Origin of the sequence: Paenibacillus alkalitolerans (genome assembly GCF_016482785.1) — a bacterium.
Taxonomy (GTDB): Bacteria; Bacillota; Bacilli; order Paenibacillales; family YIM-B00363; genus Paenibacillus_AE; species Paenibacillus_AE alkalitolerans.
In genome coordinates this window covers 194,240-236,522 of record NZ_JAEMXM010000008.1, presented here as the reverse complement: position 1 = coordinate 236,522, position 42,283 = coordinate 194,240, and the positions used below count along the sequence as shown (strand labels likewise).

Genomic DNA, 42,283 nt, shown 5'->3' with positions numbered 1-42,283 from the left:
CGTCCACCGCCTTCGCGGCGACAAGCAATAATATATCACACGGAAAAACCGTAAGTCAACTACAATAAAAGCTCTAATTTAATGCAATGCGGTTAAACCGACCCAGCTGTGCCAAGCCTCTTAAAAGAGCACCCATTTCAATGCGGCGAGCATCAAAATACCCGGCACGCCCAAGACCGCCACAGTAGCAACGGTCACTACATTAATTGGTATATCCACGCGAGTATACGGCTCGGCCAATTCCGCAAAATACAAAAGAACGGCAGCAAGCACCGCATTCAGCGCTATAGCGGACAGCCAGCGCAATCCGAGCTTGGACCGAATCATAACAAAAACAAACATAAGAGTAGACACAATGAAGACCCATAACCATATCCCGTCCATCGCTCGTCCTCCTTATCACTGAATTCGCAACGTATAATAATATGCAGCATTCATACTCTTCGCCTTCGCCTTCATCGCTTTCGCTTGCCTCAACAGCATGCTGTAACGTTTCTCGGCAGCCTCGAGCGCATATACCGCATAATCGATTTGATCCCAATCAAGAGCGTAGTCCAGACGCTGCTGCGCGCACAGCCATTCCATATGCGCTTGCCGCACTTCTGCAATCATCTCCGACTCGGCTTCAAGAATTTTCTCTTGTTCCCGCCGTTTCGGCATCCGCTGCAGCAACCTACTTAACCATTTCATCGTTTCGTCCTCCCGCAACATTTTTATAATGTATGAATAAGTCCATCCCCTTGCTTAGCCCTAAAGAGGGTTATTAATAGATATGGTTCTAACCTTCAAAAATAGAACAAGCTGTCCCATCACCCCCGGCAAATAAAATGTCCTTCTTCACCTGTACCCGCCACTGCACCTAGTCACCGACTTTCAGCCATCTAAATCCGCTCAAATCCGATACAAAGGTTTGCTGAAACTCGGCGACTGANCACTGCACCTAGTCACCGACTTTCAGCCATCTAAATCCGCTCAAATCCGATACAAAGGTTTGCTGAAACTCGGCGACTGATCAAACAAGAGAAACGGCCGGAGGACAAACAAAAAAAAAAAGGAGCCCGCAGGCTCCTTCGAATACTCATATGAACAGGCAGAATCACACCAATTCCCTTCGGCCTTCCAACGCCTTGGACAACGTGACCTCATCCGCATACTCCAAATCGCCGCCCACCGGCAAACCGTGAGCGATGCGCGTTACTTTCAGCCCGAAAGGCTTGATCAGCCGGGACAAATACATAGATGTCGCTTCACCTTCAATATTCGGATTCGTCGCCAGGATCAGCTCCTGCACCTCGTCATCGGCCAACCGCTTCAGAAGCTCCGCCACGCGTATATCGTCGGGTCCGACACCCTCCATCGGCGAGATCGCCCCTTGAAGCACGTGGTACATTCCGTGAAATTCCTTCGTGCGCTCCATCGCTACAAGATCTTTCGCTTCTTGCACAACGCAAATGACGGAGCGGTCCCTGTTGCGGTCCGAACAAATACGGCATGGATCCGTGTCCGTAATGTTGCAGCAAACGGAGCAATATTGCAAATTCCGCTTCACGTTCACGAGCGCCTTAGCAAATTCAATGACATCTTCTTCTTTCATCCGCAACACGTAAAACGCAAGCCGAGCGGCCGTCTTCGGACCGACACCCGGAAGGCGGGAGAAGGAATCTATAAGTTTGGCAATCGGTTCCGGATAATACAACGGATACGCTCCTTAGAACAGACCCGGGATGTTCATGCCGCCCGTGAATCGTCCCAGATCTTGGTTTGCCAGTTCGTCGGCTTTTGTCAGCGCGTCATTCACTGCAGTCAATACAAGATCCTGCAGCATATCGACGTCGTCCGGATCGACCGCTTCCGGCTTAATCTTGACGTCCAACACTTTCTTGTCGCCGCTCATCGTAACGCTGACGACACCGCCGCCTGCCGTGCCTTCAACCGTCTTGTTCTGAAGCTCTTCCTGCGCTTTCATCATTTGTTCTTGCATTTTCTTCACTTGCTTCATCATTTGATTCATATTTCCCATTCCGCCGCCACGCATCATACCTCAAGCACCTCTTTATGTTTTTTTGAAAAATGTCACTCTTTCACCACAACGATATCCTCGCCAAACAACTCTATCGCCTCGTTGATCCACTTTTCTTTATAAGACTTTCCTTCTTCTCCTTCGCCGTCCGAAACGAGCTCGAACTCTTCGGTTTGTCCGGCGGTGCCGGAAGCCGCTCCCGCCGCCGTCTCCGACGCGGCTTCCCATTCGGAAAGCATCAGCGTCGCCAGCCGGTACGGTTTGCCTAACGTTTCGGCGAGGACGCTTTCGATCAGTTCTTTGTTTACGGGTTTTTCGGTCGTTTCCCGGTGGATCGTATTCTTGAACGCCACGAGAACGACATCGTCCGACAGCGATACGGGTTCCCCGTCTACCAGCCAAGCATGAACCGTTATTTTGCGCTCTTTCACACGGCTGAGTATACGGGCCCATTCGGAAGCGACGCTGCGATATTCCGGCGAGCCCTTCGCCGCAATGAACGCGGCAAGCGCAGCGGGCGTCTTGCCGGAGACGGCTCGCGAAACGGCTGCCGGCGGCCTTGCCGGCGCGGGCGCCGCGATTTGCGAAGCGCCGGCCGATCCGGACGCAGCCGCGGACGCGGTTGCGCTCCGCGCTTCGAGCCGCTCGACGCGCGCCGCCAGACGCCGCAGCTCCGCAGCCAAGTCCGCAGTCGCTTGATTGCCGACGGCTTCCGCGGCCGCGGCGCTAAGCTCGACGGCCGCTCCTGCAGCTTCTGCAGCGCAAAGCTTGAGCAAAGCAACCTCAAGCATCGTTTGCGGTTGCGCCGCATAGCGCATTTCGCCCAGATAGCCGTTGACGATGTCAACCATGCGAAATAGACGCTCATGGGTAAACCTGCCCGCCACTTCGCCTAACCGGGCCGCTTCCGCTCCGGACAACCGTTCGTTCACCGCCGTCGAATTCGGGACCAGCTTAACCAGAAGCAAATCGCGCAGATACGTCAAAAATCCTTCAAGGCATTTGTCGGCGCTCTTTCCTTCCCGCATCAACCGGTCGACGAACTCAAGCACGAAAGCAACGTCCCGCTCGGACAAGGCGGCTGCAAGAGCGCCGTATTGCTCGATCGCGACTCCGCCGGTCATGGCGACGACGCCGTCGTACGTTACGCTGTTCCCGGTGAAAGACACGGCCTGGTCAAGCAAGCTCAGCGCATCGCGCATTCCGCCGTCGGACAGCCGCGCAATCAACGCAAGCGCATCTTCGTCCGCCGTTATGCCTTCGTCTTCGCATATGCGCCGCATCCACGCCGTTTGTTCCGATGGACTAATGCGGCGAAAATCGAAGCGCTGACAGCGGGAATGGATTGTGGCGGGAACTTTATGCGGTTCGGTAGTCGCCAATACGAACACCACATGTTCCGGCGGTTCCTCCAACGTCTTCAGCAGAGCGTTGAACGCTTCCGTCGTCAGCATGTGAACCTCGTCGATGATATAAACTTTATATTTCACTTCGGTCGGAGCATATTTGACCTTATCCCGGATATCGCGTATTTCCTCTACGCCCCGATTGGATGCAGCGTCAAATTCGTTCACGTCGATGCAGGCGCCGGACGTAATGCGCTTGCAGGCACCGCATTCGTTGCACGGTTCGGCCGCAGGCCCCCGTTCGCAATTGACCGCTTTGGCCAAAATCTTCGCGGTGCTTGTTTTTCCAGTCCCGCGAGGGCCTGTAAACAAGTACGCATGCGAAAGCCGGTTTTCCCGAAGCGAATTTTGCAGCGTCTGCGTTATATGCCTTTGTCCGACGACGTGCTCGAACGTCTGGGACCGCCATAAGCGGTACAAAGCCATGCGGGCCATAAAATCCCCTCGAATGCTTACTTGAATGTAGTTCGATCAAAGCTTTTTTTTAGAGATCACAGATATGTTTCAAAGACAGTCATCCTGATCTCGCAAGAAAAGCTTCCTCTAATCGACGTACCTGCTTCATTGAATGTACTTCGATGAAAGCTTTTCTTTAGAGATCACAGATATGTTCCAAAGGCAGTCATCCTGATCTCGCAAGAAAAGCTTCCTCTAATCGACGTACCTGCTTCATTGAATGTACTTCGATGAAAGCTTTTCTTTAGAGATCACAGATATGTTCCAAAGGCAGTCATCCTGATCTCGCAAGAAAAGCTTCCTCTAATCGACGTACCTGCTTCATTGACTGTACTTCGATGAAAGCTTTTCTTTAGAGATCACAGATATGTTCCAAAGGCAGTCATCCTGATCTCGCAAGAAAAGCTTCCTCTACTCGACGTACCTGCTTCATTGAATGTACTTCGATGAAAGCTTTTCTTATTATAACAGTTCCGCACCATAAGAAAAACTTCTATCGAAGTAATTCAGGGATGAGCGACCGCGATGTAGAGGATGTTTTTCTTGGTATAGAATTTACTCATTTCCTGCCGATGCAGAAAACTTATAAATTCTATATCGTTAAGAAAAACTTCTATCGAAGTAATTCAGGGATGAGCGACCGCGATGTAGAGGATGTTTTTCTTGGTATAGAATTTACTCATTTCCTGCCGATGCAGAAAACTTATAAATTCTATATCGTTAAGAAAAACTTCTATCGAAGTAATTCAAGGATGAGCGACCGAGAGGTAGAGGATGTTTTTCAACGAAAAAGCGGCTGCCGAAGCCGGCTGCCGCTTTTATGATCCTGTGCAAGGGATCGATACGATGAATATGGTTCCGTAGCCCTTGGAAGATACTCTGATTGTACCCCCGATATCGTGGATGATCCGTTGGCACACCGACAATCCGAGTCCGGTCCCTTGCTCTTTGGTGGTGAAGAACGGATCGAAGATTTTGTCGATCAAGAACGCCGGAATTCCCGGTCCGCTGTCTTGTATGAACACGTTCAGCCTTTGCCCTTCCCCATCCATCTTCTCCGTAATCGTCAAGACCCCTCCTTCCGCTCCCATCGCTTCAATGCCGTTCTTGCTAATGTTGATAAACACTTGCTTCAGCAGTTCGCGATCCGCCACAACGAACGGCATGTCGAGTGATGATTGGTACTCGACGGTTACTCCGTGCAATATCGCCTCATTATTAATGATCGGCAAAATATCCCTTATTACTTCAGCGACATTGACTTTAGTCAAGGTGGCGTTGCGGGGTTTGCTAAGGAGCAGAAACTCGCTGACCAGCTCATTGATTCTGTCGATTTCCTTCAGCATGAGCTCCGTATACCCGTATTCCTTGTCCATTCCGTTATCCTTCAATGTGTTTTTCAACACTTGCAGGAATCCTTTAATTGAAGTAAGCGGATTTCGGATTTCATGCGCCGTACCCGCGGCGATTTGTCCGATCATGGCAAGCCTGTCGCTGCGCTGCACCTGCTGTTCCAGAGATCTTAAATTGGACACGTCCTTAAACATCACATATGCTCCGACCGTCCGGCCCGCCCTGTCCTTCAACAGGTTCGAGTCCATGAGCAATTCGTGCCGTTCTTGATTGTTGGTCCATGAAACGGCATGATTTTTAACGACGACCCCGTCCAAGATCGTCCGTTGGACTAACCGGTGCTCGGAAGGAACCGAAGCGAAAACTTCTTCCATCGGGCGGCCCAGTACTTTATCCCTTTCAAAACCGAGTACGCGGCATGCCATATCGCTTATATCAACAAGCAGAAAGTTGGTATCGATCAAAATAACTCCCAGATTAATGTCCCGGATGAACGAACCGGCAAACCGCTGCAGCAAATTCATCTTGCTGTCTCCGCCCAAATCGTGCAGCGCAACGACCGACCCACCCTGACCGTTATCACCGCCGATAAGGAATACGGAGTAGTCGCTTGTATGTACGGTGCCGTATTTATCGATAAGACTTGCGCTTGGAAACGCGGGACCGGCTGCCGATTGAGTCAACTCAGCGATTGCAGCGGGGTAGAGGAAGATGGAGGAAAAATGTTTCCCTTCCAATTCTTCAACATCGTACCCCAAGAAAGCGGCCAATTCGGTTTGAACCCTAACGATATACCCGCCTCTATCGATCAAAAGAGGAGAACTGCGAAAAAAACGTTCGATTTGCTTATCGAACGCTTCAAACTTTGTAAGCAATGTCCATTGTTTCGCCTGCAGCAAGTTGGCACCACCTTCCGCGGAAGTCCGTGCAAAAGCTCCATTCCGGCAAATATGGTAAAGCATGACTGTTCCAGTACAATTCGCCTTTTTTATTGATTTTCCTCCCGTAATGACAAAAAAACACTTCGCTTCCTCAGCAAAGTGTTCTCTGATTCTTCCAACATGAGGCCAGGCAACCCCCGGCACATGAGACTTCCTACTTACGGCTGCTTCCTTCCGGACCTGACCGGGTTCATAGGCACCCATTGCGGGGGACCCGACCGAACTTCAGTATAGCCGATCTTCGTGTGAAGTTCAAGCGGTTGACGAAAGTTGGCAAACGCTTATTCCACGAGAATATTATAATTGTAACGCGGATTATTGCCTTTCAGTAACGAATAAGCGTCCCAACGAATCGCTTCCGCCTCTTCGCCGGAAACATCTTCATTAAGGTGTATGGTGACAGTCACTTCCGGACCGTTGATCACGATGGTCGATCGCTTATCCAAGCCCATCTCGCGCAGCGCCTGACGCATCAATTGGCGGTCTTTCTTATAATTGTGATGGGTCGGATTCGTTCTGAAATTCGGATTGGAATCGCTCAATCCCATATAACCGTCTTGGTTGTAGTGCGATTCGACATTCCGGTCGGCGCCGCAGCCGTTAAGCAGCAAGACGGCGGCGAAAGCTCCCAATGCGAGTATTCGTGCTCTCATAAAAGAAAAAGACACCTCCCACGGATATTATCCCCGCGAAAGGCGCCTAACGATGCTTGGAAAATCTTAGATACCGTATTTCTTCTTGAATTTATCCACACGTCCGCCGGCGTCGACAAACTTCTGCTTGCCCGTAAAGAACGGATGGCAAACGGAGCAAATTTCGACCCGAAGGTTCGGCTTTACGGATCCGGTTTCAAAGGAGTTGCCGCAAGCGCAAGTAACCGTAGTCACGTGATATTTCGGTTGAATTGCTTCTTTCACGTGGATTCACCTCTTTCCGCCCTGAATCTGTAATTTCCCTTGCGATCCAGAGTTAAAATACATGCGTTCGTTATTGTAACACGGCCCCTCTACAATTGCAACAGTTCCGCTGGAGTTACTTTACCGCTTTCGGCGGAATGTGGGTATACGAACCGATCATGACATCCGGCAGCTCCGCTTCAAGCAATTCAATCGCTTGTTTCATTCCCAATAGTTGCCCTTTGGCTTTAGGAATGAGCGCGAGATAGCTTTCCGGGTCGATATTGAGATTTCTTAACTGAATCAGCTTTAATTTCGTCCGCCGGGCAAACCCGATCATCGCTTCAAGCTCCTCCTCCCGGTCGGTTACTCCGGGGAAGATCAAGTAATTAATGGAGGTGTGCACGCCTTTATCCGCCGCATAAGTCAATGACTTCTCGACATTGGCCAGTGTATATCCGCGCGGACGATAGTAAGCGTTATAGTGATCGTCGAGCGCGCTGATCGTGCTGACGCGCATCAGATCGAGTCCGGCATCGACGATTGCGCGAATATGGTCCGTTAGCCCGGCGTTCGTGTTGATGTTGATGTATCCGATGCTTGTCCGCTGTCTGACCCTCTTCATCGCTTCGACAATGATGGCGGCTTGCGTCGAAGGTTCCCCTTCGCAGCCTTGGCCGAAAGAGATGATGCTCTCCGGCGTTCTCAGATGCTCCATCATGATTTCAACGATCTCATCCGCCGTCGGTTTGAATTGGAGCCTTGTTTGCGGAGCCGGAAACTCGCTGTCATCGGGTTGTTCGGAAATACAGCCGAAGCAGCCGGCATTGCAGGAGAAAGATACCGGCACCGCGCCTTCCCAGCGCTGCAGGAACGTATTGGATGCAGTCAAACACTCATATCCCAGAGCGCAGTGCGACAGATGCTTGTACAGACGATTATCGGGATACGCTTCCGTCAGCCTCTTCACTCCTGCTTCCAAAGCATCCAAATCGCAATTCGCCGGGTTCCACTTCTCCGGATCGTCCGATTGCCTGGCGGCGACGTAGAAGCCGTCCTCCTTCCAGACTACGGCGGAATAACCGAACAGCGGCAGCGCTTCGGCTCCCGGGCGCTTTACGTAACCCGGCAGCAGCAGCCGTGTGTAGCCCTGGGGCAAGAGCGCACCGACAGCGTATACCTCATCCTCGCTCAATCGTTCCATCGCATCGTTATCGATGCGGATGCCGACGGGCCTGGTTCCGGGAAGAGAGACGAGCGTCGCGCCTTCGGGCAGCGGAATCAATTCGTCGTCCATAATTTCCGTTACGACGTCGCCGTTTCGCCCCAAGCCTGCGTAATCCGGATGATCATACACGTTGCCTTGTTCGTCGGCGTAAACCAGACGCATGAGTAACACCTCTAGAAATACAATCTCGTTTCAGACGTTTGTTTCAATCCACGCCCGCGCAAGGCGGGCGACTCGAGAGTTTTACGCACGAGGAGGAACACTGGCCGGCGTCTTAGCCCGCCGCGTTCCGGAAGCGGAATTTCCTGCAGCAGCACCGCTTTCCCCCGCTCCGCTGACGTTGGCGGGAGCTTTCTGGGCTGCCGGCGCGTTCGATGAAGCTCCGGCGCTCGCACTTGTACCGCGGCCGCGATTCGTCTCGATTGTGGCCAAAAATTCCGCGTTAGTCTTCGTATCGCCCAGTTTCTTCAAGAACGCTTCCGTATATTCATGCGAATCCTGCATCGTCTTGCGGATCGCCCATACTTTATCCAGCTCTTCTTTCGTAAGCAGCACTTCTTCGCGGCGCGTCCCGGAGCGGCGAATATCGACGGCCGGAAAAATTCGCCGTTCGGCAAGCCTCCGGTCCAGATGCAGCTCCATGTTGCCTGTTCCTTTGAATTCTTCGTAGATGACGTCGTCCATCCGGGAACCGGTTTCTACGAGCGCGGTAGCCAAGATTGTCAAGCTTCCGCCCTCTTCCACATTGCGGGCAGCTCCGAAGAACCGCTTCGGCCGGTGGAACGCCGCCGGATCGATACCGCCGGAAAGCGTTCTGCCGGAGGGCGGAATGACCAGGTTGTAAGCCCTCGCCAAGCGGGTGATGCTGTCCAGCAATATAACGACGTCCTTCTTGTGTTCGACCAAACGAAGCGCCCGTTCCAGCACCAATTCCGCTACTTTGATATGATTTTCAGGCAGCTCGTCGAAAGTGGAATACACCACTTCCGCGTCAACCGACCGCTGCATATCCGTTACTTCTTCCGGCCGCTCGTCGATCAGAAGAATAAACAATTTTATATCCGGATAGTTGTTTGAAATGCTGTTGGCGATTCGTTTCAATAACAGCGTTTTCCCGGCTTTCGGCGGGGCGACGATCAATCCGCGCTGCCCGAGCCCGACCGGAGTCAGCAAATCCATCAACCTTGTGGACAAATCGTTAGGGGTTCTTTCCAAGACGATTTTCTGCTGCGGATAAAGTGGAGTAAGTGCGGGGAAGTGCAAACGTTCGGATGCGGTTTGAGGATCTTCGCCGTTAACCGCTTCTACATGCAACAATCCGAAGTAACGCTCGTTTTCCTTCGGCGGCCTGCACTTTCCGGAAACCAGGTCTCCCGTTCGCAAATCGAATTTGCGTATCTGCGACGCTGAAATGTAAATATCTTCCGAGCTCGGCAAATAATTGATCGGTCTCAGGAAGCCGAAGCCTTCGGGCAAAATGTCCAACACGCCTTGCATAAACATGAGACCGGACTTCTCAGCTTGAGCCCTTAGTATCGCGAACACAAGCTCCTTCTTCTTCAATTGGCCGTAGTACGGGATCTGATACGATTTGGCAAGCTGGTATAGTTCCGTCAACTTCAGCGACTCTAACTCGGCTAAGTTGCGATCCATTTGAATAAACCACCACATTTCTAAGAATAAAAAACATATTTTTAAACACGCGACAAAACTTCCACTCTAGTCATTGACGAAAAATAATAGATTTATTCGGGTTCCGTCCAAACTTCCGCGCCGAGCGCCGTTAAATTTTCCACAAGATTGTCGTAGCCGCGTTGAACATATTCGTAACCGGCGATTTCGGTAACTTCGCCTGTCGGCACCATAAGACCGGCGATAAATAGTGCGGCGCCGGCCCGAAGGTCCGTAGCCTTAACCTTCGCTCCGTTCAATGTGCTGCCTTCAATAATGGCGGACCGGCCTTCAACGCGAATTTTCGCTCCCATCCGCTGCAGCTCCGGAACATGCTTAAACCGGTTGTTGTACACATAGTCGCTGAGGATGCTCAACCCGCGGGCTTTCGTCAGCAAACTCGTCATCGGCGACTGCAAATCGGTCGCAAAGCCCGGGTATACGAGCGCTTTCACGTCAATGTTGGAATATTCCTGCTGACCGACAACTCGAATCGACTCGTCCATCTCGTATATATGCGCGCCCATTTCCTGCAGTTTGGCCGACAACGCCTCCATGTGTTTCGGTATGACGTTATCCACCAGTACGTCACCGGCGGTGGCCGCCGCTGCGATCATGTACGTACCGGCTTGAATGCGGTCCGGGATGATGGAATGGCGGCAACCTTTCATGCTGTCGACGCCTTCGATGCGGATCGTATCGGTTCCCGCTCCCTTTATCCGTGCGCCCATATTGTTCAAAATAGTTGCAACGTCTATAATTTCAGGCTCTTTCGCCGCATTTTCGATCATAGTTGTGCCTTTGGCCCGAGATGCCGCCAGCATGATGTTGATGGTTGCTCCGACGCTCGCTACGTCAAGATAAATTTTGGCCCCTACCAGTTCTTTGGCAAAAATATGCAGCGCGCCATGCTCGTTCGTAACACGCGCACCCAACGCTTCAAACCCTTTCACGTGCTGATCGATGGGACGAGGCTCGAAGTTGCATCCTCCGGGCAAACCGATGACCGCTTTGCCGAAACGCCCCAATAAAGCTCCCATCAAATAATAAGATGCCCGTAATTTCTTAACGTTGCCGTTCGGCAGCGGAGTCCATACGGGACGGGAAGGATCGATCGTCATTGCGCCGTCGACATTTTGAACACCTACTCCAAGCTCTTCAAGCAATTCGGTATAGATTTTGACATCGCTGATGTCAGGCAGATTGTCTAAGACGACCGGAGTTTCCGCTAACAGAGCCGCTGGTATTAGTGCCACTGCGCTATTTTTCGCGCCGCTGATGGTGATGGTGCCCCGAAGCGCCCGGTTGCCGGCAATCATTAACTTTTGTGCCATTCGTTACAGTTCCCCCTGACCCATGAAGAAAAAAAGAGAGAGGGAAACCATTCGTTTCATGCCCGCTCGAATGAATTCCCCTTGTTTCAAGTTAAGCCTGATCGCTGCTGCCGAACAATCGGATCTTGGAACGCACCACTTCGACCATGGCCTTCTTCGCCGGACCCAAGTATTTGCGAGGATCGTATACGTTCGCGTCCTTGTTCAAAACTTGACGAATCGTATCCGTGCAAGCGACTTGGTTTTCGGTGTTTACATTGATCTTGCCCACGCCCGCTGCAATCGCTTTGCGGATCGACTCGTCAGGCACGCCTGAACCGCCGTGGAGAACGACCGGTACCGGGATCGCTTTCGCGACTTTCTCGATAATATCGTAGCGGATGTTCGGCTCGCCCTTGTACATACCGTGAGCCGTGCCGACAGCGATCGCTACGCAATCGACGCCTGTTTCCTCATAGAAACGGATCGCTTCATCCGGATTTGCCAAGCTCGCATTCGCCTCATCAACGCTGATATCGTCTTCGACGCCGCCGATGGTGCCGAGTTCCCCTTCTACAGAGACGCCCATCGCGCGAGCCGCCTTAACGACCTCTTTCGTTAAACGAATGTTTTCCTCAAACGAGTAGTGGGACCCGTCGAACATTACGGACGAGAATCCCCCTCGGATACATTTCATCGCGACTTCGAAACTGCTGCCGTGATCCAGATGCAACGCAATCGGCAATCCGGATTGCTTGGCGGCCGCTTCCGCCAGAGCAACGGTAAACTCCATGCCCATATACTTCAGGGCTCCCTCGCTCACACCGAAGATAAACGGAGATTTCTCTTCCATCGCCGCTTCCACGATGGCTTGCGCAAATTCAAGATTGTTCATGTTAAATTGGCCTACGGCAAACTTGTTCGCTTTCGCCTTAGGCAAAAATTCGTTCATTGAAACAAGCGGCATTCTCTAACCTCCTATGCTATGTACGTCCATGCAGTTTATATCCGCTGGCGTTTAGTCGAAGCACATTATAACACAAACAATTGCGAAATGGTATGAGTCTGTCCGGCTACGAGCCCGCTGCCATACGGGAGGAAGAAGATCCGCCGCGGAGTTCCGAGTTGACGGCGTTGCGCAGTTCGTCGATATCGAACGGTTTCGTGAAGTGCATAAGCGCACCCGATTCCGTCGCTTCTTTAATCATGTCGAGTTCCCCGTATGCGGTCATCATGATCACTTTAATCGCGGGATTGATTTTCTTAATATGTTTGAGGATTTCCAAGCCGTCCATTCCCGGAATTTTCATGTCCAGCAAAACAAGGTCCGGCGACTCCTTAGTTACGATATCGAGCGCAAGCTTCCCGTTGGACGCCTGAAACGTGCGGTATCCTTCGCTGCTGAACACTTCCGTTAACAACACGCGAATCCCATTCTGATCGTCGACGATCAGCACCTTATTCTTGTCCAAGCAAAGTTCCCCTCCAGCCTCAACCCTAGACAAAGGGCAGACATAGTGTATAACAACCCTATAGTTCGAGAAATGTCGGAATATTCCTTCCAATACAAGCAAAAAAAGAATAAGAAAAAGAACTTTCAGCCATTGAACAGGTCTGAAAGTTCGGAATTACGCAGCGGATTGAGGCTGGTTCTTCAACGCCCTCCCATCGGCAATCCGAGGGAAGGGCGTATCCATTAGCGGCTCTATTCCCGTAAAGAAAGCGCGGCTCGAACGAATTCCCGGAACAGAGGCTGAGGGCGGTTCGGACGGGACGTGAATTCGGGGTGGAACTGCACGGCCAAGAACCAAGGATGGTCGGACAATTCAACCATCTCTACCAGACGCCCGTCCGGGGACGTGCCGGATACCTTCAAACCGGCCGATTCGATTTGGTCGCGGAACGAGTTGTTAAATTCGTAACGGTGACGATGACGCTCATATACCAGCTCATCCCGATAACACGCGTATGCCAAAGATCCTTCGGCAAGCTTGCACGGATATAGGCCAAGACGCATCGTACCCCCGAGGTTCTCGATGTCTTTCTGTTCAGGCAGCAAGTCGATGACCGGGAATTGCGTCTCAGGGTTTATTTCGGACGAATTGGCTCCTCTGAATCCGAGAACATTGCGAGCGTATTCGATCACGGCAACCTGCATGCCGAGGCAAATGCCGAAGAACGGAATGCGCCGCTCTCTCGCATAACGGATGGCCGCGATCTTCCCTTCAATTCCGCGGTCTCCGAACCCGCCTGGCACTAAGATGCCTTGGACGCCGCTAAGCAGTTCGTCCACATTATGGTCATACACTTCCTCCGCGTTCACCCAGCGGATGTTCACTTCGGTGTTGCTGTCGATGCCGGCATGTCCCAATGCCTCTACAATGCTCAAATATGCGTCATGCAGCGCCACATACTTGCCTACGATCGCAATTTCGGTTTGCCGTTCCAATGTCTTAACGCGGCGGACCAAATCTTGCCATTCGGTCATGTCCGCTTGCGGCGCTTGAATGCTGAGGTGGCGAAGCACGATGTCGTCCATTCGCTGCGCCTGAAGCATCAGCGGCACTTCATAGAGCGTCTCGGCGTCGCGGCATTCGATCACCGCGTCCGCATCGATGTCGCAGAATAACGCGATCTTTCGCTTCAAATCGTCGGAAAGAGCGTGCTCCGTCCGGCATACGATGAGGTGAGGCTGAATGCCTATGCTGCGCAGTTCTTTCACGCTGTGCTGCGTCGGTTTCGTCTTCACTTCGCCTGCCGCGTTCAAATATGGGATCAATGTCACGTGAATGTACATGACGTTTGCCCGGCCGATATCGTTCTTCATCTGGCGAATCGCTTCGAGAAACGGCAAGCTCTCGATATCGCCCACGGTTCCGCCGATTTCCGTTATGACGACATCGGGTTGGGTCTCGCGCCCCGCGCGAAGAATACGTTCTTTAATTTCATTAGTTATGTGCGGGATGACTTGGACCGTTCCGCCCAAATATTCCCCGCGGCGTTCTTTGGTAATGACGGAGGAATAAATTTTGCCGGTGGTGACGTTGCTGTTCTTGCTTAGATTGATATCGATAAAACGTTCGTAATGCCCGAGATCGAGATCGGTTTCCGCTCCGTCGTCCGTAACGAACACTTCCCCGTGCTGATAAGGGCTCATCGTGCCGGGATCGACGTTGATGTACGGATCAAATTTTTGAATCGTCACTTTCATGCCGCGGTTTTTAAGCAACCTGCCCAAGGATGCGGCCGTAATCCCCTTTCCAAGGGATGACACAACGCCTCCGGTAACGAAAATATACTTAGTCATGGCGCAAATTCCTCCCAGTTTAAAAGAAAAAAAGTGACACCCGTCGCGGGACGGGGCACTTTTCATTTACCGTATCTGTTAAAGCCCAAAGGATAGTTTACTCCGTCCGCCGGGACGTGTCAACCGGATTTCTTGACGTTCATCCGTAAAGAGAATTTACTTCTCTTCTTCCTCTTCTTCGTCGTAGAATTCATCCTCATCGTCGACCTCATCGTCGGCGTCTTCGTCGCCCTCTTCCAGCTCGGCCTCCGGCTCTTCTTCCTCTTCTTCACCGTCTTCGTCGACGATCTCTTCCTCGATCTCTTCTTCCTCTTCTTCGAAAAACTCGTCGCGGTCTTCGTCTATCGTATCGAAGTCTTCGCCTTCGCTTTCGTTCTCATATGTGTCGTCATCTTCGCCGAAGACATCGTCGTCGATATCATCGTCATCGTCATCATTAATAATCCGGGGTCTCTTCGCGTTGCCAACGCCGCTTTCGTCCGCTTTCTCGACAGGATACCAACGTTTCAAGCCCCACAAATTGTTCCCGACGCAGGCGAAACGGCCGTCGATATTAATTTCCGTATATACTTGCGCAATGACGTCCATCATCTGGTCATCGGACAAGCCTTTGATCTTTGCAATTTCTTTCATCAAATCGCGATAATAGAACGGCGTATTTGCAGCCTTTAAAATTACAAAAGCCAAGTCGACCATCGGCATTTCTTGCGCTTGGTCGGGGCTTACCTTCAATGTATATTGCTCGCTCACGTCAGCACAACCTTTCCTTTTACTCACAGCTCATACAAGGAAATATGTATACTGTTACCCTTTCCATTTTCCCATCTTAGTAAAACCTATTTTCTAGAAAAATGCAACTGGGCGCAACCGCCTTCCAAAAAGAAAGGGACGGAGGGCAAGCCCTCCGTCGAGACTGTATCCGCTAGTGGCAAACCCCCTGTTCGCCACCCGTAAGTCAACGAGCGTATTCCGCTCTCCCTTCCATATTATGAGATAAACTCAATAACGCTACGTTCAACAGCCCATTTATTTAGAAAACGGCGGATGCTCAAGCACGACCCCGTCCCGAACTCATACAATGTTCCAATGTCCGACCTTGCTACAACCATCCTTCCACACGGGGGGTTTGTCTATGGAGGCTTTAGCATTCGTACAAATGCTTAACCAATTGCTTTCGCGCTCCGAAGCGTCCACAAAGCGGCATATCATCCGCTTGAGCGACCCGTCCCAATTCCGTCTGTTGAAAAAAACGATTCAGCGCAGCAAAGGGATTTACAAACGTTTAAGCGCAGTGCAGCCGTTGCCGATTATTTCAGCCTTCGTTTGCCCCGTGCCGCCTTGCCCGCAGCTGCTTCGCAAATTTGCAGGCATCGTTTCGGTTGAAGAAGACGTTAAAATTTCGGTTCATGCATTCTCGCAGCCCTCGCCGGTTGCCGGAGCGCGCTTTAGAACGCCATTCGTGCCTAGCGGAATCCGTTTGCTGCGGGTCCCCTCCGTCTGGAACCGCGCATCGGGGGCTAAGGTCAAAATCGGAGTGATCGACACCGGCGTCGATTATCAACACCCGGATTTACAATCGATACTCTCCCGCGGGATCAATCTGGTAAACCCGCGAACGCTTCCGCATGACGACAACGGGCACGGCACCCATATCGCCGGAACGATCGCGGCTACCGGCCGTTGGGGCATGTCGGGGATTGCGCCCCGGGCAACCATATATCCTGTGAAAGCGTTCGATCACAACGGTTCCGCATTCGTCTCCGACATTATTCACGGCATCGACTGGTGCGTCCAAAACGGCGTAGACATCATCAACATGAGCTTCGGGATGCGCAAGCGCAGCGAAGCGATGCTTGAAGCCGTCCGTAACGCAACGCGTTCGGGGGTCGTCATCGTCGCTTCCTCGGGAAACGACGGTAAACGCGGGTACGTCGACTACCCGGCGCGCTTTGCGCAAACGATCAGCGTCGGAGCGATCGATTCGAAGGGCAAAGTGGCTCACTTCAGCAACCGGGGCAAGCGCATCGACGTATACGCCCCGGGCGAACGCGTGCTTTCCACATGGCCGAACCGCAGGTATCACGAAATGAGCGGGACATCGATGGCCACCTCTCACGTAACCGGTATCGTCGCTCTCCTGTTGTCAGCCAATCCGCGACTGACTCCTCAGCAGCTCAAACAGATTGTTTCCTTGGCTCAAGTGCCGTTCTCGGACGAAACAAAGAAGGCCCGGTTGCCGGGCCGCATCGATGCGATCAAAGCATTCCGCCGCCTCCGAAGCTAACTACATTCTCTCCGGAGCCGAAACTCCGATCAAACGCAGGGCATTGGCGAACGTGTGGCGAAGAGCGAGCAATAGAGATAATTTCGCTTGAGATTCCTTCGGGTTATCCGTAAGGATTCTTTCCGCTTTATAATAACTGTGAAATTCGGAAGCCAACTCGTACGCATAGCGAACGATCTTATGCGGCGCCAGCGCCAGCGCCGCATCGGCCACCTCTTCTGAAAATTCGCCCATCTTGCGAAGCAGGTCGTATGTCGCCTCGGAAGATAGAGGGGAAAGATCGGCATCGGCGCCGGCGGGTACGGATACTCCGTTCTCCGCCGCTTGCCGGAATATGCTGCAAATCCGCGCATGCGCGTATTGCACGTAATAAACCGGATTTTCATTAGACTGGGACACGGCGAGATCCATGTCGAAATCGAGATGCGAGTCCGTGCTTCTCATCGTGAAGAAGTACCTCGTCGCATCGACGCCCACTTCGTCCATTAGGTCCTCCATCGTTACCGCTTTGCCGGTACGTTTGGACATCTTCACTTTCTCTCCGCCTTGGTAGAGACTGACCATCTGGGAAATAAGGACGGTAAGTTTGCCCGGATCTTCTCCTAACGCTTCCATTGCCGCTTTCATTCTCGGCACATATCCGTGGTGGTCGGCCCCCCAAATATTGATCATCCGGTCGAATCCGCGGCGGTACTTGTCCAGATGGTAAGCAAGGTCCGGAAGCAAATACGTATAGGAGCCGTCGTTCTTAATAAGCACACGGTCTTTGTCGTCTCCCATCGGCGTCGTCCGCAGCCATAATGCTCCTTCCTGTTCGTATACGTGCCCGTTCTTGCGAAGCTGTGCGAGCGCTTCGTCGATCTTTCCGCTCTCGTAAAGAGAAGTCTCGCTGTACCAATTGTCGAAGCGAACCCGGAAGCGCTCCAAATCGCGCTTGATTTTGTCCAGTTCGCGTTCCAAACCGTATGCTCTGAAGAAAGAGAAACGCTCTTCATCCGGTAAAGAAAGCAGAGAACCGCCCTTCTCCTCCGCCAAAACGCGTCCGAATTGTACGATATCCTCGCCGAAATATCCGTCTTCCGGCATGTCCGCTTCCTTGCCGAGCGCTTGCCGGTAGCGGGCTTCGATCGACTTCGCCAGATTCGCGATCTGGTTGCCTGCGTCGTTAATGTAATATTCCCGCTGAACCTCGTATCCCGCAAAATCGAGCACGTTGCAAAGCGCATCGCCTACAGCGGCTCCCCGCGCATGACCGAGATGCAGGCTGCCGGTAGGGTTCGCGCTTACAAACTCGACCTGAACGCGCTTTCCCGCTCCGGCATTCGTTCTGCCGTACCGTTCTCCTTGGTTGATCGCTTCCCGCACAATGTCCCTCAAGAACGACTTGTCCAAGAACAAATTGATAAAGCCCGGACCCGCAATTTCGGCTCTCTCGATGCCGGCCGAAGCCAGGTCCAGTTCCGCCGTTAAAGCTTCGGCGATCGCCCGCGGCGGTTTCTTGGCAACCCTGGTCAATTGCATGGCAATATTCGTCGCCAGGTCTCCGTGCGTCTTCTCTTTCGGCACCTCAAGCGCGATATCGGCGTGCTCTCCGGCGGGAAGCAAGCCGGTCTTGCGAACGGCCTCCGCGAACGCCGCTTTCACTTTTTCCTTCTGCTGCTCCAATGCGCTCATTTACCTCATTCATCCTCCCGAACTTCCAATCTTAAGCGGAAATGTCCCGCGTCAACCCCTGCAACGAGGAGCGAATACGACCATTCGACGAATCCGATGCCTTCCGTCAAGCCGATGTCGAGCTTCTTCGTCGTCGTCTCCAATCGAAACGAGCCTTGAGTGTTTTCAAAATAACCCGCCGTTGTTTTGCCGGGCGCGAAACGCTGCTCCGACCTGACCCCTCCTTGCCGGAACACGGTCACTTCCCCGCCGGCGATTTTAATCGTCGTCGCAACGCGGTTTCTCTCAGTTCCCGGTTCCTCGAAGCGGATGTATATATGCCGGCCTTTTAAATACACATGCCCCTGCGCTTTTACCGTATGGCGCTCTCCGTCATGGGCCGTATGAAGGCGGATTTGCACTTGGCGTTTGGACTCATTCATGAATTCCAGTGTACTCCAACGATCTTCCCTTTTGCAACAACGGGCGGCAATCGCAACCGTATGACAATATGACTCTATTATTTTTATATTCCGCTTGTATTCACCTATTAATTTTCCTGGTAATATAACAATATGAAAAAAAAGCTCAGGAGTACATGCCGTGGTCGATGAAAACATATTCCCCGTGTTGACCGATATGGAGCTGCGCTTGCCTCTGTACCTTACCAGCGCCGGAGGTTGGCGCAACCAGGACAAAATCCAACGGGCGGACGGATTCCCTTCCTACCAATGGCTTCTTTGTTTGAGCGGGCAAGGCAGACTGGAATTGGGAGGCGTAACGGCTGAGGTTTCCGAAGGACAAGGGATGATTTTGCTACCTCGCTTGCCTCACAGTTATTATGCCGTACAGGAGCCATGGACCGTCAGATGGGTGACGTTTCACGGATGGGTGGTGCCGGAATTGCTGGAACGGTTCCAATTGAACGATTCCGGTGTTTATTCCGTCGCCAATGCCGAAGAGCTGCTGTCAACGATGCAGGAAGCGGCGCGAGTGCTGAAGGGTGACGATCCGTTTCGCGGTTACGAGGGATCCTCCCTTCTTTATCGCATGCTGCTCGATCTTGCGAAGAACGCATCCTTGAAATCCGGTTCCTCACGCAAGCAGCACCTGCAAAATCTTACGCCGATGCTGCGGCTCATCGAGCAGAAATACGCCGAGGATCTGACGTTGGACGAACTCGCCGGTTCCATCCGGGTCACTCCCCAATACGCTTGCTCGCTGTTCCGGCGAAGCTTCGGCATGCGGCCGTTCGAATATATAACCAGATACCGGCTTCGCAAAGCGAAGGAGTTGCTGCTCGAAGACGTGACTCTCCCCGTGATCGAAGTCGGCCGTCTTGTCGGATACGCGCACTCAAGCTATTTTATCAAGCTGTTTAAGGAGCATGAGGGAATGACGCCGAGCCAATTCAGGCGGCTGTACGCGGGTTGATTCGCCGGCTTCTCCGGCTGTGCGCCGCTGCAGCGGCAGTATTTGCCTTTGCACCACTCTTAGTAATCTTTTGTCTGTCTCTAACGGTAACTTTTACCTCTGCAAATCTGCCGCACCTTGGTATTCGTACTACCTCCGGCTTTCAGCGGCAATATTTGCCGTTGCAATTCAATAAGCAATCTCCCGTCACTGTCTAAAGGCAGCTTTTGTCTCTGCAAATCGGCAGCTGCAGCTTTCATTTCTTGCACACATCAAAATAAGCCGGCATCGGCAGGTTCATACCGAAACCGGCTTGCCGCATTCAATTCACTTGCACTATGCGCCACTGCTGATTCGCTCCGTTGTTGTCCGCCCATTGGATGACACCCGCGCCGTCGGCGGTCGAGCGCCCTTGCACGTCGACACACCGGAGCGCGGCAGCCAGAATGCGAACAAATATTCTTGTTGTCTATGGAAGATGATGGTACAATGGATTGTAAGCGAGTGTAAAAGTATTACCGGTCAGGCGGGAGAGAAGAGCGTGCAATCAATGAAAGCCGTAAACTTGACAAACAGGCAAGCGAGGAGATTTCTGCTTGCGCACCACGGATTGGGAGCGCAGCCTGAATTTACGGGCAAAGCGGGGGCATTATCCTACATTCGGAGGGTAGGGTGCATCCAATACGATCCGCTGAACATCGTCGGCCGCAATCCCGAATTGGTGCTTCAGTCCCGCATTCCGGATTTCAAACCGCCCCTTCTGCAGGCGCTGCTTTACGAGGATCGCTCGCTGATCGACGGAATGGACAAGGTGATGTCGATTTATCCGGTGGACGATTGGCCATACTTCAGCCGTTACCATGATGAGGCAAGACGATATTACGGATCGCAAGAAGCCGTTGCCGGAGCGCTCTCCGAGGTGCGGCAGGCAATATTAAGCCGCGGACCGCTGTCCTCCGACGATCTGGATCTCGACCAAACCGTTGACTGGGCATGGGCGCCTACCCGGTTGGCCAGAGCGGCTCTGGAAAGCATGTATTTCTGGGGGGAGCTCGTTGTCCACCATAAGAAGAACAACCAGAAGTATTACGATTTCGCCGACCGGCATTTGCCGGAAAGTGTGCTTAGTGCGGATGATCCGAATATAACGGATGAGCAATATTGGGATTGGCGTGTATTCCGGCGCATCGGAGGGGTCGGCGTGCTGTGGGAAAAGTCCGGCGACGCCTGGGTCGGCATTCGGAAACTGAAAGCGAAGGAACGCCGGGAAACTTTCGGCAGATTATACAGCGATGGCCGGCTCATCCGGCTGCAGGTGGAGGGTATCCCGACCCCGTTATATGCGAGAACGGAAGATTGGGAACGAAGCGCAGCCGCAATCGACGATCCGATAGAGAGTCCCCGTGCTTCTATTCTTGCGCCGCTGGACAATCTGCTATGGGACCGCCGTCTGATCGCCGCGATTTTCGGATTCGAGTACATATGGGAAGTGTACAAACCGTTACAACAGCGCACCTATGGGTATTACGTTCTGCCGATCTTATACGGCGACTCGTTTGTAGCCAGATTTGAACCAGGCAGGGACAAGCGTACCGGAAATCTCGTAATCAAAAATTGGTGGTGGGAGAGCGGAATCGAACCGACGGCGGACATGATGGCCGAGTTGAAGAGGTGTTTCCGCCGATTCATGGATTTTCTCGGGGCGGACACGATGGAGATTGATAGCGGATTAGCCGCACGCGAGTCCATTGCCGGTCTGGCAACCTAAGCCAGACGTCCAAGCCTGCCCATTCGATTCGATGCAAAAAAGCTGCGGGAGCCCGCAGCTTTCTTAATATTTCAAAAATCCGAGCAGCATCTCCCGAATGATCTTCGCCGCCACGATCGGCGTCTGCTCCGTCGGATCGTAAATCGGCGCCACCTCGACCAAATCGGCCCCGACTACCTTCGCGTCGCTGCCCGCAATCGCGTGAACGGCGGCCAACAGTTCTTTCGAGGTGATGCCTCCCGCTTCCGCAGTGCCCGTTCCCGGGGCGGCCGACGGATCGAGCACGTCGATGTCGATAGTGACATATACCGGTTGGCCGGCGAGCTCGGGCAGCACCTTGCGGATCGGTTCCAGCACATCGAACGGATGAAAATTCAAGTGTTCGCGCGCCCATTGGAACTCTTCTCGCATACCGGAGCGTATGCCGAATTGATAAATGCGCTTGCCGCCCATCAGCTCCGCCGCTTTGCGGATAGGGGTCGAGTGCGAAAGCGGCTCCCCTTCGTACGATTCCCGAAGATCGGCATGAGCGTCGATATGAATGATGCGCAAATCCGGATATTTCGCATATACCTCGCGGATGACCGGCCACGAAACGAGATGCTCTCCGCCTAGGCCGATCGGAATTTTGCCGTCCGTCAACAGCTTGTTCACGTAATCGGCGATAATGTCCAAGCTGCGCGCCGGGTTGCCGAATGGCAGCAGCAAATCGCCCGCGTCAAAGTAACGGATCTCCTCCAAATGACGGTCCAGATACGGGCTGTATTCCTCCAAACCGATCGACGACTCGCGGATGCGGGCCGGCCCGAACCGGGAGCCCGGACGGAAGCTCACCGTGTAGTCCATCGGCATTCCGTAAATAACGGCGTCAGCGGAACCGTAATCATCGGAGCTTAATATAAATACATTGCCGGAGTATGCTTGATCGAGTTTCATTTCACCAAATCCTCCACAAATTTCGGCAGAGCGAAAGCCGCTTTGTGCAGCCGGGGAGTGTAATATTTCGTGTCCATCTCCGGAATCGACGCTTCGTTCACCGCCAAAGGATCATGCTTCTTGCTGCCCATCGTAAATGTCCAAAGGCCGCTTGGATATGTAGGAATGTTGGCGCAATATACGCGAACGATCGGGAAAATTTCTTTCACGTCCCGGTTCACGCTGCGGATCAAATCCGATTTAAACCACGGATTGTCCGTCTGCGCGACGAAGATGCCGTCTTCCTTCAACGCTTCAAAGATCCCTTGATAGAAGCCCTTGCTGAACAACTCCACAGCAGGACCGACCGGCTCGGTCGAATCCACCATAATCACGTCGTATGCGCCCTTTTGCTTTGCAATATGCATATATCCGTCGTCGACAATGACTTCGACGCGAGGGTTGTCCAGCTCGCCCGCAATTTCCGGCAAGTACTTCTTCGAGTATTCGATCACTTTGCCGTCGATTTCGACAAGCACGGCCTTCTCGACTTTCGGGTGCTTCAACACTTCGCGGATCACGCCGCCGTCACCGCCGCCGACCACGAGGACGCGCTTCGGATCCGGATGCGTTACCAATGCCGGGTGCGCCACCATCTCGTGATAGACGAATTCGTCGCGAACCGTCGTCATCACCATGCCGTCAAGGACAAGCATGCGGCCCCACTCGTTCGTATCGATCATCGCAAGATGCTGGAAATCCGTCTGTTCATCTACATAAGTTCTCGTTATTTTCGCCGTTATGCCGAAATTTTCGGTCTGTTTCTCCGTGTACCACAAATCCATATCGATATCCCTCTTTCTCGCTATCCAAATTCTGCCCATACTTCACAATGTCATTATAGATAACTGCGAAGAAAATGCAACCGAATAAAGATGCCGGACGAGTATAGCAACGCCCCCTTTTTTCCATAATGGGAAGTATAGAGCTAAAGGAGGGACCGTCCGTGGAAGAACCGCTGCATAAACCGAATACTACAGTTCGCCCCTCCGACGACAGCCTACGGATCATTCGTTTGGCCCGGCGCGTGAAACGGCTCATAATATTGGCGATAACCGTCGTCGTATTCGCGGTTGTCGGTCTCGCGGGATTCCTGCTTTATTTACGTTCTCAGCCGCTGCCGCCAATCTCTTTCTCGCAGTCTTCCCAGGTGCTCGACGTTAACGGGGAATTGATCGATTCATTCCATGGCGGGCGAAACCGCCACATCGTAACGTTGAAAGACATTTCGCCGCATATGATCCAAGCGACTTTGGCGATTGAAGACCGCCGGTTTTATCAGCACTTCGGCTTCGATCCGATCGGTCTCGCCCGCGCGGTGTGGATCAACTTGCAAAACATGGAGCTCGATCAAGGCGCCAGCACGTTGACTCAGCAGTTGGCTCGCAATTTATTTTTATCCCACGAGCGCACGTTTACCCGGAAGATCAAAGAATTGCTTTATGCCGTCCAACTGGAGATGGAATATACCAAGGACGAAATTTTCGCGATGTATTTGAACCAGATTTACTTCGGACACGGCGCTTACGGCGTGCAAGCGGCTTCGCAAATGTATTTCGGCAAAAACGCGTCCGATCTGACATTGGAAGAAAGCGCGCTTCTGGCGGGTGTCATGAAGAGTTGGAAATACTATTCTCCTTATATGGATATGGAACGAAGCAAGTCCCGGCAGAAGCTTATTCTTGAAACCATGGCGGATCAAGGCCTCGTTACGGCTTCGGAAGCGCAATCGGCTTACGACCGCCGTCTCGATCTGAAGCCGCTTGAGGAAAAGCAGCCTTCCAAAGCGCCGTATTTTCGCGACTATGTAAGATCTGTAGCCGTAGGGAAGCTCGGCATCGACGAGAAACTGTACGACTCCGGGGGCGTTACCGTGTACACGACGCTCGATTTGCGGGCGCAGCAAATCGCCGAAGAGACGATGGCGAAATATTTGGAAAACCATCAAGATCTTCAATCGGCTCTTGTCGCCATCGATCCCCGCAACGGCCACATTCGCGCCATGGTCGGGGGCCGCGACTACGAAAGCAATCAATATAACCGAGTAGTTTCTAATTCCCGGCAGCCCGGATCGTCTTTCAAACCGTTCTTGTATCTGACGGCTTTGCAGCATGAAGGGTTTTCGGCGGCGACCAGGTTTAAAAGCGAGCCGACCGTGTTTACTTATGACGATGGCAGAAAGACATATTCGCCGAAAAATTTCAGGAACAAATACAAGAACGATTACGTCGATTTACGATATGCGATGTCAAGATCGGACAATATTTACGCGGTAAACACGATCCTTCAAGTCGGCGCCGACAAGGTGATCGAAACCGCCCGAAGCTTAGGAATGCGCAGCCCTATGAAGCCGCTGCCTTCTCTCGCGCTGGGCACTTTTCCCGTCAGCCCTTTGGAAATGGCTTCCGCTTTCGGCACGATCGCAAACCAAGGCGTTCGCGTGGAGCCGGTCGTTATTTTGAAAATCGTGGATTCGTACGGGCGGGTCATCTACAGCAGCACCCCGAAAGCGGAACGTGTTGTGGAAGCGAAGTACACATATGTCCTGACCCATCTCATGGAAAGCGTATTTAACGACGGCGGCACCGGCAACCGGGTCGCGAAGCTTGTGAAGCGGCCTGTCGCAGGCAAGACGGGAACAACTGACACGGATGCATGGATGGTAGGATTTACGCCGGAGCTTGCGACGGCCGTATGGGTCGGTCACGATAAGGGGCGCTCCATTTCCTCCGTGGAGGCGCATACGGCATCGCCGATGTTCGCCGAATTTACCGAGAGAACGTTAGAAACCGTCCCGCCGAAATTGTTCGAAGTACCCGACGGCGTAGCCATGGTCTATATCGATCCGGCAACAGGCATGCTGGCGACCGAAGATTGTCCGGAAGCCCGGCTGGAATCGTTCATTGCGGGTACGGAACCGACGCAATATTGCACGGTGCATTCAGGCGATCCGGAGCCATTAAATACGAACGATAACGGCAGCAAGGAGAAGAACAAGGGCTGGTGGGAAGATTTGAAGCGTTGGTGGAACAGTTAAAATGGAGTGGGTATATGCCTACGGCCGCTCATAAAACAGAGAACTTGAAACATCATGCGGTAATATCTCGGTTTTAAAAAGGCGGCACGTAAACTCTTCGGCATACAGCTCTCTCCAATAGTAAATAAAGGCTCCGAGTTATCCTCGGAGCCTTTATCATTTTTATACCTCCAACGCCTTCTTCAACTCTTCGCCGGAATTGTTCCATATTTCCTCATTATAATTCTGCAGACAACGTTTGAGGGCAGCCTTCTCCGCCTCGTTCAAGCCTTCCACCATAATGCGGCGTTTCATCGCGTAATCCATACGGTTCACATGGTCGGCCAATACTTTCCACCCTTTGCGCGCCTCTTCGTCGACAAGCATTTCACATGCGGTTACACCGGCATAACGGGGACCCGCTTCGGCATTCTTGTCAACGGCAACCCATACGATCCAGCACCGGCGTCCGTTCGGAACGTCTTCTTTATTCGAGGAAAATTTTATGCCCCGTTCCACCTTGCTCTTCGCATGCATGGCTCCGAGATCGATGTAAGCTTCGTCTCCGTCGATAATGACCGAGGATACATTGTTTAAATCGATCGCCCCGGCTCCGAAGCCCTTGTGCTCTTTGTTGCTCACCACATTTAAAGCGTTCAACTTTTTCTTTCCTATGTCCATGTCGGCACCTTCTTTTTTCGCGTCATTTTTTCTATAGCTTCATGATAACACATTTATTTTCCGCCAGAAATATTCCGAGACAAGCAGACATATACATGCCTTAGAAGCTTGTCAACGGGGTGAGTGCGATGAAACGATTCATGATAACACATGGCCGGACGACCGTTCTTCTCCTTTTTGCCGTGGCGGTGTTGATAACGGTATGGACCGGCGGCCGGGAGCCTTCCGCCTTCGACGCTGCGGTCATAGCGGATGAAGCGGGTCCGAAACGGGAAGGAAATCAGCAGAAACCGGCCAATCAGGGGAAAAGCGGCAAATCGACGCAAACCGCTCCCCTCAAAGCAATGCCGGAGCCGCCCGCTCCGGAGAAACCGAAGGCGCCGGAACCCCTAAGCAATCGCGTCGTTGAATATCATATCGGCGTGAGACTCGATGCCGGCTCCAAGAAGCTGCTGGGTAATCAAACCGTAACGTGGCGCAATCCGGGCAGCCAGCCTGTGCAGGAGCTATACTTTCATTTGTACCCGAACGCGTTCGAATCGAAACAAAGTACATTTAACCGCGAATCGGGCGGGAAGCTTCGCAACGACGAAGCTTCGGACAAGAGCATCGGATACATGAACGTCACCTCCATCCATACGACGGAAGGGCTCGACCTCACTCATCGGATGCAGTATGCGCAGCCTGACGACGGAAACAAAAACGACCGCTCGCTCATGAAGGTGAGGCTCGCGCGCCCGGTATCCCCGAACGATACGGTGACGCTGAAGATGGGTTTTGAAGTGCAGCTTCCGGAAGTTTACGCACGCATGGGCTACTCCGGCAATTTCGTTATGGCAGGACAATGGTTTCCGAAAGTCGCCGTATATGAGCCTGCCGGACGGCGCGGACGCACGGCGGAAGGCTGGAACGCCCACCAGTATCACGGCAACTCCGAGTTTTACTCCGATTTCGGCATATTCAATGTCAAAATTCAAGTTCCGGAGAAGTATATCGTGGCGGCGACCGGATTCCCGACGAAACCCGCTTCCATTGACAAGAAGACCGGAATGAAAACTTATCACTTCTATGCCGACGACGTCCACGATTTCGCTTGGGCAGGATCCCCCGACTTCGTGTATACCGAGGAACCGTTCTCCGCTCCGAACGTTCCGGGAGTCCGAATCAAGCTGTATCTCGATCCGAAGCATATCGAATTAAAGGATCGCTACATGTACGCAATCAAGAAATCGCTTGAGAACTACAGCTCATGGTACGGAAAATACCCGTACAGCACGCTGTCGGTGGTCGTCCCTCCGGAGGGAGCGGACGGCGCGGGCGGCATGGAGTATCCGACGTTGATTACCGCATGGGCCGCGGACGCCGCCGATGCCGGCTATGAGCTTGAGAAGGTCGTCGTGCACGAGATCGGCCATCAATATTGGTACGGCATGGTTGCCAGCAACGAATTCGAGGAGGCTTGGCTCGACGAAGGATTTACATCCTACGCCGAAGACAAAGTGATGGAAGCGGAATACGGCGTCCCCCCGAACACCTTGGTTGAAGCGAGCTATATGACGAACCCGGCCTCGCTGACAAGCGTATCATGGAACTTCAAGAACCACGACCATTACGCGGACAATGTATACATTCGAGGCAAACTCATCTTGCTGGCTATCGAGAAAGAAATCGGCGAGAAGAAAATGAAACAAGTGATGCGAACTTATTTCACCCGTTGGAAATTCCGCCACCCCGCCACGGGAGACTTCCAGAAGACATTGGAAGACGTGACGAAACGCAGTTGGGCCGAATTTTTCGACCAATTCGTATACGGCGACCTAATGGTGGATTACGCCGTTGAAAGAATCGTTTCGAAGAAAGTGCGCACCGACGGCGTTGAGCGAAATGAGTACCGGGTCGTTGTTTCAAGCCGAAGCGGCCTTCAAGGACCGGTAACCGTCCGCTTCCGGTTCGACGACGGTGCGACGTTAAACGAACAATGGAAAGGCGACCAGAAGAGCGTTGTCTTCACGCTGCCCCCGACCGAATCCAAGCTGCGCTGGGTGGCCGTCGATCCGGAATACGCATCGGTGCTGGAGCACAAACGGATGAACAACTTTATGAAGACGAATGTGAGCGACGAATTGAAAGCAAGATGGAATCTCGGCACGGCAAAATTTATCGAGGCGATCATCGGATCGTTCGTTTGGTAGAGAGGAGGACACCCTTATGTGGTCTTACGCCCGCAGCGGATGGACGGTCGCCCGCAAAAGCTGGTTCCTGTTGTTTCTTCTGTTCTTGTACCAATATATTTGGGGATTTATCTTATTCAACTACGTAAAATCCACCGTCGAACCGCTTCTTCACCGGTATCCCGGGGAGGAGCTGCCTGAAGCGGCAAATCGACTGTTTCTGCTCGAATCTCAATTCCAGTTGATGAAGACGGATGCAGTCATGCCTTTCGTCTGGGCGTTCCTGTTTTTCGCGCTGACGCGAATGGCGTTGACGCCCATCATCAACAGCGGCCTGTTCTCGGCATTGCACCGCCGGTCGGAAACGAAACCGCGCATCGCTTTCTTCCAAGGAGTGAAACGATACGCCAAACCGTTCCTTCTTCTCTACCTGCTGCAGACGGTTCTCACGTTCGCACCGCTCATATGGCTTATTCCCAAGGCGATCGAATCCGTGACCGGTGCATTAGATTGGCAAACCGCGGCTCTCGGATTCATACCTTACGCAATCGGTTGGCTTGCCTATCAAGGTTTGCTTGAATTGTTGTTCATGTACGTCGGCTTCGGTATCGTATCGGGACGCAACGGTTTGCTTTCGCTCGGAACGTTCCTGCGCCACTGCCTCCCCATTATCGGGCTTGCGCTTTTGCTATTTGCGGTCACCGGAGGGATCGGACTGATAACTACCGCCGCATCTCTTTGGTGGGCCGGCTTTGCGGCGGTTCTCGTCCATCAGTCGTACCCGCTGGTTAAAGCGCTGTTCAAACTATGGGGAATCGCCTCTCAATATCAATTTTGGGCGTCGAAGTGATGACCGGAGAAAAATAAGAATACTTATTAAGGGGAGAATACGATTCTTCCCTTTTTCTTTTTTCCCCGCTCAACCGGTATCCCTCCGTAACATGTTCGATCGAGTAAATCTCCGAACAATTTTACCCGAACGACAATAACCCGCCTCTTTTTTGTCGCAGCTTTAAAAACCATGTCAGAATAAGTTGCTAAAATAGGAGGATTTCGCCGAAACGCGTCGAATTGTATTCAGCGGAAAAAAATACGCGCCTAAACATCCGGACGTGCAAAGCCGGATTACGGGGGAACCAATTTTGGGTGAATTGATCTCGCATCAGAGGGATCATAGGGAACCTTCGACCGAACCCTTAAGCTAACCTCGTCGGCGTCGGAAGGAGTTCGACAATTGAAGAAAGCCAGCATTGCTCTGCTTGCGGCGGGAATCGCTTTTGGTTCGATGGCCGGCACGGCTATGGCCGCAACGACGCTTGAACGCACTGTGGACAGCGTAATCGGCGTAGACTACCGTTGGGGCGGAACCACGACGGACGGATTTGATTGTTCCGGTTTCACTTCGTACATCTTCAAGAAGCTGGGAGTTGATCTCCCTCATCAATCGAAAGCTCAAGCGAAGATGGGCGTTAAAGTCGGACGAGACGAGTTACGACCCGGCGATCTTGTATTTTTTAATACAAGCGGCAGCGGAATTTCCCACGTTGGCATCTACATGGGTAACGATGAAATTGCGCATTCTTCCAGCAAGCATGGAGTCCGCATCAGCAGCATGAGCGACTCTTATTACACGAAACGCTACGTAACGGCGCGGCGTATACTCGGATCCGAAGCGTATGCGAAATTTGCAACGGAAGCTCCGAAAGTAGTTGAATCCGCCAAGGAAGCGGCTGCTGCGAAAGAAAAAGCGCCTGCTCCGGTTGTAGTTACGGTTACCAATCCCGCCGATCCTGTTGCGTCAGCTACCGAAGAGGCGGAGCTTGCAGCCGAAGAAGCACAGGAGAATGCGGTACAAGAAGAAACCGCACCTCTTGCTGAATAGGCAGTAAACCGCTCGAACGAAATCAAAGATTATATTACGAAAGCCACCTGTGTCAGGTGGCTTTCGGCATGTTACAGTAAGACAATATCAATTGTACAGACCAGCTAATCCTAGAAGCCTCCGGTTGAATGAATGATTTGGCCGGTTATCCACTGTGAATCGTCACTGGCCAGAAATCCGATCAACTTCGCCGCATCTTCAATCAACAGTGCAGAGGCCGGACACCTCAAAAAGGTACATCTCGGGCTGTTCTACGTATACAGCATAGCTCCCATTTCTTCCAGCGTGACGCGGCCCCATTGCTTCACCAACAGGCAGTATGTTTCAGCATCCTGCATTTGCTGAGCCACATCGGATATGGTCATGGACCAAGCCACTTTGGGGAGCGGCGGCGCATCTGCCGGTCTTCTGGGATTCCATTTGCGATCGGCAGCGGCTATTTCTTCAGCGGCAATTTGGCGAAGTTCCGTGCCTGTGAGGTCGTTCTCAAGGTAAGTTCGCAGCTTCGCTCGCACCCAAACAAGCGCTTCGTCGCTATAGCGCCCATGCTGGGTCATGAAACATGCAACAGTGAGGAAGTGAACCTGACCGTAACCAGGATTGGAAAATTCAAGTGCAAGAAATTCATCAAAGAGCGATTGGCATGTTCTTCCTTCAGGGAGCACCGCACCGCACTCCGTGCAACGTTCCGACATGTTGTCGCCTCCTATCAAATGGGAATGATTTCGACTCCGAAATCAGTCTGCATCCAGACACGATCGGCTGTTAATACCGGGGCATTGAGGCATTAGAAGCGCATGATCGAATATTGCGTGAGCTGGTGGTGCCGGTAGATGGCGGAGAAACTGTCAACGGAGATGAACAATAAATAAGGCCGATAGCGAGGAAAATCGCTATTTCGGCATTATCATCTCGTCAATTAACTTTAACAAAGTGTCGTTTTTTGAACTTAAGATTTTATATTTTTTCTTACTGTTCCTAACATCTACGACTACATATCCACTATCATTTATAACAATTGAATAATTGTTCGAATTATGAACTATTACAATATCATATGCGTCTGCTTGACTTTGAATGTTCGTCTCACCAAAAACCCTTCGGTACTTGGTCATCTCTAATAAATTTATAAAATATTCCACTTCTTTTCCTTTAATTTCAGCATTTACAAACTCAATATCTTTCTTTTCATCAAATCTCACACTGAAAACTATTCTTTCTACATTTTCCAATTCAAGAAATACGTTATTTGCATTTAATGGGCGAAAATAATACATTGTGCCAACTATCGATATGAAACAGAGAAGAAATATAAGGATGCGTATGTACTTATTCTTCTTGGTCAATATTCATTCTCATCCCTTCTATATTAGGATGGAATGAGAATGCGGCCGCCTTCTCCAAGTTTCACCGGTGTTTGTTCCATACATGCGTCTCCTCTCCTTCAAGTTGCCAACTCGCGAACGGAATGTCATCAAAATAATCTCATGCCACAATTGGATATGCAATGAGATAAACTTGAAGACGGGCAATTGTACAGAAGCGGAGTTTCTAACCCCTTACCGGCATCAAACCGCATCCCGGTTCACTGCCACAACCCAACGGGTACCGCTAACACCGTTATCCTTTAATCTTTCTACTAGTTGTCCGGTATGATGCTGAAGATGTCTGATTGAATACAGATGCAATTCCATTCTGTTAAACGGCAGCCAGTCAAATCCGGAATTTGCGTTCAAATCATCTTGATCGATTCGGCTGACCGACTCCGCTTTTATCTTCTCTATATATTCATTAAGTTCAGCTCTCGAATAGCTTTGTTCGATTTTCGGAGTATAGTGCGGCGGCCAAGGAACCGGCCCCAAGAATTGATACTCGTTTCTTGCTTTATCCCAGCTCTTGAACCGGTCCATAGAAGGGCTTAAATAAAGATCAGTAAAATATAATGCATGATACACAATGTGCCAGTATTTATTCTCGTGCTCTTCATTGTCCCAAAGCTCATCAGGACAGTTATTGACAGCGTTTTGCAACATTGCAATCGAAGATAATAGTTGAGAGATAATAACCTTCTTCATAAACCAATTCTCACCTCAGCTATGGATTTTGTATGGTGCTTACAGCGCAAACAATACCGCACGAATGTTCGCTTGTAAAGCGGTCGGCGAGAAATTGTTGCAGCAACCTATAACATTATCATTAAAGCATATGACGGGTATTTATCTTAAATACGAGGATTGATCCATTAAACATTAGCATTTGCATTAGTGTTGTACGATAAGGTGGAAAGCTAAATTCACTAGTGAATGAATGAGAGTCACTTTAAACGTGGAGGTCGGTAACTTGCCAACAAATCGGATCGGGACGGCAATTCCTATTTTCCCTTGCAGATCCATTGACGAACAGTTGGATTTCTATCAAGCATTAGGTTTTGAAGTAACTTATCGGCAAGCCAAACCGAACTTATACGCTTGCGTCCGTCATCGTATTGCGGAACTGCATTTTTTTGTACTTAAGCAATTGGAACCATCCAACTCTTACAGCATGTGCTACATTAACGTTCCAGATGTGGATGCCGTGTTCAGGGAATTTTGCGAAAATTTGAAAACGACATATCAAAAGATTCCCTCCCAGGGATTCCCGAAAATAACCAAACCCAACAACTTAACGGAAGACCGCAGGTTTAACCTCGTCGATCCTGCCGGAAATCGCTTGTTGGTTGGGCAAAAGCACGCCTATACAAATCCCGAGCACCGGTCAAGGTTTGCAAATGCGTTCGAAACTGCCTACCGGTTGGCGTATGCGAAAGACGAACCCGCAGCCGCAGCCAAGGTGCTGGATCTTGTTCTTTCGAAAGCTGCCGGCGAAGAAGTATCGGCAATTCTTCGCTTTAAAGCTTTTGTATTACGTGCCGATATCGCCGCCTCAATGGACGAGATAAATCTCGCGAAAGCTTTTATTAAAGAAGCGGATAATTTGCTGCCTGATCAAGACCTTGAAGGTGTGCAGGAGGAAATCGAAAGATTGGATGAACTTAAAAGTCTAAGTTAATTTGTCAAAACGCGCATTAAGAAATCCACATTCGGCAGCCCGTGCTCTTCCTGCCAAGCTTCCTCCATAATGAGGGAATTGACGGTATATATGTACCAGGACAACAGCTTCAGAGGGTCCCCCGCGGAGAATTCTCCAGCTTGCTGACCTTTGATAAAAACCGGAACCAGCCGATTAAGTAATCCGTCGACAGGATTTTGTTCAAGAATTCGCGCTGCCTTCTCAGGGATTACTTCCGCCTTGCGTGCTCTTAGAATGAACATGAAAGCATACTTGTTGTTCTCGTCAAGCATTCTTTCGGTCAATGCTTTGATTTGTTCATAGGGCGATCCAGGCAAGTATTGAATGTTCTCGGTTTCTTTCGTCGCTTCTTCAATTAATTCCTGAACAAGTGTGGTGAAAAGTTCGTCTTTGGATTTAAAGTAGCGGAATATTAATCCTTCACTGATTCCCGCTTCCGCAGCGATCATGCTCGTTTTCGTTCCTGCATATCCGCGACGGGCGAATATTTTGAGCGCCGCTTGCTTAATTTGCTCTTTTCGTTCGTCGCGGAGCTGATCCAGCTGTTGTTTGTTTAATGGTGACAATGAGCTTCAATCCCCGATTCTTTGAAGATGTTATCCCTCATTGTATCATGAATTTTCCGAATTTATCGCTTATGCGACAGGTTTGCCGCATCCGCCGTTAGCGGGCGTACCCGCTTGATGAGTTCTTCCAGGAATTGTTCGGACCGGGCAAAACACGCAAGGTGGCCGGCATTCCGAATCAGTACAAATTCTTTGTATGGAGCTTCAATCTTATCGTAATATTCTTTAGCCGTTACAGTTGGCGTTATGATATCTCTATCGCCGTGAAAAACAAAGAAGGGCAGTTCAAAGTGATATCCAACCTTGTCGAAGTCAAAATTCATTAATTCGCCAAACAAGTGATCGAGAGAGAAACTCATCCCTTTGAAGATGTCTATGATATCGCTCATTTTGTGTTCCGGGGATGAGAGCATAGACGGCAAGAAGAGGTCCATAATCATGTTAGGCACATCCCTAATTGCCTTTACCATAAATTGATTTCTCTTTTCGAAATCATTGCGGTTCCATCGGGATGGATCCGGCCCCATTTTCTCAACTAATCGAACTGCTTTTGAATTGCCGGCAGCGCGGAAAGCGTCCATCGTCAAACCGTACGTAAGATGCCGAGGATCCGGAGCATTCTGGTCTGTACCTACATAGGCATGAAAAAGGTCTGGACGCTGTTTCGCCATCATTATTCCGGTCAGGCTGCCTACGGAACTGCCGACGAGAACAACTTTTTGATGGAGTTTGCTGCATAGGTATTCCGCTAGTTCTACCCCGTCTTGAACGAGGCGGTTGAAGGTGATGGCTCCGCTTCCTTCCTTTCCGTTCCTGGCGTACGTCTTGCCCGCACCTCGCTGATCCCATTGAACGATTGTAAAATGTTTCTCCCAAGAACGTAACAACGGGCTGAAAACGGAGTACGTGGAAGCAGGTCCGCCATGGATAAGCAGTAAAACGGGATTATTATGATCCTCTCCTCGTATCGTTACCCACTGGTCGATGCCTCCGATTTTAACGTAACGGCTTTCAACGATACGATTTGGCGAATTGATATGAAGTATCTTCGCATTATTACGCTGATTTCACCTCTGCTTCATGATCATCCCCTTTTTTTTGCGCCAGCTTTCTACCGGTAACCACAGTATAAAAGATTACGTCACGTCACGTTCAAGTGTTTATTTAAATTATTCTTGGAATCGTTCGCTGCGCAGCAGCAGAGCAACCCAAAGAGGGCTGTAACAGCTTGTCTATCGACAAACTGTCACAGCCCCCAAACCCGCGTCCGACACGGCTTCTCGCTCTTACTCGTCCCCCGCCGCCGCAATCGGGTTCCCGTCGTTCGAAATCCAATCGCTCCAGCTTCCCGCGTACAGCTTCACGTTCCTGAATCCCGCTTCGCGCAGCATGAGCACGTTCGGGCACGCCGTTACGCCCGAACCGCAATACACGATAATTTCCTCCGCCCCTTGGAGCGGCTCGAACCGTTCCAGCTGCGCCTTCAGCGGGCGGAAACGGCCCTCCGGATCGAGGTTCGCCTTCCAGAACGAATGCCGCGCACCGGGAATGTGTCCCGCTTTCTTGTCGAGCGGCTCGACCGTTCCGCGGAATCTTGCCTCTTCGCGCGAGTCAAGAAGCACCGTTTGCCCCGATGCGATGCGATCCTTCCGATTCTTGATATCCTCAGCCGTAACGAGCAGCTCCGGCCGAAGACGAGGCACGAATTGTCCGGCATCGGCAGGTTCTCCCGGCAGCTCCGCAGTCACCGGGTATCCCGCCGCCTTCCATGCGGCCAAACCGCCGTTCAGCACGTAAGCTTCATCATGCCCCATATATGTAAGCAGCCACCAAAGCCGCGAAGCCATGGCGCCGCCTTGATCGTCGTATCCGATTACGGCCTTTCCTTCGGTGACGCCCAACCGGGTCAGCTTTGCGGCCAACTCCGCCACATCGGGCAGCGGATGGCGTCCGCCTTGGCCGTCGGCGCGTTTGGGCGAGGACAGGTCCTGTTCCAAATCAAGATAAAAAGCGCCGGGAATGTGTTCTTGGATATACGCGTCTCTTCCCGATTGAGGAACTCCAAGCGCGAACCGGCAATCGATGACGATGCCGTCCCCGTCTTTCAGGCGCGAATATAAACGTTCCGGATTAATGATATGACGCATTGACGTCCATCCTTTCCATTCCCGCTTTTCCAACAAAAAGTAACTTAAGCATACCAGAACGACGCTCATGTGAGAAGAGCGGGCGATAATGTATAATCATGTGTGTGCGTATAAGCCCCCGATCCTGTGAAAAAAGGAACGTGCAGCCGATGAATGCGGAACGCGAACAAATCCGGTTCGACTTCGTGCCGATGACGGAAGCCCACGCGCAGGCCATCTGCGCATGGAGGTACGAGCCGCCATACGACCGGTACAACTGGGAACCGTGGGAGGAGCTCGTCCGGCTCGGCAAAGAACTGGCGGACCCTCATATTAGGGCCGAACAATACCGTAGCGCCATGATCGCGGACGAGCTGTGCGGCTTCGCGCAATGGTTTCCGCTTGCGGAAGACGGCCGGGCCGGCACCATACGGCTCGGTTTAGGTCTGCGCCCCGACTTATGCGGACAGGGGCGCGGAATCGGCGCGGCGTTCGCGAAAGCCGCGGCATCATATGCGCTTCGGCTGTTTCCCGGCTGGGCGGTCGATCTTGAAGTGGCCGCGGACAACCGGCGGGCGGTCGCCGCTTACGAGCGGGCCGGCTTTACGATTGCCGATACATACGAATTGCCGACGAGCCGCGGACCGGTACTCACTTATTGCATGGTTTGGAACGAATCGTAGATTGAGTCGTAAGCTGCGGCCGCAGCGAAGTCAAGCGCGGTCAAGCCGCCCGCGTGCCAAGTCGTCAACCGCAGCGTAACCAATTTGTAATCGATCGAGATGAACGGATGGTGAACCGCGCGCTCGGCTTCTTCGCCGATTCTGTTAACGAACCGGAGAGCATCCGGGAACGAGGAGAACCGGTACTTCTTCTCCAGCCACTTGCCGTCTTTTCGCTCCCACTTCGTTTCCGATAACGCGGACATTTTGCCAACGATCTCGTCTTCCGTCAGTTTCTTTATATTGCTCATGAAAACACCCTCCCCGGCACGTGAATGCCGTCTTTTCGCGCTCTTATTATTTTAAGCTTAAATACCGGGATCAGGAAGTTTTTCTTTGAAAATGTACTACAATGAAACGCCCCGCGTGCCGATATAGACTAATAGACTAGTGCTTACAGTAGGATGAGGAGAGTGCTTTAATGGAAAAATCAACGATAATCGGCTTGGTGCTCGGTGTATTGTCGGTTTGCGTCGGTATGGTGATGAAAGGCGCCGATTTGATAAACCTGGTTAACAACCCTGCCGCTTATATGATCATATTCGTGGGCACCGCCGCATCGCTGTTTATCGGATTTCCGATGTCGGAAATCGGAAGATTCCCCAAGCTGCTGAAGATCGCCGTCGTAGGCCAGAAGCTTCCGCAGAAATCGCAAATTATCAGCATGTTTATGGAATGGGCAACCATTACGCGGCGTGAAGGATTGCTTGCTTTAGAAAGCAAAGTGGATGAAATCGAAGATATGTTTCTCCGCAACGGCATGCGCATGATTATTGACGGCAACGACCAGGATTTCGTGCATGACGTTCTTATGGAAGAGCTGAGCGCAACGGAAGAACGGCATAAGACCGGCGCCCTCATATTTTCCCAAGCCGGCACATACGCTCCTACGCTTGGGGTGCTTGGCGCCGTTATCGGCCTCATAGCCGCTCTCGGCAACTTGACCGACATCGAGAAGCTCGGCCACTCCATCGCCGCCGCGTTTATCGCGACGCTGCTCGGAATTTTCTCCGGATACGTTCTTTGGCATCCGATTGCAAACAAATTGAAGCGGCTGTCCAAACAAGAAATTTTGCTAAGGACGATGATGGTGGAAGGTCTACTCTCCATCCAATCGGGCGTCTCCACCATTGCGATTCACCAGAAGCTCTCCGTTTACTTAACTCCGACCGAGAGATTGGCGGAACAGAAAGGGGAAGCCGCCGGTGCGCAGAAAGCAGCACAAACAGCATGACCATGAAGAACACATGGACGAAACATGGCTGATACCGTACGCGGATTTGCTGACGCTCTTGCTGGCGCTCTTTATCGTACTGTTCGCCTCCAGTCAGATCGACCAGAAGAAGTTTGAAGAAATCAGGAAGTCGTTCATGTCCGCTCTCAGCGGCGGGAAAAGCTTCTTCGACAATGCCTCGCCGGTTCCATCAGATATAAATGTGGGAATCGACACGAAAGACAAGTCGGAATCCGATATCGAACAGGCCGAGCTGGAGAAGCAGCGGACGAAAGAAACGCAAGAGCTGCTTGAGCTTAAGAAGAAGATCGATCAATTTATCGACGACAACGGGTTGACGAATCAATTGGAAACACGTCTGGACAATCAACAGTTGAAGATCACAATCAGCGACAACACTTTATTCGCATCCGGAAGCGCCGCGTTAAAGCCGGAATCACGCGAGCTTGCCGTATCGATCTCGAAATTGTTGGAGCAATACACGAATTACGAAGTCGTTGTTGCAGGCCATACCGATAACGTGCCGATCAACACGTCGCAATTCCCGTCCAACTTCCACCTTAGCACGGAACGCGCCTTAAACCTGCTTGCGGTTATATTGGAAAACAAGAACGTAGGTCCGGAGCGCTTTAGCAGCGTCGGGTACGGGGAGTATAAGCCTGTTGCCACAAACGACACCGCGGAAGGCCGGTCGAAAAACCGCCGCGTGGAAGTGTCGATCGTCCGCAATATTAAGTAAAACAACAAAGCTGCCTGCGTTCTTGGAGAACGGGCGGCTTTTTTGTTTGTTCCGGCCTGCGGCTGCAATTATGAGTTTTCATGCGCGTTATGTTAAGATAATGGTACTACATTTTTTCCAATAAAGGTGACCGAGAAATGACTGCGACAACGACCAAACCTTATCGAATTCTACTTTACTATAAGTACGTGCCTATCGAGAATCACGAGGAGTTCGCGAAGGAACACCTTGCCTTCTGTAAGGAACTCGGATTGAAAGGGCGAATCCTCGTCGCTCACGAAGGAATTAACGGAACGGTATCGGGAACGGTGGAACAAACCGAAAATTACATGAACACGATGCACGCGAATCCCATGTTCAGCGATATGGTGTTTAAGATTGACGAGGCCGAAGAGCACGCATTTAAGAAAATGTTCGTACGCCCGCGGTCGGAGCTTGTCACGTTCCGGTTGGAAGATGACATTAATCCGAATGAGTTGACCGGCAAGCGCTTGAAACCGAGGGAATTTTACGAGGCGCTGCAGCAGGAAGATGTGATCGTATTGGACGGACGCAACGATTACGAGTATGACGTGGGACACTTCCGCAACGCGATTCGTCCCGAGGTCGAATCGTTCCGAGAATTCCCGGAATGGATCCGTGAAAACCTGAGCCAGCACAAGGATAAGAAGATACTTACTTATTGCACCGGCGGCATACGCTGCGAGAAGCTCTCCGGTTTCCTGCTGAGAGAAGGGTTTAAAGACGTTGCCCAGCTGGACGGAGGCATCGCGACATACAGCAAAGATCCTGAAGTGAAGGGTCGTTTATTTGACGGCAAAATGTATGTGTTCGACGAGAGAATCGTTGTTCCCGTTAATTATACCGAGGAAGCGACGGTGGTCGGCAAGTGTCTTCATTGCGGCACACCGTCCGAGAAATACATCAACTGCACGTACGATTTCTGCCATAACCACCATATTGTGTGCGATAAGTGCGAAGAAGAGCACGGCGGTTACTGCTCCGCGGAATGCGCGGAGAAAGACGAGCAGCTGCAGGCTTCCAGAATGAGCTGACGCGTTAATCCCGGGGACTCCCTGCCCCGGGATCGCTGTATGGAATCTAGCTCCCGCTGAACGTTTCTACGAACTGGATAAGTATCGGTCCGAGCAGAACGATAAAGAGACACGGAAACACAAAGATGACGAGAGGGAACAGCATCTTAATCGGCGCCTTCATCGCTTGCTCTTCGGCGCGCTGCTTCCGCCGGTCTCTCATTTCAGAGGATTGGACCCGCAGCACCTGCACCATTCCGACACCCAGTTTTTCCGCTTGCAATATACTTCCTACCAGCGACCGCATTTCGTCAATCGGAACGCGGTCGCGAACGCCGATCAGAGCTTCCCGGCGCGTTCGGCCGAGCCGTATTTCTTCCAAGCATCTATGGAATTCCGTTGTCAAAACTCCTTCTTTCTTAGATGCGAGTTTTCCGAGCGCCGAATCGAACCCGAGGCCTGCCTCCAAGCTTACGGTCAGCAAGTCGAGAGCGTCCGGCAGCTCGCGAATCGCTTTGCGGCCCCGCTTCTTAATCTTCCCTGACAAATAAACATAAGGCAGTCTCCACGCCGCAATAACCGCGCCAAACACAATAAGGATCGTGACGCCTAAACTTAGACGCAATAAGAATACGCTGTACAGTATGCCGATTGCCGGACAAGCGGCGAGTAAAGCCATCTGTACGAGACGGAATTCCACAACCGACATTCCGTGAGGTCTCCCTGCCTGCAAAATGAGAAGATCGATTTTCTCCTGTTTACGCTCGTCGATCCGTTGACGAAAACGGCGGCGAAAGCGAGTGAAGACCGCCCCCAGCATCCTCTTTATCAGCGCCGGCTTTTCCTCTGCGGCACCAGTTGCAGCTGCTGCCTCATTGCTTGCCGTCCCCTTGCCGTCGCCCATAATGTGGGCAAGACGGTTCTTCACCCGTTGTTTACGCTCATTAGGAATCGCATAAACCGCATAAACGGCTAACGTTATCGTGATAAAAAACGCAGCATATAACATAAACATCGCATTACACCTCGATCGTCGTTACTTTCCTAATAAGCAGGAACCCGATCGTACCCGAAATAATTCCCGCGACAACCATGGCGATGCCTACCGGGTGCTGAAACAGCGTCATGATATGCTTCGGCTCCATAAAATAAATTATTATGGAGATGCCGAGCGGAAGCAATCCGATCACCAGGCCTGACAATCGTCCTTGTGCCGTAAGCGTCCGAAGATGACGCTGAATTTTATTCCGGTCCCTGATGGTGCTCACGATCGTTTCCATAATAGTCGCCAAATTGCCCCCGACTTGCTTCTGAATCAATATCGCTTGAATCATCAACTCCAAGTCTTCGCTTGGCATCCGCTCTTTCAACGAGTGCAGCGCCGCTTCCATCGTAGCCCCGTACTGCATTTCCTTAAGCACGATATCGATTTCCGACTTGATCGGTTCTTCCGCTTCGTCAACGACGGTCGTCAACGACTGAGCAAAGCTAAAGCCTGCACGCAGAGAGCTGATGAGCGTCGTTATCATATCGGGCAGCCCGTCGTTAAAATCCTTCAACCGGCTCGCCTGCTTTCGCCGAAGCCACCATCGTGGTCCGAACCAACCTGCCGCCAGTCCCGCGAAGATAAATAACCATTGCGATGTCACAACATACCCGATTCCCGCCGCCAGTGCCATGATGATCCACTGGTACATTACGAATTCTTCCGGTTTGAGAGCGATTCCTGCGCGGGTTAGCGCATCTTCCAGCTTCGCGTTGTTTTTCTTGGTAAGTACCTTTTCTTTAACGGCTCTTTTGGAGCTTTGTATTTGGACAAACAAATCGAATTTACGCCGCTCGATCGGCCGCTTCCCGTCGGCGTCCAGCTGCAGGTATCTTTTCATCCGCTTTTGCAGTCTGCGGTCTGATAACAGAACGCGAGAGAATAAATAATAAGAGAGGAGAAACACGGTTAAAGCGAAAAAGAGGACCATCAAGTATATCATCCGGCCCACTCCTCCCGGTCGATGAACACCGATGTCGGAATATAAATCCCCGATGTTTCCAACCGTTCGTAAAATTTCGGCCGCACGCCGGTGGGCACCAACCGCCCGATGATTTTCCCTGAGATGTCCACTCCCTGTTGTTGAAATACGAATATATCTTGCAAAACGACCGTATCGCCTTCAAGCCCTTGAACTTCCGTAATGTGTGTTATCTTGCGAGTACCGTCTTTCAAGCGGGACTGATGGATAATGAGATCGAGCGCGCCTGCGATTTGCTCCCGAATCGCCTTCACCGGCAATTCGATTCCCGCCATAAGAACCATCGTCTCCAATCGGGAAATCATGTCGCGCGGGGAGTTCGAGTGGCCTGT

Annotated in this window: 44 protein-coding genes, 1 other RNA gene, 1 pseudogene and 1 riboswitch (1 of these 47 only partly in view); of the genes and pseudogenes, 13 read left to right on the top strand and 33 right to left on the bottom strand. The window is 51.7% G+C overall.

Features of this window, described 5'->3' with window-relative positions:
- Positions 1-120 precede the first annotated feature (120 nt).
- The 5 genes from JET16_RS15350 to dnaX all read right to left on the bottom strand — a co-directional run bounded on the left by JET16_RS15350 (position 121) and on the right by dnaX (position 3,861).
- The gene (locus JET16_RS15350; RefSeq protein ID WP_199617209.1) at positions 121-384 is read right to left on the bottom strand and encodes a pro-sigmaK processing inhibitor BofA family protein; all 264 of its coding nucleotides are present in this window, start codon (positions 382-384) and stop codon (positions 121-123) included.
- Positions 385-399: 15 nt separating this feature from the next.
- Positions 400-690 carry a DUF2508 family protein gene (locus JET16_RS15345; protein WP_199617207.1) on the bottom strand — a complete coding sequence of 97 codons (291 nt, stop codon included), beginning with the start codon at positions 688-690 and terminating at the stop codon, positions 400-402.
- A 406-nt stretch (positions 691-1,096) separates the two neighbouring features.
- The gene (gene recR / locus JET16_RS15340) at positions 1,097-1,696 is read right to left on the bottom strand and encodes a recombination mediator RecR (protein WP_199617205.1); all 600 of its coding nucleotides are present in this window, start codon (positions 1,694-1,696) and stop codon (positions 1,097-1,099) included.
- 12 nt (positions 1,697-1,708) lie between these two features.
- Positions 1,709-2,020, bottom strand: a complete 312-nt coding sequence (locus JET16_RS15335) for a YbaB/EbfC family nucleoid-associated protein (protein ID WP_199617238.1) — start codon at positions 2,018-2,020, stop codon at positions 1,709-1,711.
- Between the two features lie 53 nt (positions 2,021-2,073).
- A complete protein-coding gene (gene dnaX, locus JET16_RS15330) occupies positions 2,074-3,861 on the bottom strand; it encodes a DNA polymerase III subunit gamma/tau (RefSeq protein WP_199617203.1) in 1,788 nt (595 codons plus the stop codon).
- Between the two features lie 533 nt (positions 3,862-4,394).
- On the opposite strand from dnaX, the gene JET16_RS15325 reads away from it, so the two are divergent.
- Complete coding sequence (locus JET16_RS15325) at positions 4,395-4,706, top strand: hypothetical protein (protein ID WP_199617201.1); 312 nt, start codon at positions 4,395-4,397, stop codon at positions 4,704-4,706.
- On the opposite strand, the gene JET16_RS15320 is transcribed toward JET16_RS15325, so the two are convergent.
- From JET16_RS15320 to rpoE, 11 genes are all read right to left on the bottom strand, one after another.
- The gene (locus JET16_RS15320; protein ID WP_407673152.1) at positions 4,701-6,134 is read right to left on the bottom strand and encodes an ATP-binding protein; all 1,434 of its coding nucleotides are present in this window, start codon (positions 6,132-6,134) and stop codon (positions 4,701-4,703) included. The two genes, JET16_RS15325 and JET16_RS15320, sit on opposite strands and share 6 nt — an antisense overlap.
- Before the next feature lie 163 nt (positions 6,135-6,297).
- Positions 6,298-6,396: signal recognition particle sRNA small type (ffs, locus tag JET16_RS15315), an RNA gene on the bottom strand.
- Between the two features lie 61 nt (positions 6,397-6,457).
- Positions 6,458-6,829, bottom strand: a complete 372-nt coding sequence (locus JET16_RS15310; protein ID WP_199617198.1) for a hypothetical protein — start codon at positions 6,827-6,829, stop codon at positions 6,458-6,460.
- A gap of 66 nt (positions 6,830-6,895) precedes the next feature.
- Positions 6,896-7,093, bottom strand: coding sequence for a 50S ribosomal protein L31 (gene rpmE / locus JET16_RS15305; protein WP_199617197.1), 198 nt, complete (start codon positions 7,091-7,093; stop codon positions 6,896-6,898).
- A gap of 115 nt (positions 7,094-7,208) precedes the next feature.
- Positions 7,209-8,462: a radical SAM protein gene (locus tag JET16_RS15300; protein ID WP_199617196.1), complete on the bottom strand. Its 1,254-nt coding sequence runs from the start codon at positions 8,460-8,462 to the stop codon at positions 7,209-7,211.
- A gap of 81 nt (positions 8,463-8,543) precedes the next feature.
- Positions 8,544-9,953 (bottom strand): transcription termination factor Rho, encoded by a 1,410-nt coding sequence (rho, locus tag JET16_RS15295; RefSeq protein WP_199617195.1) that lies wholly within the window; start codon positions 9,951-9,953, stop codon positions 8,544-8,546.
- A 92-nt stretch (positions 9,954-10,045) separates the two neighbouring features.
- Positions 10,046-11,305 (bottom strand): UDP-N-acetylglucosamine 1-carboxyvinyltransferase, encoded by a 1,260-nt coding sequence (locus JET16_RS15290; protein ID WP_199617194.1) that lies wholly within the window; start codon positions 11,303-11,305, stop codon positions 10,046-10,048.
- A 91-nt stretch (positions 11,306-11,396) separates the two neighbouring features.
- A complete protein-coding gene (gene fba, locus JET16_RS15285) occupies positions 11,397-12,251 on the bottom strand; it encodes a class II fructose-1,6-bisphosphate aldolase (RefSeq protein ID WP_199617193.1) in 855 nt (284 codons plus the stop codon).
- 106 nt (positions 12,252-12,357) lie between these two features.
- Positions 12,358-12,756: a response regulator gene (locus tag JET16_RS15280; RefSeq protein WP_199617192.1), complete on the bottom strand. Its 399-nt coding sequence runs from the start codon at positions 12,754-12,756 to the stop codon at positions 12,358-12,360.
- 233 nt (positions 12,757-12,989) lie between these two features.
- On the bottom strand, positions 12,990-14,591 hold the full coding sequence (locus JET16_RS15275; RefSeq protein ID WP_199617191.1) for a CTP synthase: 1,602 nt from the start codon (positions 14,589-14,591) through the stop codon (positions 12,990-12,992).
- A gap of 156 nt (positions 14,592-14,747) precedes the next feature.
- Positions 14,748-15,341, bottom strand: coding sequence for a DNA-directed RNA polymerase subunit delta (rpoE, locus tag JET16_RS15270; protein ID WP_199617190.1), 594 nt, complete (start codon positions 15,339-15,341; stop codon positions 14,748-14,750).
- 382 nt (positions 15,342-15,723) lie between these two features.
- Between rpoE and JET16_RS15265 the strand changes: the two genes are divergently transcribed.
- Positions 15,724-16,875 (top strand): S8 family peptidase, encoded by a 1,152-nt coding sequence (locus JET16_RS15265; protein ID WP_199617189.1) that lies wholly within the window; start codon positions 15,724-15,726, stop codon positions 16,873-16,875.
- On the opposite strand, the gene argS is transcribed toward JET16_RS15265, so the two are convergent.
- Positions 16,876-18,549, bottom strand: coding sequence for an arginine--tRNA ligase (gene argS, locus JET16_RS15260; protein WP_199617188.1), 1,674 nt, complete (start codon positions 18,547-18,549; stop codon positions 16,876-16,878).
- A gap of 5 nt (positions 18,550-18,554) precedes the next feature.
- On the bottom strand, positions 18,555-18,971 hold the full coding sequence (locus tag JET16_RS15255) for a DUF1934 domain-containing protein (RefSeq protein WP_199617187.1): 417 nt from the start codon (positions 18,969-18,971) through the stop codon (positions 18,555-18,557).
- 160 nt (positions 18,972-19,131) lie between these two features.
- On the opposite strand from JET16_RS15255, the gene JET16_RS15250 reads away from it, so the two are divergent.
- Complete coding sequence (locus JET16_RS15250; RefSeq protein WP_199617186.1) at positions 19,132-19,962, top strand: AraC family transcriptional regulator; 831 nt, start codon at positions 19,132-19,134, stop codon at positions 19,960-19,962.
- Between the two features lie 301 nt (positions 19,963-20,263).
- On the opposite strand, the gene JET16_RS15245 is transcribed toward JET16_RS15250, so the two are convergent.
- On the bottom strand, positions 20,264-20,386 hold the full coding sequence (locus tag JET16_RS15245) for an RICIN domain-containing protein (RefSeq protein ID WP_233531645.1): 123 nt from the start codon (positions 20,384-20,386) through the stop codon (positions 20,264-20,266).
- Positions 20,387-20,491: 105 nt separating this feature from the next.
- Here JET16_RS15245 and JET16_RS15240 point away from each other — a divergent pair, with 105 nt between their 5' ends.
- Positions 20,492-21,709 (top strand): winged helix-turn-helix domain-containing protein, encoded by a 1,218-nt coding sequence (locus tag JET16_RS15240; protein WP_199617236.1) that lies wholly within the window; start codon positions 20,492-20,494, stop codon positions 21,707-21,709.
- Between the two features lie 63 nt (positions 21,710-21,772).
- Here JET16_RS15240 and speB read toward each other — a convergent pair whose 3' ends face one another.
- The gene (gene speB / locus JET16_RS15235) at positions 21,773-22,645 is read right to left on the bottom strand and encodes an agmatinase (RefSeq protein WP_199617184.1); all 873 of its coding nucleotides are present in this window, start codon (positions 22,643-22,645) and stop codon (positions 21,773-21,775) included.
- On the bottom strand, positions 22,642-23,469 hold the full coding sequence (speE, locus tag JET16_RS15230; RefSeq protein ID WP_199617183.1) for a polyamine aminopropyltransferase: 828 nt from the start codon (positions 23,467-23,469) through the stop codon (positions 22,642-22,644). Before speE ends, speB begins: the two co-directional genes overlap by 4 nt.
- 161 nt (positions 23,470-23,630) lie before the next feature.
- On the opposite strand from speE, the gene JET16_RS15225 reads away from it, so the two are divergent.
- Complete coding sequence (locus tag JET16_RS15225; RefSeq protein WP_325176698.1) at positions 23,631-25,721, top strand: transglycosylase domain-containing protein; 2,091 nt, start codon at positions 23,631-23,633, stop codon at positions 25,719-25,721.
- A 162-nt stretch (positions 25,722-25,883) separates the two neighbouring features.
- On the opposite strand, the gene JET16_RS15220 is transcribed toward JET16_RS15225, so the two are convergent.
- Positions 25,884-26,381, bottom strand: a complete 498-nt coding sequence (locus tag JET16_RS15220; RefSeq protein ID WP_199617180.1) for a YwhD family protein — start codon at positions 26,379-26,381, stop codon at positions 25,884-25,886.
- 128 nt (positions 26,382-26,509) lie between these two features.
- Between JET16_RS15220 and JET16_RS15215 the strand changes: the two genes are divergently transcribed.
- From JET16_RS15215 to JET16_RS31135, 3 genes are all read left to right on the top strand, one after another.
- Positions 26,510-28,573, top strand: coding sequence for a M1 family metallopeptidase (locus JET16_RS15215; protein WP_233531620.1), 2,064 nt, complete (start codon positions 26,510-26,512; stop codon positions 28,571-28,573).
- A gap of 16 nt (positions 28,574-28,589) precedes the next feature.
- Entirely contained in the window at positions 28,590-29,402 is an 813-nt protein-coding gene (locus tag JET16_RS15210; RefSeq protein WP_199617178.1) for a hypothetical protein, read from the top strand.
- A gap of 235 nt (positions 29,403-29,637) precedes the next feature.
- Positions 29,638-29,783, top strand: a riboswitch (cyclic di-AMP (ydaO/yuaA leader).
- Between the two features lie 3 nt (positions 29,784-29,786).
- Entirely contained in the window at positions 29,787-30,434 is a 648-nt protein-coding gene (locus JET16_RS31135; RefSeq protein ID WP_407673151.1) for a C40 family peptidase, read from the top strand.
- Positions 30,435-30,544: 110 nt separating this feature from the next.
- Here the strand turns inward: JET16_RS31135 and JET16_RS30165 are convergent.
- The 4 genes and pseudogenes from JET16_RS30165 to JET16_RS15190 form a co-directional block, all read right to left on the bottom strand.
- A pseudogene (locus JET16_RS30165) lies at positions 30,545-30,634 on the bottom strand (SDR family oxidoreductase); the annotation flags it as partial.
- A 51-nt stretch (positions 30,635-30,685) separates the two neighbouring features.
- Positions 30,686-31,129 (bottom strand): DUF5946 family protein, encoded by a 444-nt coding sequence (locus tag JET16_RS15200; RefSeq protein ID WP_199617176.1) that lies wholly within the window; start codon positions 31,127-31,129, stop codon positions 30,686-30,688.
- A 198-nt stretch (positions 31,130-31,327) separates the two neighbouring features.
- On the bottom strand, positions 31,328-31,780 hold the full coding sequence (locus JET16_RS15195) for a hypothetical protein (RefSeq protein WP_199617175.1): 453 nt from the start codon (positions 31,778-31,780) through the stop codon (positions 31,328-31,330).
- 222 nt (positions 31,781-32,002) lie between these two features.
- Entirely contained in the window at positions 32,003-32,509 is a 507-nt protein-coding gene (locus JET16_RS15190) for a DinB family protein (RefSeq protein WP_199617174.1), read from the bottom strand.
- Positions 32,510-32,774: 265 nt separating this feature from the next.
- Between JET16_RS15190 and JET16_RS15185 the strand changes: the two genes are divergently transcribed.
- Positions 32,775-33,482, top strand: coding sequence for a bleomycin resistance protein (locus JET16_RS15185; protein WP_199617173.1), 708 nt, complete (start codon positions 32,775-32,777; stop codon positions 33,480-33,482).
- On the opposite strand, the gene JET16_RS15180 is transcribed toward JET16_RS15185, so the two are convergent.
- The 3 genes from JET16_RS15180 to JET16_RS15170 all read right to left on the bottom strand — a co-directional run bounded on the left by JET16_RS15180 (position 33,479) and on the right by JET16_RS15170 (position 36,216).
- Positions 33,479-34,069, bottom strand: coding sequence for a TetR/AcrR family transcriptional regulator (locus JET16_RS15180; protein ID WP_199617172.1), 591 nt, complete (start codon positions 34,067-34,069; stop codon positions 33,479-33,481). The genes JET16_RS15185 and JET16_RS15180 overlap by 4 nt on opposite strands.
- A gap of 62 nt (positions 34,070-34,131) precedes the next feature.
- Positions 34,132-35,004: an alpha/beta fold hydrolase gene (locus tag JET16_RS15175; protein WP_267908703.1), complete on the bottom strand. Its 873-nt coding sequence runs from the start codon at positions 35,002-35,004 to the stop codon at positions 34,132-34,134.
- A 351-nt stretch (positions 35,005-35,355) separates the two neighbouring features.
- Positions 35,356-36,216 carry a sulfurtransferase gene (locus tag JET16_RS15170; RefSeq protein ID WP_199617171.1) on the bottom strand — a complete coding sequence of 287 codons (861 nt, stop codon included), beginning with the start codon at positions 36,214-36,216 and terminating at the stop codon, positions 35,356-35,358.
- A 149-nt stretch (positions 36,217-36,365) separates the two neighbouring features.
- Here JET16_RS15170 and JET16_RS15165 point away from each other — a divergent pair, with 149 nt between their 5' ends.
- Positions 36,366-36,878: a GNAT family N-acetyltransferase gene (locus JET16_RS15165; RefSeq protein WP_199617170.1), complete on the top strand. Its 513-nt coding sequence runs from the start codon at positions 36,366-36,368 to the stop codon at positions 36,876-36,878.
- On the opposite strand, the gene JET16_RS15160 is transcribed toward JET16_RS15165, so the two are convergent.
- A complete protein-coding gene (locus JET16_RS15160) occupies positions 36,851-37,168 on the bottom strand; it encodes a 4a-hydroxytetrahydrobiopterin dehydratase (protein WP_199617168.1) in 318 nt (105 codons plus the stop codon). The genes JET16_RS15165 and JET16_RS15160 overlap by 28 nt on opposite strands.
- Before the next feature lie 170 nt (positions 37,169-37,338).
- Here JET16_RS15160 and motA point away from each other — a divergent pair, with 170 nt between their 5' ends.
- The 3 genes from motA (at position 37,339) to trhO (ending at position 39,945) form a co-directional block, all read left to right on the top strand.
- Positions 37,339-38,151 carry a flagellar motor stator protein MotA gene (gene motA, locus JET16_RS15155; RefSeq protein WP_199617166.1) on the top strand — a complete coding sequence of 271 codons (813 nt, stop codon included), beginning with the start codon at positions 37,339-37,341 and terminating at the stop codon, positions 38,149-38,151.
- 13 nt (positions 38,152-38,164) lie between these two features.
- Entirely contained in the window at positions 38,165-38,890 is a 726-nt protein-coding gene (locus tag JET16_RS15150; RefSeq protein ID WP_233531644.1) for an OmpA family protein, read from the top strand.
- 137 nt (positions 38,891-39,027) lie between these two features.
- Entirely contained in the window at positions 39,028-39,945 is a 918-nt protein-coding gene (gene trhO / locus JET16_RS15145) for an oxygen-dependent tRNA uridine(34) hydroxylase TrhO (protein WP_199617162.1), read from the top strand.
- A 46-nt stretch (positions 39,946-39,991) separates the two neighbouring features.
- Here the strand turns inward: trhO and JET16_RS15140 are convergent, their stop codons facing one another.
- The 3 genes in view from JET16_RS15140 to JET16_RS15130 are tightly spaced (at most 4 nt apart) and all read right to left on the bottom strand, a layout consistent with a single transcriptional unit that may run on beyond the window.
- Positions 39,992-40,939, bottom strand: a complete 948-nt coding sequence (locus tag JET16_RS15140) for a type II secretion system F family protein (RefSeq protein ID WP_233531616.1) — start codon at positions 40,937-40,939, stop codon at positions 39,992-39,994.
- 4 nt (positions 40,940-40,943) lie between these two features.
- Positions 40,944-41,912 (bottom strand): type II secretion system F family protein, encoded by a 969-nt coding sequence (locus JET16_RS15135; protein ID WP_199617160.1) that lies wholly within the window; start codon positions 41,910-41,912, stop codon positions 40,944-40,946.
- On the bottom strand, positions 41,909-42,283 hold the end of the coding sequence (locus tag JET16_RS15130; RefSeq protein WP_199617158.1) for a CpaF family protein. The gene runs 1,059 nt beyond the window's last position; 375 of the gene's 1,434 nt are visible here — the last part of the coding sequence; its start codon lies beyond the right edge, outside the window; it ends in the stop codon at positions 41,909-41,911. The genes JET16_RS15135 and JET16_RS15130 overlap by 4 nt, the downstream gene beginning before the upstream one ends.

What these genes read in the sequence shown, in the direction of transcription:
- JET16_RS15350 (WP_199617209.1), bottom strand. Translation starts at nt 384, where the DNA reads ATGGACGGGATATGGTTATGGGTCTTCATTGTGTCTACTCTTATGTTT.
- JET16_RS15240 (WP_199617236.1), top strand. Translation starts at nt 20,492, where the DNA reads ATGAAAGCCGTAAACTTGACAAACAGGCAAGCGAGGAGATTTCTGCTT.
- JET16_RS15220 (WP_199617180.1), bottom strand. Translation starts at nt 26,381, where the DNA reads ATGGACATAGGAAAGAAAAAGTTGAACGCTTTAAATGTGGTGAGCAAC.
- JET16_RS15265 (WP_199617189.1), top strand. Translation starts at nt 15,724, where the DNA reads ATGGAGGCTTTAGCATTCGTACAAATGCTTAACCAATTGCTTTCGCGC.
- JET16_RS15170 (WP_199617171.1), bottom strand. Translation starts at nt 36,216, where the DNA reads ATGCGTCATATCATTAATCCGGAACGTTTATATTCGCGCCTGAAAGAC.
- speE (WP_199617183.1), bottom strand. Translation starts at nt 23,469, where the DNA reads ATGGATTTGTGGTACACGGAGAAACAGACCGAAAATTTCGGCATAACG.
- rho (WP_199617195.1), bottom strand. Translation starts at nt 9,953, where the DNA reads ATGGATCGCAACTTAGCCGAGTTAGAGTCGCTGAAGTTGACGGAACTA.
- JET16_RS15215 (WP_233531620.1), top strand. Translation starts at nt 26,510, where the DNA reads ATGAAACGATTCATGATAACACATGGCCGGACGACCGTTCTTCTCCTT.
- fba (WP_199617193.1), bottom strand. Translation starts at nt 12,251, where the DNA reads ATGCCGCTTGTTTCAATGAACGAATTTTTGCCTAAGGCGAAAGCGAAC.
- JET16_RS15325 (WP_199617201.1), top strand. Translation starts at nt 4,395, where the DNA reads ATGAGCGACCGCGATGTAGAGGATGTTTTTCTTGGTATAGAATTTACT.
- JET16_RS15310 (WP_199617198.1), bottom strand. Translation starts at nt 6,829, where the DNA reads ATGAGAGCACGAATACTCGCATTGGGAGCTTTCGCCGCCGTCTTGCTG.
- JET16_RS15210 (WP_199617178.1), top strand. Translation starts at nt 28,590, where the DNA reads ATGTGGTCTTACGCCCGCAGCGGATGGACGGTCGCCCGCAAAAGCTGG.
- trhO (WP_199617162.1), top strand. Translation starts at nt 39,028, where the DNA reads ATGACTGCGACAACGACCAAACCTTATCGAATTCTACTTTACTATAAG.
- dnaX (WP_199617203.1), bottom strand. Translation starts at nt 3,861, where the DNA reads ATGGCCCGCATGGCTTTGTACCGCTTATGGCGGTCCCAGACGTTCGAG.
- JET16_RS15300 (WP_199617196.1), bottom strand. Translation starts at nt 8,462, where the DNA reads ATGCGTCTGGTTTACGCCGACGAACAAGGCAACGTGTATGATCATCCG.
- JET16_RS15190 (WP_199617174.1), bottom strand. Translation starts at nt 32,509, where the DNA reads ATGAAGAAGGTTATTATCTCTCAACTATTATCTTCGATTGCAATGTTG.
- JET16_RS15335 (WP_199617238.1), bottom strand. Translation starts at nt 2,020, where the DNA reads ATGGGAAATATGAATCAAATGATGAAGCAAGTGAAGAAAATGCAAGAA.
- JET16_RS15160 (WP_199617168.1), bottom strand. Translation starts at nt 37,168, where the DNA reads ATGAGCAATATAAAGAAACTGACGGAAGACGAGATCGTTGGCAAAATG.
- speB (WP_199617184.1), bottom strand. Translation starts at nt 22,645, where the DNA reads ATGAAACTCGATCAAGCATACTCCGGCAATGTATTTATATTAAGCTCC.
- JET16_RS15135 (WP_199617160.1), bottom strand. Translation starts at nt 41,912, where the DNA reads ATGATATACTTGATGGTCCTCTTTTTCGCTTTAACCGTGTTTCTCCTC.
- JET16_RS15200 (WP_199617176.1), bottom strand. Translation starts at nt 31,129, where the DNA reads ATGTCGGAACGTTGCACGGAGTGCGGTGCGGTGCTCCCTGAAGGAAGA.
- JET16_RS15275 (WP_199617191.1), bottom strand. Translation starts at nt 14,591, where the DNA reads ATGACTAAGTATATTTTCGTTACCGGAGGCGTTGTGTCATCCCTTGGA.
- JET16_RS15345 (WP_199617207.1), bottom strand. Translation starts at nt 690, where the DNA reads ATGAAATGGTTAAGTAGGTTGCTGCAGCGGATGCCGAAACGGCGGGAA.
- motA (WP_199617166.1), top strand. Translation starts at nt 37,339, where the DNA reads ATGGAAAAATCAACGATAATCGGCTTGGTGCTCGGTGTATTGTCGGTT.
- argS (WP_199617188.1), bottom strand. Translation starts at nt 18,549, where the DNA reads ATGAGCGCATTGGAGCAGCAGAAGGAAAAAGTGAAAGCGGCGTTCGCG.
- JET16_RS15290 (WP_199617194.1), bottom strand. Translation starts at nt 11,305, where the DNA reads ATGGCACAAAAGTTAATGATTGCCGGCAACCGGGCGCTTCGGGGCACC.
- JET16_RS15150 (WP_233531644.1), top strand. Translation starts at nt 38,165, where the DNA reads ATGGACGAAACATGGCTGATACCGTACGCGGATTTGCTGACGCTCTTG.
- JET16_RS15165 (WP_199617170.1), top strand. Translation starts at nt 36,366, where the DNA reads ATGAATGCGGAACGCGAACAAATCCGGTTCGACTTCGTGCCGATGACG.
- JET16_RS15140 (WP_233531616.1), bottom strand. Translation starts at nt 40,939, where the DNA reads ATGTTTATGTTATATGCTGCGTTTTTTATCACGATAACGTTAGCCGTT.
- JET16_RS15255 (WP_199617187.1), bottom strand. Translation starts at nt 18,971, where the DNA reads ATGAATGAGTCCAAACGCCAAGTGCAAATCCGCCTTCATACGGCCCAT.